The sequence below is a fragment of the Colwellia hornerae genome (genome assembly GCF_007954355.1).
Taxonomy (GTDB): domain Bacteria; phylum Pseudomonadota; class Gammaproteobacteria; order Enterobacterales; family Alteromonadaceae; genus Colwellia_A; species Colwellia_A hornerae.
In genome coordinates this window covers 57,672-115,342 of sequence record NZ_VOLR01000008.1, presented here as the reverse complement: position 1 = coordinate 115,342, position 57,671 = coordinate 57,672, and the positions used below count along the sequence as shown (strand labels likewise).

Here is a 57,671-nt window from a genome sequence, read left to right as displayed (position 1 = left end):
AACTTGCTGACGCCAGAAAAAAAGGTCAGATAGCTCGTTCAAAAGATTTAGGTACTATGTTTGTCTTAGTCGGCAGTGCTGTTGGTATTATGCTGGTCGGCGGTATGTTAACTGAAAGTTTAGCCGGCATTATGAAACGGTCATTTAGTTTGAGCCGTGAAGAAGTTATGGATATTCATGCTTTATACAATGTGCTTCGGGGCTCGGTAGGCTCATTAGTCACCCCGATGTTGTGGCTTTTTTCTATCATTATGCTGGCCGCTTTTATTGGTAATACTATGCTGGGCGGCATGAGTTTCTCTACCGAAGCTATGGCGCCAAAAGCCAGTAAGCTTTCACCTTTAGCGGGGTTGAAGCGAATGTTTGGCATCAAAGCTTTAGTCGAGTTGTTCAAGTCGTTAATGAAATTCTTTGTGGTTTTTATTGTCGCGTATCTATTATTGAGTAGTTTGTTTCCAGAGATATTAGGTCTTAGTTTGGAGCTAATACCGCTGAGTTTAGAGCACTCGGTAACTTTATTGCAGTGGATGTTTTTAGCATTAGCTTTATCGGTGGGTATTATTGCTGCGATTGATGCGCCTTATCAAACTTGGGATCATACCCGTCAGTTAAAAATGACCAAGCAAGAAATTAAAGACGAAATGAAAAACTCAGAGGGTAGTCCTGAAATCAAAGGTCGTATTCGTCGTACTCAATATGAAATGTCGCAGCGTAAAATGATGCAAGAAGTACCAGACTCTGATGTGGTTATTACTAACCCAACTCATTATGCGGTCGCGCTGAAATATGATGTCGCCGCCGGCGGTGCGCCAATGTTAGTGGCGAAAGGTATCGATGAAATGGCAATGCATATCCGCACTATTGCTAAAGAAAACAATGTTGAAATTATTGCTTCTCCGGCATTAGCCCGATCTTTATATTATAGCGCAGACGCTAACCAAGAAATCCCCGAAGAGCTCTTTGCTGCGGTTGCTCAAGTGTTAGCCTTTATTTTCCAACTGAATGAGCATAAAAAAGGTAAAGCCAAAAGGCCGACACCGATTGCAAAAAATCTTCCTATCCCCGACGAGTTCAAATATTAATAATCTATTAATCAGTAGGTTAGTTGTTTATTTGTTTATTTGTTAATCGCCTTAGCTTTTTTTTAACGACTTTGGTCTACTTATTGCTATTTCATGGTATGCGTCAAAAAAATATCATAAGAGTAATATGCAGTTAATTACTTCATTTAAAGAGTTCAAAAAAAATAAAATAAACCTATTTTCTGGTTTAGGTACGCCAATATTAATTATGGCGGCGCTTGGTATGGTTATTTTACCTATGCCAGCCTTCTTACTCGATATACTTTTTTCTTTTAATATTGCCTTATCTTTGGTGGTATTACTGATCACCGTTTACACCTTAAAACCCCTTGAATTTGGCTCTTTTCCTGCGGTGCTATTAATTGCCACTATTTTACGCTTAGCACTTAATGTCGCGAGTACGCGAGTGGTACTGCTTGAAGGTCATGAAGGACCTGATGCCGCCGGTAAAGTTATTGAAGCCTTTGGCTCGGTTGTTATTGGCGGTAACTATGCGGTTGGTTTAGTGGTTTTTGTTATCTTAATCATTATCAACTTTGTGGTGGTTACTAAAGGTGCTGGACGTATTGCTGAAGTAACAGCGCGTTTTACCCTTGATGCTATGCCAGGTAAGCAAATGGCAATCGATGCTGATTTGAACGCTGGCTTTATTACCGCTGACCAGGCAAGAGAGCGACGCATAGAAGTCACCAGTGAAGCCGATTTCTATGGCTCGATGGACGGTGCCAGTAAATTTGTAAAAGGTGATGCAGTTGCCGGCATATTAATTTTATTGATTAATATTATCGGTGGACTCGTTATCGGTATGGTGCAACACGATTTAAGCTTTGACAGTGCGGTTGAGATATACACGCTGTTAACGATTGGAGATGGCCTAGTTGCACAAATTCCCGGCTTATTGTTATCAGTAGGTACCGCGATTGTTGTTACACGACAAAACACCTCACAAGATATGGGCGAGCAGGTTAGCAGTCAATTAGGACAAGAACGTTCCTTGTATATTGCTGCCGCTGTTATGTTTGTTATGGGTGTTATTCCGGGCATGCCACACTTTGCTTTTTTATTATTTGCTTTTATGATCGCAGCAACCGCCTTTTTAAGTGGTAAATATAAAATAGCAAAAGAAAAGCAAATAGCCGATCAGTCAGATGCCGCGCAGGTGGAAACACAGCAACAAGAAGCAGAAGTAAAAGACTTAGGTTGGGACGATGTTAACCATGTTGATATTATCGGCTTAGAAATTGGTTATCGTTTAATACCGCTGGTAGATAAGTCTCAAGGTGGAGAATTACTTAATCGTATTAAAGGTGTTCGTAAAAAGCTTTCACAAGAATTTGGCTTTTTAGTACCGGCGGTACATATTCGTGACAATCTCGATTTAGACCCTAATGTTTACCAAATTTCATTAATGGGCGTCACTATCGGTGAGGCTGAAATTAGACATGATCATGAATTAGCGATAAATCCTGGCCAAGTTTTTGGCAAACTTGACGGGGTAGCAACCACAGATCCTGCGTTTGGATTAGAAGCGGTATGGATAAAGCACGCACAGCGCGAACATGCTCAATCGCTAGGCTATACCGTGGTAGACGCATCAACCGTTCTTGCTACTCACTTAAGTCAAATACTGACTAATAACGCTGCACAATTACTTGGCCATGAAGAAGTACAAAATCTTCTTGATATGCTGGGTAAAAATTATCCTAAATTAATTGAAGGCTTTATCCCGGATGTTTTATCACTAGGAACCTTAGTTAAAGTATTACAAAACCTGATGAATGAAGGTGTTGCGGTGCGTGATATGCGCAGTATTATTCAAACCTTGGTTGAGTATGGTCCTAAGTCTCAAGACCCAGAGATTTTAACCGCCGCTGTTCGTATTACCTTACGTAAATTCATTGTGCAAGAGCTGGTTGGCCCTGTGACTGAAGTACCTGTCATAACTTTGGCGCCAGAGTTGGAACAGATGTTGCACCAGTCTATGCAAATGGCTGGCGACGATGGTGCTGGCATTGAACCAGGTTTAGCAGAGCGCTTACAAAAATCATTAGCTGACGGTGCTCAACAACAAGAAATGGCAGGTGATACGCCAATATTGTTAACCTCAGGGATTTTACGAGCGGTACTGGCTAAATTTGTTAAATATACTATTCCAGGCTTGCGGGTGATTTCTTACCAAGAAATTCCTGACGATAAGCAAATAAAAATAGTAAGCGCCATCGGTCAATAATTACGATATCAGTAATGAGCAGCAGAACATATTTGCGGTTAAATGAATAAGTCATTAACAGCGATTGCAGTTGATAAGGGGTTAGTTTTGAAAATAAAACGTTTTGTAGCAAAAGATATGAGAAGTGCGCTGACACAAATCAAAGATGAGCTAGGTGCTGATGCTGTGATTATGTCAAATAAACGTGTACCTGAAGGTGTTGAATTAATGGCTGCAGTTGACAACAATGTAGAAATTAAAGCAACACAACCCTCGGCGCCAAAATTTCCTGAAAATACCTCAGCGCCTCAAGCAACTGACAGTTTCGACCGTTCAATTGACAATGATGTGGTTAATATTAGACAAAACAATCCTTTAAGTAATGCTGCTGTTGCGCATAATTCGGTTGCAGAAGATGCGGCCATTCCCTCAGATAGTTTAGCGGCTTTATTAAGTCGTCAAGTTCAGCAAGCACCAGCAAATATTGGTCAAGGTATTAATCAAGTTCAGCACGATAAAATTGTTCAGGCAGCCGCTAAGTTAACGCAAAACAATCCTAGTAGCTCAGCGCAAGTTTCAACGCCAACACCGTCGAACAATATTGAGCAGCAATTTAAAAGCTTCACCGACCGTTTAGAACAAAATAGCCAAGAACAAGGTAATGAACAACCAAGCGACTCATATCAACAGCCGGCAATGAATCAAGCTCAGTCATTAGTTTCAGCAACGAATGGCTTGCCAGCACAAGATGTAAATAACGCCGACTTAGAAAAAATGAAGCACGAAATGTCTTCTATTCGTGAATTATTAGAACATCAAATTTCGGGGTTAATGTGGCAGGATATGGCGCAAAAAGATCCCGCTCGAGCGATGTTGGTTAACCGATTAATGTCCTTGGGGATGAGTGAGCAAGTTTCAGATCAAATTGCCGGTTATATTCCCGCACAAAAGAATGACCAAGATACTTGGCAATTAGCGAAAAAATTTATTAGCCAACAAATTAACACCACTAACAATGACATTATTCATCGTGGTGGCGTAGTTTCTTTAGTTGGGCCGACCGGTGTTGGTAAAACAACCACAGTTGCTAAACTAGCGGCGCGATTCGCTCAAATTCATGGCGCAGACCAAGTGGTGATGATTTCAACAGATAACTACCGTATTGCCGGATTTGAACAATTAGCCACCTACGGCCGAATTATTGGTTGTGATGTCAAGCTTGCCAGCGATGCCAAAACCTTAGATACATTGTTGCAACAGTTCTCTAAAAAGAAACTGATACTTATTGATACTGCCGGTATGGGGCAACGTGACATGCGTTTAGCTAAACACCTAACCACTTTAGTTTCTAATGCAAGAGTCAGAATTCGTAATTATTTAGTGCTAGCCGCTAATACTCAACAGCGCGTTATGCAAGAAAATGTCGATCGCTTTAAAAAAGTACCTTTAGCGGGCTGTATTTATACCAAACTTGATGAAAGCCTTAGCATAGGTGAAATAATTTCTACCTCGATTCAAAATGGTTTAGCGATAGGCTACTTAACGGATGGACAAAGAGTTCCAGAAGATATTAAAGTTGCAAATGCTGAAAAACTCGTTACGCTAGCAGATAAAATGAGTGCGAAAAATCAAATTAATAATCCGATAAATTGGCGAACAGCACCAATGAGCGCAAATACTGCCGTATTTCCATAACTTGTTCTAAATATGTAAATTTTAAAGCTATAAAAATATGCAGATTAGATGATTATAGGGTTATACTAAATTTAATTGATGGCTATTCGTAAGAAAGTAGAGAAATACGATAAATGAATGATCAAGCAAGTGGCTTAAGAAAAATGCAAAATTCAGCACCGGTAAAAGTCATCGCAGTCTCAGGAGGAAAAGGCGGAGTAGGTAAAACTAACGTTTCGCTTAACACCGCTATTGCACTTGGACAATTAGGACAACGCGTTTTAGTGTTAGATGCCGATTTAGGCTTAGCTAATGTCGATGTCATGCTAGGTTTACGCGTTAAGCGAAACTTATCGCATGTGCTTTCTGGCGAATGTGAATTAGACGATATTATCATTGAAGGCCCAGCGGGTATTAATATCATTCCTGCTACGTCAGGTTCACAATCTATGGTCGATTTAACGCCGGCCGAACATGCCGGTTTAATTCGCGCTTTTAGTGATATGAACACGAAATTTGATATATTGATTGTAGACACTGCCGCCGGTATTTCAGACATGGTACTGAGCTTTTGCCGCGCCTCACAAGATGTGATGTTAGTGGTCTGTGATGAACCAACCTCTATTACCGATTGTTACGCTTTAATGAAACTATTAAGTCGAGATCATGGCGTATTTAAATTTAAAGTTGTTGCCAATATGGTGCGAACGCCAAGAGAAGGTCAGCAACTCTTTGGTAAGCTTTCTAAAGTCACCGACAGATTTTTAGATGTTGCACTTGAACTGGTTGCGGTTATTCCATTTGATGAAAACATAAGAAACTCCGTTAGAAAGCAAAAAGTCATTGTTGAAGCTTATCCCCAATCACCAGCAGCCGTTGCTTTTAAATCTTTAGCGGCTAATTTAATTAAATGGCCGGTGCCTAAACAAGCCTCAGGTCATTTAGAGTTTTTTATTGAACAATTGTTAGAACATTAATAACAATAGTAATCAGAGATGAGTACTTTATTTAAAGTCCTTAATTTTCCCATAATTTTAGCGAGTGAGCGATAGTGGTAAAACCAAATGCTTACAGTATTCAAACTGATAAATCTGCTATAATTTCGCAGCACACAGTATTAGTTAAACGAATCGCTTATCACCTCTTAGCAAGGTTGCCTGCGAGTGTGCAGGTTGATGACCTTATCCAGTCAGGCATGATTGGCCTGCTTGAAGCGTCTAATAACTTTGATCACAGCAAAGGGGCAAGTTTTGAAACCTTTGCTGGTATTCGTATCCGTGGTGCTATGCTGGATGAAATACGTCGTGGCGACTGGACTCCCCGCTCTGTTCATAAAAATAGCCGCATGGTCAGCGAAGCAATAAAGTTACTTGAAGCAAGTTTAGGTCGCGATGTGACTGATATTGAAGTTGCTGAAAAACTTGATATTTCGTTAAATGACTACCATCATATTCTAAGCGAAGTAAGTACGGGTAAAATAATCGGTATCGAAGACTTAAGTACGGGTGCAGATAGCATATCGAATTTGGAAGATGTTAATAATAACGATCCCTATGATAATTTTGAAAAAATAGTTTTTAAAAAATCGTTAACAGCATGCATTTCCACTTTACCCGAACGCGAAGCTCTAGTACTGTCACTATATTATGACGAAGAATTAAATCTTCGAGAAATTGGCCAAGTGCTTGATGTAAGTGAGTCGCGTGTTAGCCAAATTCACAGTCAAGCGATGCATAGGTTAAAAGGACGTATGCAATCTTGGCAAAGTTGAGTAGAATATACATATAATTGCAATTTTAAAATGTTCTGACCGGAGGGTGCCTTGGATAAAAATATGAAAGTTCTTGTTGTTGATGATTTTTCAACGATGAGACGTATCGTCAAAAACTTGTTACGAGATTTAGGCTTCACTAACATTTCAGAAGCAGATGACGGTAGTACTGCTTTACCGATGTTAAAAGAAGGCTCTTTTGACTTTGTTGTAACTGATTGGAATATGCCAGGTATGCAAGGTATTGATTTGCTCAAAGCCATTCGTGCCGATGCAAAATTATCACATATCCCAGTATTACTGATCACTGCTGAAGCAAAGAAAGAACAAATTGTGATGGCGGCTCAAGCCGGTGTTAACGGCTACATTGTAAAACCATTTACCGCAGCGACGTTAAACGCCAAGTTAGATAAAATATTTGAACGTTTAGGTTAATTCATTAATTAGATAGATAGATAATTAATTAATTTAAACGTGAGGTTTTTGCATGAGTGCGAATACAAATGTGCATGTTTCTTTGGCAGAAGCAAAGCAGCTAGTCGAATATTTAGAAAGTGGTCAACAAGACAAAGCAGATGAATTAATTGCCGAAATTCAAAATCCAATTAATTCTGAGTTATTTGCCGAAATAGGTAAGTTGACGCGTCAATTACATGACTCATTAAATAATTTTCAATTAGATTCTCGGTTAAATGATTTAGCGACAGCAGATATTCCCGATGCTCAAGAACGTCTAAACTACGTTATTACGCGTACGGAAGAAGCGGCTAATAAAACCATGGATGCGGTTGAATCTATATTTCCCGTTGTGGATACGATACAAAAGCAAATAAAAGCGGTTAACCCGTTATGGCAAAAATTAATGCATAACAAGTTGGACTTAGCTGAATTTAAAAGTTTGTGTGTCGATATAGATGTCTTATTAAAAACAACAGATAAAGAATCAGTGCGCATGCATGATTTAATGACTGATGTTTTAATGGCGCAAGATTTTCAAGATTTAACCGGACAAGTTATTCGTAAAGTTATTGATCTAGTTCGTGAAGTAGAGGATAGCTTAATTGGTATGCTAACCGCTTTTGGTATTACGACAGATAGTAATGCTGTGCGAAGTAAACCTAAAGTAGGTGATAACTTAGTTGAAGGCCCAATCGTTAATGCAGCACAACGTGATGATGTTGTTGCTGACCAAGATGATGTCGATGACCTTTTATCAAGTTTAGGATTTTAATAGGAGTTGCTGGATGTCATTTGAGCAAGATGAAGAAATTCTTCAGGATTTTTTAATAGAAGCTGGAGAAATACTTGAAACGCTTTCGGAACAACTCGTAGAACTTGAAAACGACCCCGATAATGCCGAATTATTAAATGCTATTTTTAGAGGTTTTCACACGGTTAAAGGTGGAGCAGGCTTTTTAGCGTTACATAATTTAGTTGACGTATGTCATGGCGCCGAAAATATTTTCGATTTGTTACGTACCAACCAGCGCAGTGTTAGTGCAAGCTTAATGGATGTAATTTTACAAGCACTCGATGTTGTAAATGAAATGTTTGTGCAAGTTCAAAATGGCGAAAAGCTTGACAAAGCTGATGCGCAATTACTCGCAGAATTGCATCGTCTAAGCCAACCAGAAGGTAAAGAACAAGCGCCTGAGCCAGTCGCTGTTGAAGCAGTGGTTAACACCGATACGCAAAGTTCATCTTCTAATGACGAAATGTCAGAAGATGAATTTGAGCGTCTGCTTGATGAACTTCATGGCGGTGGTTCAGCATCAACACCAGCCCCTGTAGCAGCACCAACACCATCAGAAACAACTTCAGACAGCAATGATATTTCAGACGATGAATTTGAATCCCTACTCGATGAACTTCATGGCCAAGGCGCATTTTCGCCTGAAGTAGCCAGTAATAACTCAAGTAAGTCAACGGCATCGAACAACTCTTCATCTGATGAAATTAGTGATGACGACTTTGAAGCCTTATTAGATGAATTGCATGGGCAAGGTCAAGCGCCGAAATTAACGGTTACTGCTACACCTAGTACCCCAACACCAGCCCCTGTTGCCCAAACTCAAGCGCCTAAGCCAGCACCTGTTGCACCTGTAGCTAAGCCCGTAGCAAAAGCACCGGTTGTAGAAAAAGCACCCGCTAAAGCAATGCAGGGTGAAACGACCGTAAGAGTTGACACTAAACGACTTGATCAAATTATGAATATGGTCGGTGAGCTTGTTTTAGTGAGAAATCGTTTAACAAGTTTAGGCTTAACCAAAGAAGATGAAGATTTAACGAAAGCCGTTTCTAACCTTGATGCGGTAACGACTGATTTGCAAGGTGCGGTGATGAAAACCCGTATGCAGCCAATCAAAAAAGTTTTTGGACGTTTTCCTCGGGTTGTTCGAGATTTAGCACGTAGTTTAGATAAAGAAATTAAGTTAGTCCTTAAAGGTGAAGAAACCGATCTCGATAAAAACTTGGTCGAAGCACTTGCTGATCCGTTAGTGCATTTAGTGCGAAACTCGGTTGATCATGGTATAGAATTGCCAGATAAACGCGAGGCTATGGGTAAACCTAGAGAGGGTGTGGTTGTACTTTCCGCTTCTCAAGAGGGTGATCATATATTATTAACCATCAAAGATGATGGTGCCGGCATGAATGCAGAAAAGCTTAAAGAAATTGCGATTACTCGTGGTGTTCTTGACGCTGATGCGGCTGCTAGAATGACAGATAAAGAAGCTTTTAGTTTGATTTTTGCTCCGGGATTTTCTACTAAAACAGAAATTTCTGAAGTTTCAGGCCGTGGCGTTGGCATGGATGTAGTCAAGACTAAAATTACCCAGTTAAATGGTACGGTAAGTATAGATTCTGAAATGGGCGTCGGTACAATCCTAGAGATTAAAGTACCGCTCACCTTAGCTATTTTACCAACATTAATGGTTATTGTTGGCAAGCAAACTTTTGCTTTACCGCTTGCTGGCGTTAATGAAATATTTCATCTTGATTTAACCACAACCAATGTTGTTGATGGGCAATTAACCATTATTGTTCGTAAAAAGGCTATTCCACTCTTTTATCTAGACAAGTGGTTGGTGCGTGATTTTGTTGAGAAGCCAAGAGAAAAAGGCCATGTGGTCATTGTTCAATTGGGCAATCAGCAAGTCGGCTTTGTGGTTGACAGTTTAATTGGTCAAGAAGAGGTGGTGATAAAACCACTGGATCGTCTATTACACGGCACACCAGGTATGGCAGGTGCAACAATCACCAGTGATGGTGGTATAGCATTAATTCTCGATGTACCTAATATGCTGAAGTTTTACGCAAAAAAATCTGCTGTTAATAAAAAATTACGCTCTTAACGCAGAATAAAGCCCTGTTAAATTTTACTAGGGCTTTTTCATTCATAATAACAAAAGAGATAATAAATGCCCTATAAGGTGTTGGTTGTTGATGACTCGAGTTTCTTTAGACGTCGAGTTACCGATATTTTAAATAAAGATCCTAACCTTACTGTTATTGATGTTGCTGTAAATGGTCAAGATGCTGTTGAAAAAGCGGTGTCTTTGAAGCCCGATGTGATCACCATGGACATAGAAATGCCATTGCTTAATGGTATTGAAGCGGTCAAACAAATCATGGCTAAAGCGCCAACATCAATCTTAATGTTTTCATCGCTCACTCATCAAGGTGCTAATGCAACCTTAGAGGCTTTAGAAGCGGGAGCGCTTGATTTTCTCCCGAAAAAATTTAGTGAAATAGCCAAAACAACTGACGATGCAGGTAGTTTACTGCGCCAACGAGTGGTTCAACTAGCTAAAACCAACGGTTTATTAAAAAGAAAATTGGCGGTAAAAGCACAGACGTCTCGAATTAGCCAATCTTCCACTGTCATTAAACCAGTTGTTAAGCCCGTAAATAAATTTGAAATACAACCAAGAAGTTCATTGCGTACACCTAAAGTCGAAGCAACTCAAAGTGAAAGTATTCGTAGTCAGGTTGTTAAAAGAAGCTCAGGTAAAAGTTACCAACTACTGGCCATAGGCACATCAACGGGTGGGCCCATCGCCTTACAAAAAATATTAACGCAATTACCGCAAAACTTTCCGTTGCCGATTATTTTAATACAACATATGCCCGCCGCTTTTACTTTCGCTTTTGCTAATCGTTTAAACACCTTGTGCAATATCAATGTAAAAGAAGCAGAAGACGGCGATATTTTAAAGCCCGGTTGTGCTTATCTTGCACCCGGTGGCCGACAAATGATTATTGACGGCACGCCAAAATTGGCAAAGTTAAAAATTATTGAAGATAAATCAGAAAAAATAGCCTTTAAACCCAGTGTCGATGTCAGTTTTGGTTCAGCAGCGAAAGTGTTTGGCGGCTCAGTCTTGGGTGTTGTACTTACCGGTATGGGATCTGATGGTCGTGAAGGTGCTCGTATGTTAAAAGGTAAAGGGGCAACCATATGGGCACAAGATGAAGCTTCTTGTGTCGTTTATGGTATGCCGCAAGCGGTAACTGTCGCGGGAATTTCTGTCTTATCTTTAGCCTTAGAAGATATTAGTCAAAGTATTATCAAGGAAGTTGATCATGGATAAGTTAACCATTGCTGGGCTTTTTGTCGCCATTACTGCCATATATTTAGGCTTTATTCTTGATGGTGGCTCGCTTGCCGCATTATTTGAATTACCTGCCTTTATCATTGTCTTTGGCGGAACCCTAGGCGCTGTAATGTTACAGTCATCTTCAGCGCAATTTTTTCATGCCTTGTCTTTATTGAAATGGATATTTTATCCACCAAAATATGATATTGACCAAGGGATTGACTCGATAGTGTCATGGTCTGAAAAAGCCCGAGAGTCTGGTTATTTATCGTTGGAAAATATTGCCCAAGAAGAACAAGACTTTTATACCAATAAAGCGCTCAACCTATTAGTGGATGGTATTGAAGTCGACAATCTCCGTGTCTCATTAGAATTAGATTTAGATCTTTATCGTGAACATAACCTACGTTCTGCCCATGTTTTTGAATCTATGGGCGGTTATAGCCCTACCATAGGCATTTTAGGCGCGGTCCTTGGCTTAATTCATGCGATGAGTAATTTAACCGATCCGACCTTACTCGGACAAGGTATTGCCACTGCTTTTATTGCTACTATTTATGGTGTTGGTTTTGCCAACTTAATATACCTACCGGTCGCTAATAAAATAAAGGCGATTATTCACCAACAAACCATGTACCGCGAAATGATTGCCGAAGGCCTGATTGCTATTGCATTAGCAGAAAACCCACATGCCATTGAAAATAAGTTGTCGGCCTTTCGGTTAGAGCAATGAACCACCTAAGAAAACGTCGACATTCAGTCGAAAATGATAATGTCGACAGGTGGCTAGTTTCATATGCCGATTATATGACCTTGCTCTTTGCTTTATTTGTTGTTTTATATGCGATGGCAATGGTTGATGAAGAACCCTTTGAAACGGCAACAGAGTCAATAGGAAAAGTTTTTCAAGCTAATGATAAATTACCAAAAAATCGTGGGCATGGTGACGATATCCTTGATGTGAATACCTCAAAAACTAATCAGCGCTTGTATGGTAATGGTATTTTAGATGTTGCTGGCCCTGAACTTTTTGACGGCGAAAAAACGCTATCTAATGTTTCTGATAGCCAAGTAGGCAGTAATCTAACGTCGCTAGAAAAAGAATTACATACCGCCTTGTATGAATTAATAGAATCAGGTTACGCGCAATTACAAATTGATGGTGATTGGTTAGAAATCGAATTAAATAGCGGTATGCTTTTCCCCAGCGGCTCATCATCAGCAACCAACAACGCGACAACAATACTTGCGGTTATTTATGATGTTATTGGTTCATCGAGCAATTTTATTCGTGTAAGAGGCTATACTGATAACCAACCGATTAATACTGAGATATTTTCTTCAAATTGGGAATTATCAGTTTTTAGAGCAACGGCTATTTTAAGAGTACTTGAAGACTTATCCCTCGACCCCGCTCGTATGGCCATTGAAGGATATGGACAATATTACCCACGAGAAGATAATAAAACGGCACAAGGGCGGGCACAAAACCGACGTGTTGTTATCGCTATATCAAAATATGGCTTAGAAACGTCAAACTTACTGGCTACTCCCACCATCAGTATTAAAGATGTCGAAGCCATAAAGCAGATAGACAATGGTGATGATGAGGAAAATGAAATACGTATTATCCGCCTCGATAATGGTGGTATTCGTATTACAACACGAGCAGATGATAAAGCCTCTTCTGAGCAGAATAATAATTAGCTTAACAAAATAAGTAGGATAACAACTTGGTAGTATGGACCGTAGCAAATCAAAAAGGTGGCGTTGGTAAAACCACAACAACAATCTCCTTAGGCGGCTTATTGGCAGAGCAGGGCTATAGGGTTTTGCTGGTAGATACTGATCCCCATGCGTCTTTAAGTTATTATTTTGGTATTGAATCTGAAGATCTTGAGTTAAGCGTTTACGATTTATTTGTGCAAGTTTCAACGAAAGAACAAATAATGCAAAGCTTATGTCCAACCAAATATGACAATATAGATATACTCCCGGCCACGATGGGCTTAGCGACACTAGACCGTTCACTGGGTAATAAAGGTGGCATGGGCTTAGTGTTAAAAAAAGCGATGATAAAAATAGCCAATGAATATGATTATGTTCTAATCGATTGTCCGCCCATTTTAGGTGTGTTGATGGTAAATGCTTTAGCGGCATCACAACGTATTATCGTGCCGGTACAGACAGAATTTTTGGCCTTGAAAGGCTTAGACCGCATGATGAAAACGATGGATATTATGCAAGTCGAGCAAGATAAGCCGTTTAAATATACCATAGTGCCAACCATGTTTGATAAACGTACTAAAGCATCATTATTGACCTATAGAAAGTTACAAGAGTTATACGATGACAGTGTATGGTCAGGTGTTATACCGGTAGATACTAACTTTAGAAATGCCAGTTATGCAATGCAGGTACCCTCAGATTATGCACCTTTAACACGTGGTGTTAGTGCTTATAAAAAACTATTAAGCAGTTTATTAGAACTGCAAAAATTAGGTTAATTGTCCAATGGCAAAGTCGCTCGCTGCAAGTAAAAAACTTATGCAGAACTATTTATCAGAATTGTTGACAGAAGAGCAGCAAGAATCTGACCTGCCAAATATTCCCGTAAAAGAAAAATACCAGCAACCGTTAGAAAAACTGCTGCAAAAAGTTGATATTACTGAACGTATTGCTGATCCAGCAGATGAACCTGTTTATACGGTAAAAAGTTCTGTAAAAAATGAATTACCTAAAGTACTTGAAGAAAAAATTCAGGTAAAAGTTGAAGAAAAAACACAATTAATAGCGGATGAACCCCTTAAAACAAGGAAAAGTGATCAGCCGTTAATTGTTAAGCAAATTAAAAACTATCGCAAGGGTAGTTTTCAAGCGATGTTTTTTAATGTTGCGGGGTTAACGATTGCGGTGCCGTTAATTGAATTGGGCGGTATACATAACGAAGACAAGACAACCAGTTTAATGGGGAAACCTAAATGGTTTACCGGAGTTATGTTACACCGTGATGAAAAAATTAATGTGGTGAATACGGCTTTATGGGTAATGCCAGAAAAATGTGACGAAGCGTTAATAAATTCGTTAAACTATCAATATATTGTCATGCTAGGTAATAGTCAGTGGGGATTATCAGCTGAAACATTAGTCGATACCGTGACGTTAGAGCAAGAAGATGTAAAATGGTTAGACCAACCGAACAAGCGACCTTGGTTAGCCGGTTTAGTCAAAGAACGTATGTGTGCACTGCTTGATGTCGAGTCTTTGATTAAGTTACTTGACGCAGGCGCAAATATTAACCAAGATTAATGGCTAGATCTCAAGATAGTATTATACTATGTACACTAGACGAATAATCAAACAGATTGATTTTCAATAAGATATTTAAGAGGCAGGCGGTATGGCTGATGATAGACGTAATGCAAATGAAAACGTAGACAACGATGAAGTGTTGCAATGGGTAACCTTTAAACTTGATAGTGAAACCTACGGTATTAATGTAATGCAAGTGCAAGAAGTTTTGCGCTACAGTGAAATTGCACCGGTGCCAGGTGCACCTACATATGTATTAGGTATCATTAATCTTCGAGGTAATGTTGTTACCGTTATTGATACACGACAACGCTTTGGCCTTAAACCTGCCGATATTTCTGATAATACCCGTATTGTTATTATTGAAGCCGAAAAACAAGTCATAGGTATTTTGGTCGACAGCGTAGCAGAAGTGGTTTACTTAAAAAATTCAGAAATTGATGATGCGCCGAATGTGGGTAATGACGACAGTGCACGATTCATTCAAGGTGTTTCGAACAGAGAAGGTGAGTTATTGATTTTAGTCGATCTTAATCAGCTACTTTCTGATGACGAATGGGATGAACTTAAACAGTTTTAAGCTGTTCAATAGGTCTCTGTAAATAAAGCCTGACTCATCAGGCTTTATTGAGTTGTAATGGTTCAAGAAGAGTTTATGTTTATTATCTCGCCACTTATTATTTCAGTTAGCAGCTTTGCGCTTTTTATCGTGCTTATTGGTGTTATTTATCGCCAAAAATCTTACTTTCATAGAACTAATAAAGTGCTAAAAACACAACTTGAAACGCAAGAGTTATTTATTAATGAATTACAGTCATCGCAAAAAATAGTAAATAAGCAATTGATTGAGTTTAATAACAAGCTTGAAAGTCTGCAGTTAGAAAATGAGCAAGTCAGTAAACAACTTGAGCATCGTATTAAAACGCTGCAACAAGAAAGTGTGCTACAAAAACAATTACTAGAACAATTTCAAAATCAACAGCCGCAAGATAAACTTTATTCCCGTGCTTTTAAACTCGTTGAATTAGGTGCAGAAATTGATGAAGTTGTCCGTGAGTGTGATATTCCGCTCGCCGAAGCTGAGATGTTAATTTCTGTCCACAGAAATAAAACATCGCCCTCTTAAACAATCACTTGATGCTTTTACCGCAGCTAAATAGTTAAACCATTTATGTTGCATTGCATTTCTGCATGGTAAACTGCATTATTATTTTTTAGACTATACCAAGGACGCTAAGTGAAAGTAGCAGCTATATTTTCTCATTTGTTCAATAACCCAGCAAAAAAAATCGTTATTATGCTACTAGCATTAGTTATTTCTGCCTGTTCATCGACACCTGCTGAACATAGCAGCAATGTTTCAGATCCTAATGATCCATTAGAGTCGATTAATCGACCATTTTGGACTTTTACTTGGGATTACGCAGACAAATATGTGCTTAAACCGACAGCTCAAGCGTATGTTGAATATATGCCAACAGATTTTAGATCTGGGCTACATAATGTTGCGTTAAATCTTAATGAACCATCAACGGTTATAAATAACCTACTACAAGGAAAGTTTAGCGAAGCTGGCAAAAGTACTGGCCGTTTTGTGCTTAACTCTACTATTGGTATCTTTGGATTTTTTGACCCTGCAAGTGACTTTGAGTGGATCCGCGCACAAGAAGAGTTTGGTGAAGTGTTGGGCGCGTATGGTGTAGGTGACGGCCCCTATTTAGTGGTTCCGGCGCTTGGACCAAGCTCAGTTCGTGAAGAGGTGGGTGACTACGTTGATAAATACTACTGGCCATTAGCTATCATTGATTTTTGGCCTAACTTACTGCGCCAAGCGGTACTTGGGCTTGAACAACGAGCAGCGCTTGTTGATCAAGAGCAAATTATTAATGAATCTATTGATTCATATGAATTTGTTAAAAATGCTTACTTTCAAAATATGGAATTTAAAGTTTATGATGGCAATCCGCCTATCGTCATCGATGAAGAAAGCGAAGACGAAATTAATGCGTTTTTAGAAGAGCTTGATAACATGGCAGACATCGAGAATTAAGGTGGCTCTATAGAGTGAAGCATCGAATAAGTTCAGCTTCACTCATTTTACTCAAAGCGTTATTCTTTAACACCAAAGGTCGTTGGTGCTAACTTAAGTCACTGATTGTATGACGCGGTAATTAAACGTTAGCTAATTTATTATATTGTTTGACCGCAACACTGAGGTATTTACGGGTAAAAAGTAATGAAACCGGCCGAAGTAAAATAAAATATACCGCTAGAAAACTAAACAAAGATACCACAAAGAGTAGCCCGTCTAATTGCGCCATAAATATAAATGGTGGCACCAACATTATTAACTTCAAAATATTTAATACCAACTTCTCTGGTGCGGTTAATTTAGCGGCTGCCAGTGTTAAGATCTGCTGGCGTTGCTGAAGCGTATAGCTTTCAAGTTCGGGAAGTTTATTTGTGGAAAATATAAAAGCCATCGGTATCGTATTTTTAGTGAGTAATCGCACTATTCTACAGTATTTTTACACTTAATTAAGCAAACAAGTACCGAATTGTCTCTGGGTTTGGTAGAATTGCGGCAAATTTTTTGTGAGTGAATTATAAATGAATGTCATTGAAGCTAATTTTGACGCAGCAGGTAAAAAATTTGCCATTGTTGTTTCACGTTTTAACAGTTTTGTAGTTGAAAGTTTATTAGAAGGTGCAGTCGATGCACTTAAACGCCATGGCAATGTTGCCGATAACGACATTACTATTGTTCGTGTTCCTGGCGCATATGAATTACCCGTTGCCGCTAAGCGTATTGCAAGTAAAGGTGAGTTCGATGGCATTATTGCTATTGGCGCCGTTATTCGTGGTGGCACGCCACACTTTGATTTTGTTGCGGGCGAATGTAACAAAGGCTTAGCGCAAGTTTCAATGGAATACACTATTCCTGTTGCTTTTGGTGTTATTACGACCGATACCGTTGAGCAAGCAATAGATCGTGCCGGACTTAAAGCAGGTAATAAAGGCGCAGAAGCGGCTTTAAGTGCTTTAGAAATGGTTAATGTTTTAGATAAAATATAAGCGGGAATTTTTGTGAAACCAACTCCTAGAAGGAAAGCTCGTGAGTTAGCTGTTCAAGCTATTTACTCATGGCAGCTAAGCCAAAACTCAGTGACTGATATCGAAGTTAACTTTTTAACTGATAACAGTGCGCGCCGTTTTGATATTCCATATTTTCAACAATTACTGCACGGTGTAACCAAATCAGTTGGTGCTATCGATGAAGCTATTTCTCCTCATGTTGATCGTCCTTTAAACGATGTTGACCCAGTAGAAAAAGCGATATTGCGTGTTGCAATTTATGAATTGAAAGATTGTAACGATGTGCCATACCGAGTCGTTATTAATGAAGCGATCGAATTAGCAAAGTCTTTTGCTGCTGACGATAGTCATAAGTTTGTTAATGGTGTGCTCGATAAAGCCGTCAAACTCATTCGTCCGGAAGAATAAGTTATTCTCGTCTTTGAGAAGCAAAGGATCGGCTGTTGTATGAAAGAATTTGAACTCATTCGTCGCTATTTTACTGAGCAGATAGTAAAACGCAAAGACGTTTATTTAGGTATTGGTGACGATTGTGCGCTTGTTACTCCTGGTGAACGCCAGCACATTGCCGTAACAACAGATACCTTAGTTGCTGGTGTTCATTTTCCCTTGAATACATCGCCACGTGCTATTGGCCATAAATCAATAGCCGTTAATTTGTCTGATCTTGCCGCGATGGGTGCAGAGCCTAGTTGGGTTTCTTTAGCCCTAACGCTACCTGATATTGATGAAAATTGGATCAAGGAGTTTTGTCTCGGCGTTTTTGACCTTTGTGAGTTTTACAATGTTCAACTGATTGGCGGTGATACGACGCAAGGACCGCTGAGTATTACGGTAACAGCGCAAGGGCAAATTCCTTTCGAACAACATATTTCACGTTCTGGTGCTAAAGCCGGAGAATGGTTGTATGTTACTGGTGAGATAGGTGGTGCGGCCCTCGCTTTACAGCATATCCAAGGTAAAGTGAAAGTAGCAGCGAAATATCAGCAAGAAATACAAAAACGCTTAGACTTTCCAATAGCACGAGTTTTAGCTGGCCAAGCATTACGTAAATATGCAACATCCGCGATAGACTTATCAGATGGTTTAGTCGCCGACCTTGCTCATATCTGCCATGCTTCGGGTGTAGGTGCTAATATTGTCCTCGATGCTTTACCGCTTCCAGCGGCATTAAGTGACACCGTTGGTATAGATGCAGCGTATGATATTGCTTTAGAAGGTGGCGATGATTACGAGTTATTATTCAGTGTTACTGAAGATAACCGAGTAGGTATGGAAACCGCCTTAGCTAACACGGGTAATAAGATTACCTGCATTGGCCAATTGAATGGCTCGGGTAAAATTACCACGACATTAAATAAAAAAGCGGTAAATATTAAAGTTCAGAGCTACCAACATTTCTCTGATACTCCTCCTAATAAATAACTTAAGTTAAAAGTAATGAGTAAATCTACCGAGAACTTTCGCATAACTAATCCTATTCATTTTCTTGCTTTAGGTTTTGGTAGTGGTTTATTGCCAAAAGCGCCAGGCACTTATGGCACGCTTGCCGCTATCCCGTTGTACCTGCTGCTAGCGCCTGCTTCAGTCACTACTTATGTCGCTATTGTAATCATCATGAGTATTGCCGGTATATATATATGTGGAAAAGCGGCAGAAGATGCCGGTGTTCCCGATCATGGTGCAATTGTTTGGGATGAAATTGTTGGTTTTTTAATCACTATGTTTCTCGTACCTTTGACATGGCAAAGTCTGGTTGTCGGCTTTATCTTATTTCGAATTTTTGATATTTTTAAACCTTGGCCAATTTCCTATGTAGATAAAAATTTACATGGTGGTCTAGGTATTATGGTCGACGACATTCTTGCGGGCTTAGCAGCACTGGCTTGTATGCATTTGATTTTCTAATTAATAAAAAAATCATTGAGCTTAGCTGCTCGTTTACTTGCTCACTTCTTTTTTAAATTTTGATTAAATCGCTGGTTACTTGATACATATCAGCCTATTCATTTTCTAACTTGCTACTATAAATAAAGACAAACTTTATTGCGGTAGTGAAAATGGAAGAATGGGTTGGCGGAATTTGGCATAAATATATTACCCGTAAAGCCAGTACTGAATACGAGCAAGCAAAAGTGTGCTTTAGCGAAGTCAGTAAATCGGTAGGCATGGTTTTTCGTGCCTTAGGTGGCGACGTTGTTAAGCGTATAGAAGCAGCGAGTTCAAGAGATTACCTGGTTCGTCGCACCTTTCTACAAAAAGTATCGGGTGAAAATCAACAAGTCAGTCTTGCCTGGCAAGACCCTGAAAGTTTACGCTTACCTGAAAGTTTAGCGGTATTCCCAAGCACTGAACTCAATCGTGACCTCTATATTTGGCTAGCTGTTTTAGCTGCACATCATAGTGGACGTTTTCAGCACTGGGCAATCGATAATCAGCAGCTGGTTGTTGATATCTTAAAAAGATTCCCGGCACTTACTCCCCGTTATCAACGATTAGCCCAAGCTTTTATAGCAAGCCGACCTTCGTTAAAAAAACTACCCGAGCAAGAACAAATAATGGAACAGGCGATTGTTCAAGCCATTATAGACCCAGGCAGTGTTAACCTTTTTCCGACGGTGAATTACGCGCCGAAAGCGGTATTTCTTTGGTTATATCCTTCCGCTCATGTCGACCCATTAAGCTTGCCTGATTACCAAGATATCACCGACGATGAAAACCAAGCTCAGGAAAATAAAAAATCAACAAAAAGTAAAATAAGTCGTAAAAAAGCAGACCGTGAACAGGCAGCTGAAAGTAACGATGGTATGATGATTTTTCGCTTAGAGAGCCTGTTCTCGTGGAGCGAGTTTTCAAAACTAGATCGAGGCTCTGACGATACCGACGAAGATGAAGAAGACTTATTGCGCACAGCTGAAGATCTCGACAATATTACTCTATCGCAACAACAAGACCAAAAAAGTGCCAATATAAAAATTGATTTAGATTTACCGTCTGCGTCCGAAGATGATATTCCGCTTGGAACGGGTATTTCGCTACCCGAATGGAATTACAGAACGCAGCAGTTAGAAGCCGACCGTTGTTTACTACAACCTATGTTGCCAAAAAATTATACACCTCAGCCTTTGCCGATCAAACTTCAAAAAACGGCGAAAGCTATTCAAGCACAATTTGAACAATTAACCAGTGTGCGTTACTGGCTAAAAGCGCAACCCCAAGGTGAAGAACTTGATTTGTCTGCATGGCTAGACTTTCACGTGGAAAGTAAAATAGCACCGACCCAAGAAAAAGGACTTTACCAAAGTTTTAGAGGTAACAATCGTGATATCTCAAGTCTATTACTGGCTGATTTATCAATGTCTACTGATGCTTATTTAGATGATGATAACCGTGTTATTGACGTGGTTCGCGATAGTATGCTGTTGTTTGGTGAAGCATTACATAGTGTCGGTGATAATTTTGCTATGTATGGTTTCTCTTCAGTCAGGCGTTCAAATGTTCGTCTTACCATGCTAAAAAACTTCAATGAACCGTACAATGATGAAATTCGTGGCCGCGTTCAATCTATTCGACCCGGTTTTTATACGCGAATGGGCGCGGCTATTCGCCAAGCAACGAAAGTTTTGCAAGAGCAACGTAGTACACAAAAATTATTATTGATCCTCACCGATGGTAAACCTAATGACATAGATCATTATGAAGGACGTTTTGGTATCGAAGATACTCATCAAGCTATCGCTGAAGCAAATAGGCTCGGCATTAAACCGTTTTGTATCACGATTGACCAAGAGGCAGAAGACTACTTACCTTATTTATTTGGCCGTGATGGCTTTACTGTTATTTTACGTCCAGCGCAGTTGCCCATTCGCTTGCCGCAACTCTATCATCAGTTAACGAGTCATTAATTATGTCAACGAAACAGTTACCGTGTCTATATTGCCAAACAAAAAATGAGCTTAATAACGAAAACTGTCAACATTGTGGAATGCCGCTAGCAAAAGACCATCCTGACGGTGAGCATGCGCGACAACGCTTCTTTATCAAAGCCTTTTGGGGGATTGTTATCTTTTGTATCGTGATGATGATTTACTTACCGAGGCATTTTTTTTAATAAGATGAACAGCTGTAAACTCTTTAGTGCAACTATTTGTTGACAGCTTAACCCTCAGAAAAATAACTCAATGTTATCATTAATACCAATTATTGCTCTCGCTGGTATAATGCGGCTATCTTATATCGTTATCTTCTATACTTACTTGTATTTTAAAACGTGTTTTGACGTTTTATCAAGGTAAGCCTTAAATTTCAGGAGTTCTTCAATCAATGTCTAATACGAATTTATTAAACGAAACCCACAATCCAGCCCTAGTTAGTTGGCTTGTTACTGCTAATCAAACAGATACCGATTTTCCTATTCAGAATTTACCTTTTGCTGTTTTTAAACGTGCAAATAGCGAAGAAGCCTTTCGTGGTGGTGTAGCGATTGGTGACCAAGTTATTGATTTAGCGGCTTTGGCCAATGCAAATATTTTTGATGGTCTTGCTCAAGCAGGAATTAAAGCCTGTACTGCCCCACAGTTAAATGATTATATGGCGATGGGCAAAGCAACATGGACGGCTTTACGTTTAGCGCTTTCAAATGCCTTAAAAGCAGGTTCGTCTTTACAAGATAAAGTGGCTACTTGTTTAATTGCTCAAGCAGATGTTGAATATGCATTACCTTGTAATATTGGTGATTACACAGATTTTTACACCTCAATCCACCATGCAACCTCAGTGGGTTTAAAATTCCGTCCAGACAACCCACTATTACCTAACTATAAATGGGTACCTATTGGTTACCATGGTCGTTCATCTTCTATCGATGTTTCTGGTCGCGACTTTAAACGTCCTTCAGGCCAAACTAAAGCGCCAACGGCTACTGAACCTTCATTTGGTCCTTGTAAGCGTCTTGATTACGAACTAGAAGTGGGCATCTTTATTGGTAAAGGTAATGACTTAGGCGACGCTATCTCTATTGACAACGCAGAAGACCATGTCTTTGGCTTATGTTTATTCAATGACTGGTCTGCTCGCGATATTCAAGGTTGGGAATACCAACCCTTAGGGCCATTTTTGTCAAAGAACTTTGCTTCCACAGTATCACCTTGGATCGTAACAACTGAAGCCCTAGCGCCTTACCGCTCAGCTTGGACACGTGTTGAATCAGATCCTCAACCTATGCCATATTTAGAATCAGAAAATAACCGTGCGATAGGTTCATTTGATATTCAGTTACAAGCCTTGCTTGAAACACAAAATATGCGTGAGAAAAGTGAACCAGCAGTGGAAATGTCACAATCTAACTTTAAAGACTCATACTGGACCGTGGCACAAATGGTCGCTCATCATACCGTTAACGGTTGTAATCTTCGCGCTGGCGACATGTTTGGCAGTGGCACGCAGTCTGGACCTAATCCAGAAGAAGCCGGCTCAATGTTAGAGCTTTCAAACGCAGGTGCTGATCCTATTACTTTACCTAACGGCGAAAAACGTACTTTCTTAGAAGATGGCGACAACGTGATCATGAAAGGCTGGTGTAAAAAAGAAGGTGCAGTACGCATTGGCTTTGGTGCAGTATCAGCGACAATTTTACCTGCGAGTTAACGGTTAATTTAGCTAATGGCTAAAGGAGTTAATTACAAAACGTTGGTTATTTATAATCAACGTTTTTTTATGGCTAAATTTCAAGAGTAATAGTCTTGTTACTTCTTTATCGCCACTCATTTAATTTTGCTTTGATCTAGCTTATGTTTTTCTAGAAATCCCCCTTGTATATAAAAAATTATTCAATAAATCTGCATAAATAAGCGACGAAATGCCAAAAAAAAGCGATGGGCTGCTTTGTATATTGTATACGCTGTGATCTAGGTGTTAATTTTTAGTTCTTAGACTGTGAAGCCAGCAAATAGTGCAATATTTTGATAAATTATTTTTATGCTAATTTGGAATAAGAAAATTCTTTTAGGTCTATTTAGATCTATTTGATTACGAATATTTTCGGATGTTAATTTTGGCTTGATAAGCCCACAGTCACTAGCCTGTATAGTCCTTATAGAGAAAATCTCTTTATCAATAACTAGACTTTCTTTCGTAATAAAAGGGCATTTTACACAGAACATCTATTTTTACTCTATTTTCAATTAATTTCGCTCTTGTAAACACTTTTAGGCTGTTTTATAAAGTACGGGCAAGTCTAGGTAGTTTCCCCTATTAACTACCCAGTCTAAAAAAACATAAAAATATAAAAATATAAACATAAATCTATGAAGGAAGTAACATGTCTACTAAATTATTTCGTACAGCTACGTTAACGTTAGCGGTAAGTATTGCATTAGGTACTGCGCCGGCATATGCAGAAGAAAACAGCTCAAAAGTAAAAGTAAAAGATGTTGAAAGAATTGCGGTTGTTGGCTCTCGCTCAGCGCCTCGTTCTGTTGCTGATTCTCCTGTTCCAATTGATATTATTGGTGGTGATGATTTAGAAAAAATGGGTTCAAGTGATATGCTTGACCAACTTGTAGGCAGTGTTCCTTCATTTAACGTACATGCTAACCCTATTAGCGATGCAGCTACATTAGTACGCCCGGTAAACCTACGTGGTTTGTCTTCAGATAGCACACTAGTGTTATTGAATGGCAAACGTCGTCATCGTGCTTCAGTTATTGCTTTCCAAGGTGGCGGTATTAATGACGGCGCACAAGGACCAGATATTTCTGTTATCCCTAGCATAGCGTTAAAACAAGTTGAAGTATTACGTGACGGTGCAGCAGCACAGTACGGTTCAGATGCAATTGCTGGTGTCATGAACTTTGTATTAAAAGATGCTGCAGAAGGCGGTAGCTTTTCTGTTAAGCACGGTGAGTATTACGAAGGCGATGGCGCTACAACAACTTACGCAGGTAACGTTGGTATGCCATTAACTAAAGATGGTTACGCTAACTTAAGTTTTCAATATAAAAATGCTGATGCGACTAGCCGCAGTGTTCAAGTTGCTAATGCCGCGACTATTGCAGCTGCAGGAAATACATTTATTGCCGAAGAAGCTCAAGTTTGGGGTTCACCAGAAGTTAATGATGACACCACAATCTTTGGTAATATTGGTCTTGATTTAGGCAACGACAAAAAATTCTACATGTTTGGTAACTACTCTGAACGTGATGTAAAAGGTGGCTTCTACTGGAGAAACCCACATAACCGTTCAAGCATTTATTCAAATGATGGTGGTGATACACTACTTGTTGGTGATTTAGATGGCGTAGATAACGGTATTACTTGTCCTACCATTGCAATTGGCGCTAATGTTTTAGACCAAGCTGACTATCAATCTATTGCCGACAACAGTACGGCTTTAGGTAAAAACTGTTTTGCGGTTAACGAAACATACCCAGGCGGTTATACGCCAAACTTTGGTGGCAATGTTGTTGATACATCACTAACAGTTGGTGTTGAAGGCGAAATTAATGGCGGAATGCTAGACGAAGTTTACTTTGATATCAGTGGTTCTGTTGGTCGTAATAAATCAAGCTTTAGTATTGTAAATACTATTAACTCTTCAATGGGTCCTGAATCTCCGAAAGATTTTAACTTAGGTGATTACACGCAATTAGAAAAAACCTTTAACTTAGATTTATCTAAGGGCGTTGAAGTGGGTCTTAATTCTCCAATGAATGTTGCGGGTGGTTTAGAGTGGCGCGAAGAAACATTTGAAATTGGTGCCGGTGATCAATACTCATTCCTTGCTGGTCCATTAATTGACCAAGGGTTTAACTTAGGTTCACATGGTTTTCCTGGTTTCCAACCTTCACAAGCAGGCGTATTCTCTAGACGCAGTGTTGCTGCATACGTAGATGTTGAAGCATACCTTACCGACGACTTTTTAGTTGGCGCGGCATTACGTTATGAAGATTTCTCATCATTTGGTGATACCTTAAACTATAAATTAACGGCTCAATATTCTATTAATGACGAGTTATCAATACGTGGTTCTGTAAGTACTGGTTTTAGAGCACCTACCGTTGGTCAAGCTAATGTAAGCAACGTTTCTACGGCATTAGAAGATGGTGAATTAACAGATTCAGCGTTATTACCGCCAACAAGTGAATTTTCAAAATTATTTGGTGGTAAAGAATTAGAGCCAGAGCAATCAAACAGCTATGCCTTTGGTGCTGTTTATCAAAATGGAGATTTTTTCTTTACAGCTGATTATTATCATATTGAAGTTGATGACCGTATTACTCAATCTGACCGTACTGCATTAGAAGAAGCTGACTATGCTAAATTAGAAGCATTAAATGTAGCTAACCCTCGTTCAGTAGGTACAGTAAGTTTCTTTGCTAACGATTTTGATACCACAACTCAAGGTGTTGATATTGTTGCAAACTACGGTATGCAGTTGTTTGAAGGTGATACTAAATTTAGCTTAGCTTACAACTGGAATGAAACCGATGTTACCGGTAGTTCTGAAATCACAGGTGCTTTTAAAGTTAAACGCTTAGAAGAAGGTTTACCACAGCATAGAGGTTCATTTACTGTTTCTCAAAGCTGGGATGATATCAGCATGTACGTTCGTGGTAACTACTTCGGTGAATACCACGCAGTACACGTAGATTATGACCTAGCGGCTCAAGATGCTGATGCAGCAATAACGTTTGATGCTGAAGTGAGTTACTTTATTAACGATTCATTTACCGTAGCAGCTGGCGCACAAAACATCTTTGACCAACAAGCTGAAGAGTTAGAGTTTGAAGAATCGTCACGTAACCACCCTGATGGCTTCACACCTAACAACCAATGGGGCGGCAAGTACTATGAAACGTCTCCATTTGGCTTTAACGGTGGTTTCTACTACGTAAAAGTAACTTATAACTTCTAATTGAGTTGTAAATAGCGGTTAGATAATTAACCGCTTTACCTGAAAAAGTCAGCTAATCTAGCTGACTTTTTTTATCTAAAAATATTGATAGTGTAGCGGTTAGTTAACTCTGTTCACAGCACTTGGTGAGCACCGTGCAGCGAAGTCGCAGCGAAGGTAAAAAGCTTAATACTAGATTTGAATACTTTCTGGTTTTTAGCCAAAGGTTATCAACCAGTAGGGTGGTCATGACCTACTTTAACGGCTTGCACAAGTTCAATACGTTCTCTATTGATGGCTTCTTTAATATCTGCGCCTTGTATTCCTTGTTTAATAAAGGCTGTAGCAGTGACCGTTAATGCCGCTTGAAAAGCACTACGCAAGTAATCTGCTTGTGGATAGGGTTTACTCTCATTGTGTAATCGCCCGCGAAAATCAGCGGTACAGGCAGTCAAAAAGTCAGCAAACTCTTCCGGCTTACGCCATACATCTAAGCTATTAAATAATTTAACTAAGGTGTTAGCTGTTAATTCAAATGCCTTATGACAATGCAAATGAAATTCACAGACTTTACGCGCTAAAATTTTGTGATCTTTTGGCACTTTTAATTGCTCACATATTCTATCAACCAAGGCTAAACCTGATTTTTCATGACCTCGGTGGCTTGGCCAATTTTCTGCTAAGGTTAAAGACTTACCCAAATCATGACAAAGTGCCGCGAAGCGTACCGAGGTTTTAGGAGAAAGCTTTACCGCTTGTTGCAGTACCATCATGGTATGAATACCCGAGCAAATTTCTGGGTGCCACTTTTCTGGATTAGGAATTCCCCACAGAGAATTAAGTTCAGGCCATATTTTGGCTAAGGCACCACATTGACGTAATACTTGAAAAAACACTTCAGGATTATTTTCAGTTAAACAGCGTTGCATTTCTTGCCAAACACGTTCACCCGACAGCGTCGCTAATTCACCGCTATTACTTATTTCAGACATCAACTGCAGTGTTTCACTAGCAATGGTAAAGCCGTAGTTATGATAACGGGCAGTAAATCGAGCAACACGCAACACGCGAAGCGGGTCTTCAACAAAGGCTGATGAAACATGACGTAATATACGATTTTTTAAATCAACTTGGCCATTATAAGGGTCAATAATGTGGGTACTTTCAGCGCTACCGTTAACCGGCATCGCCATTGCATTAATAGTGAGATCGCGGCGTAGTAAATCTTCTTCAAGGGTCACCGCGCTACTGGCATCGCAAATAAAGCCGGTATAGCCTTGGCCTTGCTTACGTTCAGTTCTTGCTAAGGCATACTCTTCTTTCGTTTTTGGATGCAGAAATACCGGAAAGTCTTTACCCACTTGCGTAAAGCCCAATGCCAGCATTTGTTCAATCGTTGCGCCAACAACCACAAAGTCATGATCATAGACCTTGTGCCCTAAAAGTTTGTCGCGGACTGCTCCACCGACTAAATAGCGATTAAGTGCTGCAAGGTCATTGTTGGTCATTATTACTCTTAATTTATCAAAGGTGGCATAATTGCCAGAAAGCTTAACATATATATACAAATTAATTGCCAGCTAGTTTTGACTTATGAAGGACTACAGGGTAGTTTCTATGGCAGTTTATTGACTTTAAAAATTACTTAAATCTATTATGTATAAAGGTTATTTTGGTTTAAAAGAAAGCCCTTTTTCAATCGCCCCTAATCCTCGCTTTTTATTTATGAGTGAACGTCATAAAGAGGCATTGGCTCATTTAAGTTATGGCTTGGGTGAAACCGGGGGCTTTGCACTGTTAACGGGTGAAGTTGGCACGGGAAAAACGACCATTAGTCGCCGCTTAATGGAGCAGTTGCCCGAAAATACCCAAGCGGCTTTTATTCTTAATCCAACATTATCAAGCCAAGAGCTACTGGCCACCATTTGTGATGAGTTAAAAATACGCTACCGAAAAACGGGGGCGACGCTAAAAACACTCACCGATAAAATATATGAAAAACTCAATAAAAATCATCAGGCTAAGCTTAATACATTATTAATAATTGATGAGGCACAGCATTTAGCACCAGAAGTCTTAGAGCAGTTACGTTTACTGACGAACTTAGAAACAGACACTAAAAAATTACTACAAGTTATTTTAATCGGTCAACCCGAATTAAAACAATTGTTGCAACGTCGAGACTTGCGACAATTAGCACAACGCATTACCGCCCGTTATCACTTGCTGCCTTTAACTAAAGGTGAAGTAGGCCATTATATTCAACATCGCTTGTCGGTAGCACAATGTGACCGTATGTTATTTGAACGCGCCGCTGTGGCGGAAATTCATCGCATTTCACAAGGAATACCGCGGATAATTAATTTGTTATGCGAGCGTTCACTGACCAATGCCTATTGCAGTAATAATGCTTTGGTCACTAAAAAAATTGTTTTGCTATCAGCACAAGAAGCGTTAGGCGACGAATACCAAGCGACATTTTGGTGGCAACACAAAGCTGTTAAGGCGTTAGCGGCGTCTGCAGTCTTCGCGGTAATTGTCAGTAGCTCGTATTTTTTAGGCCAACTCTACGGTGAAAATATTAGCGAAAAATCGGCGCTTAATATTACTGCACCCGCGGTTAATCAAGTTGTCAGTGACACTAGCTCTCCAGCAATTATTGTTGCTGACAATGAAAAAATACCTGATGAAAATGCAGCTAAAGCCATCACAGATAATACCGCTAAAGTCTTTAAAATAGAAAGTGATGGCGATAAAAAACGTGCTGTCGAACAGCGCATAGTAAAAACGGACAAGCCAGCAAGTATACCTATGCCGGTGGAAAACTCTGCAGAGCAACTATCAAACTTAGCAGACAGTAAACTAGCCGAGGATAAAGCGACCAGCAAAGTTAAAGAAAAGCTTTCTGTGAAGGCGGTTGACGGTGTTTCTGATGATTTACTAGCGCTTTTTCAAAGCGCCATAGACGATACCGAGCAAGACCCTCAATTTAAAAATAGCGCAAACCAAGTGGTTACACCTGAAGTTAATGCACCGGCATTATCAGATATGCCAGCCTGGGTGCAAAGTGACTTACCTTCATTAAGCTTTGAACAACACATTTATACCAGTGAAGGCGAAAGCTGGGTAAAAGTTAATGGCAGAGACCGCTATCAAGGGGACACTATTTCTGAAGAGTTAGTATTGAACTATATTTATGCGCAGAAAGTTATTTTAACCTTTAAAGGCCAGCAATTTAGCTTGCCGGCGCTTTCTTCTTGGTAACATCGTCGTGTTAAGTTATCTGACTAACGTTTATCGGTAAGCGCTAAACGTTAGTCGATAAAAGCGGTTTTGAAAAAACCTAATAAATTAAGGTTAAATTCTTCAGGTCGAATACAGCAGTCAATTTGATCTTTATATTTTGATTCACTCAAATTAATTTCCTTAATCGGTATCGCTTGATTGAGCCGTATATTATAAAAAACGCGTACATAAGGATGTAAGGGTTTTTGCTTATTCAAGCGGCTAATTAAGCCTAATTTACCACTGTTAAGTTTGACCAAAGTACCTACCGGATAAACCCCCATACACTGAATAAAACTCTCTACTAATTCTTCGTCATAACACTCAGGTGCTGCAATTAACGTTTTAAAAGCATTAATCGGAGGAATACTCTTTTTATAAGCGCGATCGCAAGTCATGGCATCGTAACTGTCGATAATAGCTATCATTTTGCCATATTTGGATATTGCATCGCCTTTAAGCTGTTTTGGATAACCTGAGCCATCTAAACGTTCATGGTGTTCTTGTATCATGGTCATCGCACTATGAGAAATGCTAGGGCTGTCTTCGAGGATCTTTAAGCCAAGAGCAACATGGCTGCGAATAATGTTCTGCTCTTTAGGCTCTAAAGGGCGAAGCTTATTTAAAATATCACTGGGCAATAATATTTTGCCAATATCGTGTAAAAAGGCACCGAGTGCTAGTTCTTGAATTAAACGTTTATCAAAGCCTAAATGCTTAGCAAATACCGACATCAAAATTGAAACATTTAACGAGTGTTCAACAAGGTAAGAGTCTTTAGATTGAAAACGAGACATGCAGGTTAGGGCGTCCTGATTACGAAAAATCGAGTCAACCATGGCATTCGTCGTTTCTTCAACTTCTGTTATTTTTATTGATTTTTCATGTCTAATTTGCGAAATAATTTTTTCTTGCAGTAACTTGGCATTTTTATATAAGTCATTGGCTTTTTTCATTTCACTGTCGAGTGATATACCGGTTTTTTCGGGTGACTTATTTTTGGGTACTAAAGGCTGTTTAGTTTTTATGTTCGCAAAGGCGCTGACAACGTTTACCGTTTGTTTTTCTTTGTCAGGGACAATAACGAGCTGAACAATATCGGCGTTACGCAACTGGGTAATACTTTCATGACACGAAATATATCCTTCAGATTTAATCTTAAGGTTTTTATTATCGGAAAACGATTTTACATACATGCCAGGTTTGAGTTGATCGATAGAAATAGTTTCGGTGATTTCGCTCGGTATTATTTTGGACATATTGTGGGTCAGCGAGTTAATAAGCTATGCTTGATAATAGCTTATTAGTTAAGAATACTTTAGATTAATTTTAGTGTTCAGTGCCATTTATCGAAATAGTCGAGAAAACCCCATGATACGAGCGGAGCGAAAGTCGCGAGGTAGTTCACCTGTTGGGCAATGAAGCTTCATCTACAATTTATGAGTAAAGAGTAGATGAAGTTTTAGGCCGTTAGGCTGTAATTATTGCCAACTTGGCATTTTTGCTTCAAAAGCTTTTATCGTGTCTAGCTTGTTTAATGTCCAGCCCACACTGTCGATGCCTTGCTCTAAACAATATTGATGAAATTTATCTAAACTAAAGGTGAAAGTTAATTCGCCACAAGTGATTGTGTTATTGATTAAATCGACAGTTAACTCAAGGTTTTCTTGACTGCTCTTTTTAAATAAAGTGTCAATTTCTTCATCACTGAGTTTTATCGGCAATAAACCAATATTAATACAGTTACCATAAAAGATATCGGCAAAACTCGGTGAAATAATGGCTTTGAAACCGTATTCCTCTAATGCCCATGGCGCATGCTCTCGACTTGAACCACAACCAAAATTTTCACGGGTTAATAAAATACTGGCACCTTGGTACTGAGCTTTATTCAAAATAAATTCAGGGTTGTTTACCTTGCCTGATATATCTAAATAACGCCAATCATGAAATAAATGCTGTCCAAAGCCGACGCGCTCTGTTTTTTGTAAAAACTGTTTTGGGATTATCTGATCGGTATCTACATTGGCTGCATCTAACGGAACAACTAAGCCGGTATGTGTGGTAAATTTTTCCATTATGATATTCCTTGTGAATTCAAGTCAACAAAATGACCGGTAATTGCCGACGCAGCAGCAAGCTCGGGGCTCACTAAGTGCGTTCGGCTACCACGGCCCTGTCGGCCTTCAAAGTTACGATTACTGGTTGAAGCACAACGGTCACCTTCTGTAAGTACATCGTCATTCATGCCTAAACACATCGAACAACCGGGTAAACGCCATTCAAAGCCAGCATTACTAAATATTTTGTCTAAACCTTCAGCCTCGGCTTGTGCTTTTACCCGATACGAACCCGGCACAACAATGGCGTCGACATTTGCTGATACTGATTTTCCCTGTGCTTGATAGCTGGCAACAACACCCGCAGCGGCGCGTAAATCTTCGATACGTGAATTAGTACACGAGCCAATAAAGACTTTATTAATGGTAATATCTGTGATTTTGGTACCGGCAGTTAAGCCCATGTAGGTTAAGGCCGCGGCGCAAGAGTCTTTTTCTACTTGCTCGGTAAAGTCATCGGGCGATGGCACTACACTGTCAACCGAGGTCACTTGTCCTGGCGTGGTTCCCCAAGTTATTTGCGCTTTAATCTCTTCGGCTTTAAGCGTTAATATCGTGTCAAACTCGGCGCCTTCATCAGTTTTGAAGGTTTTCCAATCACTTAGTGCTTCAAGCCATACATCGCCCTTTGGCGCATATTCTTTACCTTCTAAATAATCGAAGGTGGTTTTATCAGGTGCGATTAAGCCAGCTTTTGCGCCAAATTCAATGCTCATGTTACAAACGGTCATCCGTTCTTCCATGCTCAGTGCTTCGATAGCACTACCGCAATATTCAACCACATAACCGGTCGCGCCAGCACTACCCGTTTTGCCGATAATCGCTAAAATAATATCTTTTGCGCTAATTCCCGCCCCTACTTGACCATTAACTTCAATTTTCATGGTTTTTGCTTTTGTTTGGCGCAAGGTTTGCGTGGCAAAAACATGTTCAACTTCTGAAGTACCAATGCCAAAGGCTAATGCGCCAAATGCGCCATGGGTTGCAGTATGAGAGTCACCACAGACGATTGTTGTACCCGGTAAGGTCAAGCCAAGTTCTGGCCCAATAACATGAACAATGCCTTGGTTTTTATGACCCATACCAAATAATTCAATACCAAACTCTTTACAGTTTTTTTCTAAGGTTCTTAATTGATTAGCTGCGCCTTCACCCGCGGCATCAATTTCAATCGAGCGAGTTGAAATGTTGTGATCCATCGTGGCAATGGTGCGTTCTGGATGTCGAACTGGGCGGTTATGAAACTTTAAGTTAGCAAACGCTTGGGGTGAGGTAACTTCGTGGATCAAATGACGGTCAACATAAAGCAAAGGTGTTTCACCGGCTTTTTCTTCAACAACATGTTGTTGCCATAATTTTTCATATAAGGTCGTGGCTGAATTTTTAGCACTCATCGGTTATGCCTCTGTTATTTTTTGATTAGCACTATTTTGTGCACTATCTTGCGCACTACTGTGTCGCGCAATAATTTGTTGGCAAATATAATCACCGACTTCAGTGGTGTTTTTAGCCTGATGTCTTTGGTTTGCTGGTAGTAAATCAGCGGTTAGCACACCATTGTCTAATGCGCTTGCTACGGCATCTTCAATCGCTTGGGCCGCTGCACTTTCATTTAAGCTGTAACGTAGCATTAATGCGGCTGATAAAATTTGTGCAATCGGGTTAGCGATACCTTTGCCGGCAATGTCAGGGGCACTACCACCGGCTGGTTCATACATCCCAAAGCCGTCGCTATTTAAACTTGCCGAAGGTAATAAACCCATCGAGCCGGTGATCATTGCGCAGATATCCGAAAGAATATCGCCAAATAAGTTAGGGCATAACAAAACGTCAAATTGATTAGGGTCACGAACAAGTTGCATGGCGGCGTTGTCTACATATAAATGCTCTAAGGCAACATCTGGGTATTCACTGGCAACTTCTTCAACCACTTGGCGCCACAATTGACTGGTCGCTAAAACATTAGCCTTATCAACAGAAGTAACCTTGTTGTTACGTTTTTGTGCCGCTTGAAACGCCAAATGAGCAATACGTTTAACTTCACGACGAGAATAAAACATCGAGTCAAAGCCAGTTTCTTCTTCACCTTCACCGCGGCGTCCTTTGGGCTCACCGAAGTAGATGTCGCCGGTTAACTCGCGAATAACCAGTACGTCGAAGCCTTGCTCTGAAATATCACTACGCAATGTCGACAATGATGATAACGCCGGTTGTAAGGTCGCCGGTCGCATATTACAAAATAAATCAAAACGACTACGTAAGCCTAATAAGGCACAACGTTCAGGTTGCTCGGTAGGAGGTAAACTAGCCCATTTTGGACCACCAACCGAGCCAAATAAAATGGCATCGGCTTGCTCGCAACCTTTCATGGTTTCATCGGGCAGGGCATGGCCATGGCTATCAATAGCCGCGCCACCTATAGCATAATCTTGTGTCGATATTGTAATATCAAATAGTGTTGCTATGGTCGTTAATACTTTTTTAGCTTCAACCATCACTTCTGGTCCGATGCCATCTCCGGCTAATATTGCTATGTGCGACATGTCTTTTATACCTTTATATAAATCTTATAATGATTGAATGTTTTATAATGAAGCTTGAACGTCGTTTTTCAGTTCGCTTTTTATTTCATTAATGGTGATGGCGCGATGAATACTATTTAGGGCATGGATCAAGGCTTTTGCAGAGGCATCAATAACATCGGTGGCTAATCCATAGCCGTGAAATTTTCTGCCTTGCCAAGCAACCACTAAGTCAGCTTTACCTAAACCGTCTTCACCTTCACCTTTGTTTGATATTTTGTAATCGGCAACCTCAAAGTCAATATCAACCGCTTTCTTAATCGCGCGATATAATGAATCAACCGGGCCATTACCGGTTTCAGAAACAATATGGCTTTCTTTACCCGCTAACAACTTAATACTTGACGTGGAAAACTCGCCACCGCCACACTGCACGTTTAAGGTTTCTAAATGATAGAACTCTTGCTCTTCACCTTGTTGTTGAATATTAAAGTGCAACGCTTCTAAGTCATCATCAAAGACTTGGCCTTTCTTGTCGGCTAAGGCCAAAAAGTCACTGTATAACTCTTCTAAATCAAACTCAGTTTCGGTATAGCCTAAACTTGCCATGCGATGCTTAATAACGTGACGGCCACTGCGTGAGGTTAAGTTTAATTTTGTTTTACTGATACCGACACTTTCTGGGGTCATGATTTCATAGGTATTGCTGGCTTTTAACATGCCATCTTGGTGGATACCTGACGAATGACTAAAAGCATTACCGCCAACAATCGCTTTATTTAATTGCACCGGCATATTACATAATTGGCTGACTAATTTTGAGGTACGGGCAATTTCTTGATGATTAATATTGGTGTGTACATTTAAGAAGTCATGCCGGGTTTTCATGATCATCGCGACTTCTTCTAATGAACAATTACCGGCGCGCTCACCAATACCGTTAATGGTACATTCAATTTGTCTGGCGCCTGCTTGCACAGCCGTCATAGAGTTTGCTACGGCTAACCCTAAATCGTTATGGCAATGTACCGAAATTACCGCTTGGTCAATATTAGGTACACGATTAAATAATTGGGTAATAATGCCGCCAAATTCGTTGGGTAGCGTATAGCCAACCGTATCAGGAATATTAATGGTAGTGGCACCGGCCTTTATCGCATTTTCAACCATACGACATAAATTGTCGATTGGCGTGCGGCCAGCATCTTCACAAGAAAACTCTACATCATCGGTAAATTTTCGAGCAAATTTAATCGCATGAATTGCCATTGCTTCAACATCAGCAAAATCTTTCTTCAATTTTTGTTGAACATGAACATCAGAGGTTGAGATAAAGGTATGAATACGGAATTGGTCAGCGACTTTTAACGCATCGGCACAGGCTTGAATATCGCCTTCGACAGCACGCGCTAAAGCACAAACGCGGGAATTTTTTATGGTGCGGGCAATTTGTTGCACTGATTTAAAATCACCAGGTGAAGAAACAGGAAAACCAACTTCCATTACATCAACACCCAAGCGTTCAATGGCTAGCGCAATTTGTAACTTCTCATGCACTGAAAGACTTGCATTTAGTGCCTGCTCGCCATCACGTAAGGTGGTGTCGAAAATAATGACCTTGCTGTCCATGTTTTATTCCTTAATATTTATAGTGCTTGGGTATTGGCTGCTTACGTAAAATGCGGGTATAAAAAAACCCGCGGTAATATGCGCGGGTTTTAATGTTTATCTTTAATTTACAACAATAAAAAACCTATCCGCGCATTGATAATGTGAGGAGGAGGTTAATGCGAAAAATATTTTTACTACTCATAATTGTTGTCATTAAAGTCGTCATATCTGGTTGGTTTAACTCGTTAGAGCAAACAGTCATCTATTAATAGCGTATTTACTCAAATATTGTCAATTAATTATTAATATTTAAAAAGTATAATGGTGAAGCTAATGAATATAAGGCCTTCAAAACTGCCAATAATTAAGGATTTTGCGTTGCTTTAAGTTTCTGATGATATTGCGAGGTAATGCTTTTATTGCTTGCTTGCCATTTTGTCGAATATCTTCTACAGCTGCTAGTATACGCAATGACGACTTCCCATCACTATAAGGATGTAACTCCTTTGCATAACGGTTTATCGCCAATATAAGTGTTTCTGAAGGCGATAATGCGACGGTTAATGCTTGGGATAATTCTTTTGCATCGGTAATGTTAATTAAATAGTCGCCGGGTTGGCTATTATTGAACGCGATAACCGGTTTACCCAGTAAAGCAAACTCACCAATTACCGATGAAGTATCTGACACCATAATATCTGCTGATTGTAATAAGCTATTTATATTTGACGACGTTAATATCTTTAGGTTGTCACAAGCTAGTTGATCATAAATCTTGAGCCATTTCACCTCCATTTTAGGGTGAAACTTAACCAGCCAATTATATTTTTTATCATTCACTAAGGCGGCAATTTCTTCATATAAAAAAGGAGCAGAAGTTAACGCGGGTGAAAAAGTTGGCGCAAAGAGAACTGTTGGCAGCTTGTTACTAAAATATTGCTCTTTGGGGGTATTAAATAAATTATCTAATTTTGGCCAGCCAGTTTCTTTAACATCAAAAAACTGATGCTGGTTGGCTAATTCATTAAAGCGGGTGGTGGTCGCGGCGCCATGAGTACAATAGAGATCAAAGCAGTCTCTAATAACAAAGTGACCTTTTTTCTTCCACTCTAGGCCATGAAAAACTTGCACTTTAATACCAGGAATAAATCTTGGAATAATATTACCCGGCACAAAGCTAGCGACAGGGTTAAAATTTATCACATCATCAACACGGCTAAGTACCACTTCATCGGCAGTAAAGTTTTTCAAATCAACGTCATTACCAGCAACAAACCAAGCAACTTGACCGCCTTGGCTTTGTATTTCTCGCTGTAAAGGTCGCAAAATTTCAAAAGAATAATTTTGTGAAATATAAAAGAGGTATTGTTGGTTATCTTTCATTAACTGCGCTTAGTTTTAACTATTTCGATAATTTCTGTAGTAGAAACTGAAGGTGTTCTCGGTAAATATATCACCTGACAAAGGCCTTTTAAATGATCAAATTTACCTTGCCAATCATCACCCATAATTAATATATCGGCATTGTAGTATTTAATATATTCAGCTTTTAGCTCTAAGGACTCTTCCAGAAAAACTTCATCGACGCATCTTAATGAACGGATAATATGCTTTCTATCTTCATCACAATATATTGGCGCACGGCCTTTTTTTGACATATTTAATTGATCCGATGAAACTCCAACAATTAAATGGGAGCCATGAAGACGGGCACGCTCTAAAATATTGACATGTCCAACATGAAAAACATCAAATGTACCAAAAGTAATTACGCGCATAGTTAAATCTCTGAGGTTATAAAATTAGCAATTCTTTCACTGCATTTACCATCAACAGTGCCCGTAAGTAGCTCTGTCATGGCTATACGTTCAGCTTCCTTTAAATCAGGATGCGTAAGTTGATTGCTAATTTCATGAATTAATTGCTTTACGTTGGTCGTTTTACAGGCCACTTTACCAAAATACTTTAAATCATCATCCAAGCGATTGTTTAATCGCCATTTAAAAATCCCACGATAAGACCAGCGAACCTTATAAAAGTCACACCAAATAGCGGGTTTATTTAAGGCGGTAAACTCAAAGAGTGTTGATGATGCATCACTAAATAACAAGTCAGCAACGCCCATAAAAGGAATAATAGATGTTTCTTCAATGGAGCAAACATAAACATTATTATAAGTATTCCAGTGCTTAAACACCTTTTGATGCTTTTTATATTTATTTTTTATCAGCGAAAAAAAGTGAGGTTTTAAAATTAAATTATACTGGGCGACTAAAGAGGGGAAGTTGTCAGGTAAGCATTCTATACTGCTGGGATAGTAAGTTGGGGCATAAAGAATAGTTTTCTTTGTCGGGTCTAACCCTAAGTCTAATAAGTTGATACAACGTGAAGTTTGCTTAATAAGAGGGTCTAACTTCGCATAACCGGTATCTACAAATACCTTATTGGGAAAGAGGTTTTGTAAGCGCTTTAACCTATGTTGACCTTCGACAAAACGATACGTTATATCTGATTTTGAAACATCGTAATAGCAAGACTTAGGACCTATACCATGCTGCATTAGTGCCGTTTTTGTAAAGGCATTAATTTTTTTTAAGCCGTTGAAGGCATTGCCAAAAATAATCCAATGAGGTTTTTTGTGCAGATAAAGTTCTCTCGCCTCATCGCAATCTTCAACAAGGGTGTAACTTAATTTTTCTTGTTCAACACTCTTTATCAGCACCTTTTGCAGTTCTTTTTGATTGTATAAAAAGAAATGACAATTTACGCCATTTTTTTCAAGCGCATTTTTTACCGGTAAATATTGTGGTAAATAATAAAGATGTTGAATATCAAAAAAAACATTCATAAATTACCAGTTATAACCCAAAGTCGCACGGTAGAAAGACTCTCCATAAATATCACTACCAGCGGTTAACGAATAATTAAGAAATCCATTTTTATATACTTGTTTTAAACTTAATTCTATTTGTTTTGCTCTAGAGTACTTATCTTGCGTCAAAGAATCTATAGCGGCCGTTCGAAAGAGTGTTTGTAAATGATACTTGGCTGAAAAGTCCCAGTTTAGTCTAATTAATGAAGCATTCCCGGCTGAACCATCTCTCAACTCTTTGGTATTACCCCACCAATGACCCATTACAACTTTATCATTACGGTAACCTTCACCGTAAAGATTGTGAACATACCATGCATTGTGAAATTTAGAGTGCTCAGCATACAATGAAAAGTCTTTGTTAATATATGGAAAGAATAATCCGTAGGTTTGACTAATGTTACCTAATTCAGTGTTCTTGTGTTCTTTGGTATCCTCACCGGCATATTCCATATAAAAGGTAAAAGGGAAACCTCGGTAAGACAAGTCAAATTTATTGGTTAACGAAGCAATTTGATTACCCACTTCTTCATCGAAATTGGCACAACCTGTTAAACCTGAGCCACAGTTATCTGAATTAACGGGGTCAATAATCGCATTCCAAATATCATTTAGGCCAGTACTTCTTTCGCCACCACCAAATTGAAAGGCTCTATTAGCGCCTATCGTCCACCAGCTAAAGGGTTGAAAACTCATCTGCATCGTCATTAATAATGGCTTTCCTGATGATGTAGAACCCTTATATTTTATCTCAGCCATTTCCTCTAACTGTGCTAATGAAAATTCATATTTAATATGCCAAGACGTGATGGGCTTTACATTACTCATGGTAATAGAGAAGGCCGGGGCAGCATTTGTGGACAGTAAGGATGCACTTTCTTGTGAAGGTGACAGCCAATGTTCGCGGTAGCCAATATCAAATTGAGCATATTCATAACCCAATGAAAAGTAGCTGTTATGGGGAATAATCTTCTTACCATCAACGATGGTCCCCCCTACATTGGCGATGGCATATTGATTGAACTGATAAAAGCCAACTGCACTCGCTTGGGCATTGCTGTCCATGGCGATACCACGATTATTAGCTATGCTGAAATTTTTATTGTTAGATGTTGAAAGCGTGGTTGATAAATGAGTAAGCGCACTCTGCTTTTTATAACGTTTTATATAGGCAGAAATTCGATAAAAAAGCGCAGGATGACTATCTTTAATTTTGTCTAGATAATCAACAACTGTGACAATATGATAAGGTTTACTCAACACTGGCATACGAGAAATTGTCGCTAGACGTGCTATTTCAAGTTCAATAAGGGCATCGGTTTTTAAAGGTAAGTAAGGGCTAACACCATCGGCATTAGCCTGTTTTATCGAAAATAATATCAATAAAGTGATAAAAAATAAGTATTTAGTTTTGTGCACAAAAAAAGCCATCATATAATCTAAAAATCGCAGCGATTATACGCGAGTTTTTCCAACATAGTAGGACTTACTTCCAATTATCCATCGAGCCTTTGCGGCGAGAAGTCAGTCTTGGCAAAATCAAACCTAAAAGTAAGCCAATGACTAATACAATAGCACCATTATAAAACCATTCTTTTTTGATATTTGTGTCTTGGTCTTTTAACTTGGCACGTATCGTTATCAGCGTTTTATTAAGCTGACTTATTTCGTTGTTAAGTTGTGCTTTTTCGCTGCTAAGGTTTTGAATGGTACTTCTCGTTTGGGAAAGCTCTTCCGACATGCTGTCAGTATTACTGGTGGTATTGGCTAATTTTTCATTAAGCTCGGCAATAACAAAGCGCAAACCTGGCTTTAATGACAGATACTTACTTTCAACCCAGACATTTCTATTCTTATCATCAATGATCTCGGTGTAATCATTTTCACTTTCGCCTGTTACTTTAACTTCAGTACCTGAATTTATACTGCCTAGAATTCGATAATTATTACCCGCTCCTGAATGCATATAAATAAATAAATCATCTGAAATATAGCCAGAAGGAAGGTTGGATGGGCTGTCTTCTGCAAGAAGAGGAAAAGATGAACTTAGTACTAAACCAACCAATAAAGCTTTTATTATTTTCATGAAACTACCATTAACGTTTGTAAAATTATTCATAGCAAAATACTAGGGGTTTGGCGGATTGATAGCAAGTTAAGTTTACGAACATTATGGTTTTATGGGTAAAAAAAAGGTTTTATTTTTGATATTTTGTAAACAAGATATTATATATAGCGCATTCATTAAGATAGTGCTTATGTAGAGTTTGTTAGCAGATTAACCGTCAGTAAAATTTTTGTATATCGCTATGCTATATAAAAGAAACTTATCGGAATTGGCATTCGCTATTTGTTTTCATATGTTGCTGTTGTAAACTCAGCATGTTGACATAATAAAACAAATTATTGGAAGAATATGGTTACCGAAATTGAGCTTAAGTATTTTGTTACAAGTGATAATACTCAAGAAAAAATCACCCAGTTATTCACCACAGAACAGCTTTCATTTAGCTGTGTAACAAAGCAATTATCGAACTGCTATTACGATACAACACATTTAGATTTTCGCCATCATGATATGGGGCTAAGAATTCGTGGTTGTGACGGAAAATTAGAGCAAACCATAAAAACAGCCGGGGTGGTAATTGCTGGTTTACATCAGCGCCCAGAGTATAACGTTGATATCACGAATAATTTCCCAGAATTGTCCTTATTTCCAAATGAAATTTGGCAGCCAACTCAACAGGTAGAGCAGCTACAAGAATCGTTAATCCCGCTGTTCTCAACAGATTTTAGCCGCGTTATTTGGTTAGTCACTTTAGTCTCGGGTTCAGTAGTCGAAGTTGCCTTCGATCAAGGTGATATTAGCAGTGATGGTCGCAGTGTTAAAATTTGTGAGCTCGAACTAGAGCTTGTCAGTGGCACAACCTCAGATTTACTCTTGCTCGCTAAGCTATTATTTTCTGTGGTGCTTGTTAGGCCAAGTAGCCAAAGTAAAGCGGCTCGAGGTTACGGTTTATGGAAAAACACCCCAGTTAATTATAAAAGAAATATTACCGATATTCTTCCCATTGACCGCAGTCACTCTATTTCTAATGCCTTTTCTACCGGTATTAATCATTGCCTAGTAAATCTGCATGATCATATTGAACACTACATAACGGCGCCAAGCTTAGTCGAGTTAGAAAAAATAACAGAAACCTTAGCGTTAATTCGTCACGGTTTTTGGCTATTTGCTGACTATCTACCTGAAGGAGCCGTAAAAATTCGTGATGAACTCAGCTATTTTGTCCATCTGCTCTCGTGGGTTGATAATGCGGTTAATTTACAAGAGCTGACTAATAAAACGGGCAACTATCGAGGTAAGTTAAATTACAGTGAACAATTGGTAGCACAATTAAAAATTGAAAAACGTCGTCTTCCGACTAGCGAAAATGTTATCGAATTATTGCATGGTCAGCGTTTTAATACCCTACAGGCTGATTTACTGGCCATGCTCTTAACAGAAGATAGCCATTTTAGTGACTTGTTGTTACCTTTTGCGCAGCAAAGTCTAACAAATAGTATGTCGGTGTTATTTGCTGATAGTACCCCAGGGCAGTCGCTGACCCGTGAACAATACTTATCGCAAGCAAAACTGTTAAACCGAAGCTTATTAACAGGGACTTGGTTTGGCTTATTATTTGATGAAGAAGAGCGTAAACAATATCGAACACCTTGGTTGGACATTCAGCAAGGGATCAGCGAACTACAAACCTTGTGGATTATTCACCAACAACTACAAACCTTAGACGAAAAACCAAAAAAACTCGTTTTATGGCAAGGCAGTAAAGTAGAAGGGTTATTAATCGCGTTAGACAGCTCTAGAAATATGGCGTTGTTAACGAAATCGTACTGGTTAGATGAGTCGTAGAGTTAATCCGTTCGAATAGATAAAGGTTTGAGATAATGTTGATAATAATCCGTAGGGTCATAAATTAATGAAGTGGCTTGCTAAATTAAGTTTACTGTTAAGTGGTTTTATTACCTGTGCAAGTTTGGCGAGTGTTTATAACCTTCCTGCCGCCGACTCCCGATTAGTGGGCGAGCAAACAATCCATAAAGCAGTAAAGGGCGACTACTTTCAAGCTTTAGCTGAAAGTTATAATGTAGGTTTTTTTGCCTTACTCGCGGCTAACCCCGGGGTAGATCCTTTTTTACTGGCTTCAGGCCATGAAATAGTTATTCCAAAACAGATGCTCTTACCCTTTGGTAAGCGTGAAGGTCTTGTCATTAACCTAGCTGAGCTACGCTTATATTATTACCCCAAAGGAGAGAAGTTAGTGTATGTTTTCCCTGTAGGTATTGGCAGAGAAGGACTAGAAACACCGCACTTAACCGATACCATTGGCGAAAAGCGAAAAGACCCAACTTGGCGTCCAACAGCAGAGATGCGCGCACGTTACTTTGCCGAGCATGGTAAAGAAATGGTCAGAGAAGTCCCCGCAGGGCCTAATAATCCCTTTGGTAAATATGCCTTGCGTATTGGCACAAGTGAGTACCTACTTCATGGCACCAATAAGCGCTTTGGTATTGGTATGCGAGCAAGCTCAGGCTGTATTCGTATGTACGATAACGACATAGAATGGCTATATAATAATATTCCCGTAGGCACACCTATTCGCATATTCGAACAGCCCATTAAAATGTCCTATGAAGAAAACGGCAAGAAAATAGAACTTCATCGCCCATTAACCCCAGATGACGGCAGCGAAGTTAAATTAGTGATGACAAATGCCATAAAAAACTTTATTGGCAACGATGATGAAATGTTAAAAAAAGTAAATTTACTACTAAATAATCCAAAAGGTGTAGTTATATCATTAAATTAATGTAAGGGTGATATTAACAGCTCAAATACCTTGCCCAGAGATCCCGAACAAAACCACGTCAACATGAAGAAACCTTCCGTCAATATGAAGAAACCTTCCGTCAACATGAAGAAACCTTCCGTCAACATGAACAAACCTTCCGTCAACATGAAGAAACCTTCCGTCAACATGAACAAACCTTCCGTCAACATGAAGAAACCTTCCGTCAACATGAACAAAACCTCCACCTACATGAGCCCAAACTCCGTCATCCTGAACTCGTTTCAGGATCTCGTTGTTAACAACCCAAAGCTCAGATACTGAAATAAATTCAGCATGACGAGAAGAGAGAATACCACCTACATGGGCCAAAACCGCCGTCATCCTAAACAAAACACCGTCATCCTGAACTCGTTTCAGGATCTCGTTGTTAACAACCCAAAGCTCAGATACTGAAATAAATTCAGCATGACGAGAAGAGAGAATACCATCAACATGGGCCAAAACAGCCGTCATCCTGAACAAAACCTCCACCTACATGAGCCCAAACTCCGTCATCCTGAACTTGTTTCAGGATCTCGTTGTTAACAACCCAAAGCTCAGATACTGAAATAAATTCAGCATGACGAGAAGAGAGAATACCATCAACATGAGCCCAAACTCCGTCATCCTGAACTCGTTTCAGGATCTCGTTGTTAACAGCCCGAAGCCCAGATACTGAAATAAATTCAGCATGACGAAAAGGGATACTGAAGAATAACTCCGTCATCCTGAACAAAACCTCCACCTACAATGAGCCCAAACTCCGTCATCCTGAACTCGTTTCAGGATCTCGTTGTTAACAGCCCAAAGCTCAGATACTGAAATAAATTCAGCATGACGAGAAGAGAGAACGTCGCCCTGAGTGAGTCCACGTCAGATGAATGAGAACTCCGTCAGTATGGACGAAGACTCCATAAACATGGGTCAAAACCGCCGTCATCCTAAACAAAACCTCCACCTACATGAGCCCAAACTCCGTCATCCTGAACTCGTTTCAGGATCTCGTTGTTAACAGCCCGAAGCCCAGATACTGAAATAAATGCAGCATGACGACCTGGGATACTGAAATAAATTCAGTATGACTACATGGGAGGCTGAATACATTCAGTATGGCTACAAGGAGAAGGGATTTCAGTTTTATTTTATACTTGGCAAAAAAAACGAGACTTATTAAGTCTCGTTTTTATTGTTTACGCTAAATACTCAGAAAAACTAATGAAGAATACGTGCGCGGATTGTGCCGTCAATTTGTTTTAATTCACGTAATGCTAGGGCACTATCTTGGGCTTCGATATCAATAACTACATAACCAATTTGATCGTCTGTCTGTAAGTACTGTGCGGCGATATTAATATTGTGCTTAGCAAAGGCTTGGTTAATTTGGGTTAACACACCCGGTTGATTGCGGTGTATATGCAATAAGCGGCTTGTACCCGTATGACCTGGCAAAGAAACCTCTGGAAAGTTAACGGCTGAAAGTGTTGAGCCGTTGTCAGAGTATTTTGCCATTTTACTGGCTACTTCTAAGCCGATATTAGATTGGGCTTCTTTGGTGCTACCACCAATATGTGGCGTTAATATAACGTTGTCGAATGCACGTAACGGTGAAATAAACTCTTCATCATTACCTTTAGGTTCAACAGGGAAAACGTCAATCGCGGCGCCAGCAACTTTTTTACTTTTAAGCGCATCAGCTAATGCATCAATATCAACTACTGTGCCACGAGAGGCATTGATAAAAATAACGCCGTCTTTCATGATTGCAAATTCTTTTGCTGCCATCATGTTTTGCGTCTGAAGCGTTTCAGGTACGTGTAAGCTAACAACATCAGCTTCTTTTAATAAAGCTTTTAAACTTGACGCTTGGCTCGCATTACCTAAGGGAAGTTTGGTTTCGATATCATAAAAGCGTACTCGCATACCTAAGGTTTCAGCCAAAATACCTAATTGCATACCAATATGGCCATAACCAATAATACCTAAGGTTTTACCACGAGCTTCTACTGAACCAGCGGCAGACTTATGCCATTCACCACGATGTGCTTTGGCGCTTTTTTCAGGAATGCCACGTAATAATAATAAGGTTTCACCTAATACTAATTCCGCAACCGAGCGGGTATTTGAAAACGGGGCATTAAATACTGGAATGCCACGTTTTTGTGCCGCTTTAATTTCAACTTGGTTAGTACCAATACAAAAACAACCAATAGCCGCTAATTTTTTAGCATGGCTTAATACATAGTCAGTTAACTGAGTACGAGAGCGAATACCAATAAAGTGAACATTAGCAATTTTTTTGATCAAATCTTCTTCAGCAAGCGATGTACTAATACATTCAATATTGCTGTAGCCTTTCATTTTTAACTCTTCAACAGCGCTCGGGTGAACACCTTCAAGTAATAAAATCTTAATTTTTTCTTTTGCTAATGAATTATTGCTCATTTTCTAATATCTCATGTAGGACTATAGTGGTCATTGCCTTAACCAAATATAAAGCATTTAGATGGCTAGATTTCTAAACTAGCATATAGTGTATAAACTCTAAAGTTTTATTTTACCAGTTTAGCGCCATCTTGAGTGCCTAAAATTAAAACATCGGCACCGCGTAACGCAAACAAACCATTAGTAACAACACCTACAATGGCGTTGATATCATTTTCAAGTTTCTTAGGATCAATTATCTCTAAGTTATACACATCAAGAATTACACAACCGTTATCAGTAATAACGCCTTGGCGATAAACCGGATCACCACCGAGTTTAACTAATTCACGCGCCACATAGCTTCGTGCCATTGGAATAACTTCAACCGGTAAAGGAAACTTTCCTAGCACTCTTACTTGTTTACTTTCATCGGCAATACAAACAAATGTTTTGGCAACCGCGGCAACAATTTTTTCACGAGTAAGTGCAGCACCGCCACCTTTTATCATCGACATATGTTGGGTAATTTCATCAGCGCCATCAACGTAAACATCAATGCCGTCAACATCGTTCAACTCAAATACTTCAATACCATAGGCTTTTAATTTTTGAGTTGACGCTTCTGAGCTAGACACTGCGCCTTGGATCTTGTCTTTGATTGTCGCTAGGGCGTCAATAAAGTGATTTACCGTAGAACCCGTACCAACACCAACAATCGTGTCATTTTTAATAAATTCGAGGGCTTTAAGGGCTGCGGCCTTCTTCATTTCATCTTGTGTCATGTGAATCCTAATTAGCGAGCGGGAAATTAGGCAGAAGTATATCAGCAGATCTTTAAATGTCGAAGTTATAGCTGGTGGTTGGCGTGATAATTTTAGGCAGTGGAATATCCCAACTTTCAAAGGGAATAGCGGTAACTTTTTGGCAATCGTGAGCTAAACCAACTGGCAAGGGTGTAGCTTCTTTGTTTTGTTGATATTGAGCATGCCAAGCAGCAAGTGTTCGGTCATAAAAACCGCCCCCCATACCTAGGCGATTACCCTGTGGGTCAAAGGCAACTAGAGGAGTAAAAATTATATCAAGCTGAGCGAGCGTTATTATGTTTCGAACGTCAAGCCTAGGCTCTAAAATGCCATATTTGTTTTTGACGAGAATAGAGTTTTCAGTATATTTTAAAAACAGTAAATTACCTTTACTAAAAGGGTGTATTACCGGTAAATATACCGCGATGCTATTTTGCCAACACCAGTTAATAAAAGGCTGAGTATTTAACTCACCATCATTCGCTAAATAAATAGCGATGTGTTTAACGCCTTTAACTACTTTATCTTTAATCAGTTTTTTAGACAATAAAAGTGATTGTTCTGCTTGCTGAGCAGTGTTTAATAAGCTGCGTTGATAGCGAATTTCTTGGCGAAGAGTATCTCTTGTTTTCATCATATTTAATCAACCTATAAAGAATAAGGCTTAAAGACATGGAATAAGTTGCAGTAAAAGCCAGCGATAAAAAAGCCAACAATAAATGTTGGCTTTTAGAGTCATTTAACGATTACAAACAGTTAACTAAGCGTTAGTTGTTGCCGTTGATGCTTTTGAATCATCAGGCAAATTTTCCCAAAATCTAGATTTGAAACCGATTAATAAAATGATTAAACCAATACCAATGCTAAATAAGCTAATTTGAATATAGAGTGAAGGTATTTGTGCCACGTTATTTGGATCGTAATTACCTGCTAATAAACCAGAAATAATATTACCAATTGAGTAGGTTAAAACAAAAACACCCATCATTTGTCCTGCAAAGCGTTTAGGTGACAATTTACTTACCGCACTTAATGCTACAGGGCTTAAACAAAGCTCACCAACTGTATGTAGGAAGTAAGTTGCTACTAACCAGTAAGGGGCAACTTTCATACCTGAAGCAGCGTATTGTGCAGCAAAAAACATCACGATAAAACCACTCGCCATGATGATTAATCCAACAGCACACTTAATGCCATAAGAAGGACTCACCAGTCTTTTACCTAAGTTAATCCATAAAGCCGCAAAAAAGGGTGATAGTAAAACGATAAAAAAGGAGTTTGCAGATTGAAACCAGCCCGTAGGTATTTCAAATGACCCAATAACACGGTCAGTATAATCACGTGCGAATAAATTCATCGATGAACCGGCTTGCTCAAAGCCCGACCAAAAACAAGCTGATGCAATACAAATCAGCAATAATGCCCAGAGTTTTTTCTTTTCATTTTGCGTTAGGTTACTACCAAAATATATCACCGCATAATAAATAACGAAAATTGTAGAAAATGCTACGGCAACGTATTGAGCGACAGTAACAGGGACAATAGTTATAAGTCCTTGAAAAGTAGCATAGGTAACAAACGCTAAAACAATACCAATAATCGCCCAGCTGGTCTTTTGTGCTTTATCTGACATAGGATATACCGGCTTTTCTCCAATACCTTGAAGCTTAGGTGTAGTGATTTTGTATTGAATTAAACCTAATGCCATACCAACAGCCGCGGCGCCAAACGCCCAATGCCAACCAACATTTTCCATTAAGTAGCCACAAACTGCATAACCAATAACTGAGCCTAAATTAATACCCATGTAATAAATAGCATAGCCACTGTCACGGCGTACATCTTCATCTGAGTATAATTGACCAACCATAGCGCCAATATTAGGCTTTAATAAACCGGTACCTAAAATAACGACGATTAAACCAATAAAAAATGTTGTGTCGTTAGGAATGGCTAAAATAATATGGCCAATCATAATAATGATTGCGCCGTACCAAACCGCTTTTTGGCCACCAATTAATCGGTCAGCTATCCAACCGCCTGGCAAGCCCATAAAATAAACACTACCGGTATATAAACCATATATAGCCGCTGCAGAAGCAACGGTTAACCCTAAGCCTCCTTCTTGTAATGTAGCAGTCATAAATAAAACAAGTAGCATACGCATACCGTAATAACTCATGCGCTCCCACATTTCTGTAACAAACAGTGTTTGTAACCCTGCCGGATGGCCAAAAAAAGAACCTGTATCAGGTTTACTCATAAAAAAATCCTCTAAGATAAGTGAAAATTACAGTTAAATATTATTATTTTAATTCGCTAAAAACATTTTGAAATATTGAAAAAAGTTCTTTGCGCTGTAATTATTGTCAAATTTATTTGCGAAAGTCAGCGTGTGTTATACCTGTGCTTGCCATGAAAGGCAATAGTTCGGCAGCGAGATTTGATTAAGCAGATGTAATGTTTTAGTTACCTTTGTGATTTCTCAGAAAGAAAATAATAAACTGACAGCGCTAAAATGAATTATTTGGCGTTATAAAAGGTAAGCAAGTTACTTTATTCAATAGCTCGTTACTGATAAACTCTACCCGTTAATTTCAGAACTTATTTAGTCGATATATTGAACCATTATTCAGATATATGGTTTGTAAATATTTAGCTAATGTTACGCCTCGCATTTATAGGAAATTTATTGCCCCAATGATGAACATTACTCGCTATCTTATAGCAACCTTTTTACTTTTTGCGCTTTCTTTAAATTTACATGCCCAGCAAGTGTCTGCTCAGCAAATAGAGCAATTTAAAAAGTTACCTAAAACTCAGCAACAAGCATTAGCTAAAAGTATGGGCATCGATTTAAATGCCATTGAAGCACAGTTATCCGGCAGTAATGTACAAAATTCTCCTATTAATACATTAATAACGCCACGTGATATTAATAGCTTTAACAATGACAACCTTAAAGTTAAAGATGCCGAGGAAACTGAGAAAGCTGAAGCGATTTTTAAAACATTACCGCGTTTCGGCTTAGATGTATTTGCTAATGCCCCAGCAACTTTTTCTCCGGTAATGGATATTGCCATACCAGAAGGGTATATTTTAGGTACCGGAGACTCAGTATCAATACAGGTTTTTGGTAAAGAAAACCGCGAAATGCAATTAACGGTAACACGTGAAGGGGAGTTGGTTTTCCCTACCTTGGGACCTATTAGCGTAGCAGGACTCACTTTCTCAGAATTAAAATCTTTTGTTGTCAGCAAAATCCAACAAAAAATCATCGGTGTAAATGTAGTGGTTAGCCTGGCTGAATTACGCTCGATGCGTATCTTTGTTTTAGGTGAAGCATACAAACCCGGACCCTACACCTTAAGTTCACTATCTTCCGTTACCCATGCTATTTTTGCTGCCGGTGGTGTTAGTGATATTGGCTCATTAAGAAATATTCAAGTAAAACGTTCAGGTAAGCTGATTCAACAAGTCGATTTATATGACTTATTGATTGAAGGTGATTCATCAAGTGATATTTTATTACAATCTGGCGATGTCGTTTTTATTCCACCACAAGGCAAGTCAGTGTCAATTGCCGGCGAAGTTAGACGCCCTGCTATTTATGAATTAAGCCAAGCAGACGATTTTGCCAGTGTTATCAAAATGGCTGGCGGACTTTTACCGGCGGCTTACCCAAAATCTACTATCGTTGAGCGTTATAACAAAAGCGATTTACGCAGTATTTTAAATATTGATTTATCTGATAAAAGCCAAAAAGCTGAAAAAGTACAAGCAGGCGACTTTATCCGAGTATTAAAAAGCTCAGACTTATATGTTGATTCAATTACCTTAATAGGCGCTGTAGCGCGTCCAGGTAAATACCAGTTACAAAATAACATGTTGTTATCTGACGTTATTACCAATGCCGACTCTCACCTATTACCTTACGCCGATTTAAATTACGGCATTATTGTTAGAGAAGTTGATAGCGCGCGTAATATTGAAATTTTACAGTTTAATTTAGTTAAGGTTTTTGCTGATAAAAGTTCTAAGAGCAATATTCAACTGAGCAGTAATGATAAAATTATCATCTTCTCTAAAGCCTTTAAGTTTTCTGAAGAACAATTTTTATTAGATGAACTGGCCTACACCCAAGAAGAGCTTTTAGCGAAAGAAAGAAACTTAGCGATTGAAACCAGTAAGCAAAAAGAGTTTTGGGAAATCCATGAACAAAACGATGTTATGGCCGAGACTAAAGATGAAAAAATCTATACCTCTATCGATAATATTAATAGCGGCGCAGAGCATGACAATGTAACCATTCGTGAAATGGCATTATTTTCTCGTCAACGTTTACTTGTGCCTATTGTTAACAAACTCCGTTACCAAGCTGGTGTGGGTGAAGCGGTAAAGTTAATTGAAATTGATGGCGAAGTTAAATTTCCGGGCGTTTATCCATTAGGAAAAGGGGCTCGCGTAATCGATTTAATTTTAGCGGCCGGTGGCGTTAAAGAGTCAGCGTATTTATCAAGAGCTGAGTTAACACGTAACGAAATGAGCGGTATTAACTCGGTAAAAACTTCTAAAAATATTCATTTAGTTAATGCCCTAAACAATATCGAACAAGACAATATTTTACTAAGAAGCAAAGACCGCCTTAATATTCACCGTATCCCTTCATGGAGTGCGAATCATGTTATTGAGTTGCGCGGCGAAGTCCTTTTTCCGGGTAAATATACAGTAAGTCGTGGTGATAGCTTATCAAGCATTATCAATAAAGCCGGAGGATTAACGGCTTTTGCAGACCCTAATGGCTCTGTCTTTTCAAGAACAAAGTTAAAACAACTTGAAAAACAAAATTTAATTAAAGTAAGTGCCGACTTACGTATTGAAATGGCAACTAAGTCTTTATCAAGTAACAGTGGTATAACTTCATATAGTGAAATTCAATCGTTACTAGCAGACCTCTCTAAGGTAGAGCCACTAGGGCGTTTAGTTATTAACTTACCGCAAGTTATTGCCAAAAATGATTATGATATTGCAATAGAAGGCGGCGATGTACTTTACATCCCAACGCAGAACCGCTCAATTAATGTTATGGGACAAGTGCAAGTGAACAGCTCGCATATGTTTGATTCATCAAGCAGTGTTGAAGACTACATAACACAAAGCGGCGGCTTAAAAAAACGTGCTGATGATGAGAGAATTTATATTATTTCATCAAATGGCAGTATCAAAATGTTTGAAGAAAGCAATTGGTTTAGCGGTGGTGCTGACTCAGCTTTAAAACCAGGTGACTCAATTGTTGTACCACTTGATTCAGAGTACATGAACAATTTAACCTTGTGGACAACAGCCACAACGATTATGTATAACACAGCGGTTGCAATAGCGGCAATTAGTGGACTGTAAAGTTTCAAGCTATATTTAAAAAATCAACGGCATTGTTAATACAATGCTGTTTTTACTTACTCCTCAACAATACCTCACGATAAACATTGCCCTGATAATTTTTAATGATGTATGGCATATATTTTAAATTTAACCTGACACTGACAAAACAATAAAGCTCTACTACAATATTAACCATATGTAAAAATAATGTTAATAAATGGGGCTTAGTATGAATACATTAGTTTATATTTATATATTACAGTCGGTCGATGGTAGCTACCACACCGGCTGCTGTGATGAGCTTGCAATAGTGTTAGCAAAATACGATAAATATCACCAACTGTTAGTAGGTACCGAAATAAAGCCCCCGGTAAAACTTGTCCACCAACAAAAATTTAAAACTGAACAAGAAGCAAGACTGATAGAAAATGAAATTAGAAGATGGACTAAAAAGCAAAAACAATTCCTGATTAATAACGACTGGCCAGAAATATCAAAACTAGCAAAAAAATTTATCTACTGACAAGGTCGTCAAGATGAAACAGCCACATATCTATATAATGACAAATGTAAAAAACACCACACTATACATAGGTGTAACGAGTCAATTAGCCCAAAGAGTCTATCAACATAAATCCAAACTGACCTTAGGCTTCACCCATAAATATAACCTAAATAAATTAGTATATTTTGAGTCATTCGAAACTATGTATGATGCGATAACAAGAGAAAAGCAACTTAAAAACTGGCGAAGAGCCTGGAAGAAAAACTTAATAGAACAAATAAACCCCAATTGGCAAGATCTCAGTAAAGACCTATAAAAAGCAAAGCTAACACGAAAGATCCCTAAGTGATCCTAAAGTAACCACATTCATCCTGCGCATGTACTTAGTCATCCTGACACCGACACCCTGACACACCAACCGTCATCCTGATACCCCAACCGTCATCCTGACACCCCAACCGTCATCCTGAACTTGTTTCAGGATCTGTACTTAACCAACAAAAACCAGATACTGAAACAAGTTCAGCATGACGAGAATAGGAGAACATCAACCTGAAACCGACACCGTCACCCTAAAGCCTCCAGCGTCATCTTGATACCTCCACCGTCATCCTGAACTCGTTTCAGGATCTGTACTTGACCAACAAAGACCAGATACTGAAACAAGTTCAGCATGACGAGAATAGGGGAGCAACAACCTGAAGCCGACACCGTCACCCTAAAGCCCCAACCGTCATCCTGAAGCCGACCCGTTATCTTAAGCCTCCATCGACATCCTGATACCTCCACCGTCATCCTGAACTCGTTTCAGGATCTGTACTTAACCAACAAAAACCAGATACTGAAATAAATTCAGCATGACGAGAATAGGGCAGCATCAACCTAAAACCGACACCGTCACCCTAAAGCCGACCCGTCATCCTGATACTGAAACAAGTTCAGCATGACGGTTTCAGGATCTGTACTTAACCAACAAAAACCAGATACTGAAACAAGTTCAGCATGACGACAAGGGATAACAGGTTATACATACACTGAAACAAATTCAGCATGACGATAAGGGATAACATGTCATACAGAGACTGAAATATACTAACCATGACAACATCAGAACTCTGTATCCTGAACTTTCCTCTTTTTCTGACTAGACAAGACTTATTAACTTGCGTATTATTCTGCGCAATACAGCTTTAACTCTCTAGGCTCCATACCTTCATATATTGAAATGTATATGTCGTTTAGATGAAAGCACGCAATTACACTTGTATGCTAATTAATATGGTGTTTAAGAAGACTATAATAATAAAGCGAGAACTGTACGCATTGTTAAGATGTTTTTACAATAAACATCAAAAATTTCAAAACAACACGGCAGTTGACTTACTTAGCGAAGGATTGAATAAACTTACACGATGTTAAAATACTCTAAAAAACTAGTTGTCTCATTGTCATTATTGATGCTGAGTAGTTGTAGTATGATCCCTGGCAGTCATATGGAAGGGGTTGATGTTGAACCTGAGACTTCTACGCTAGCGCAAGACTTATCGAATGTTAATATCTCCATTATTGACTCGGCACTTATCTCTCAATTAAAAGACAACCAACAAGCTTACACTAAAGCTAAAAAGCATAGCCCAATGGCCATCGAAGGTTATGATTATGTGCTAGGTATTGGTGATGTTTTATCTATTGGCGTCTGGGATCATCCCGAATTGACTATCCCAGCAGCTGTTCAAAGAACCGCTGCGTTTGACGGTTTTAGAATTCAAGCCGATGGCACCATTACCTATGCTTATGCCGCTAATGTACCCGCTGCTGGTAAAACCATTCGACAATTACACGCGATATTAGTATCAAAACTAAGCCGAGTGATTGAAAAACCACAACTAGATATAAAAATAGTCGGTTTTAATAGCCAAAGAGCTTATGTTACTGGCGAAGTAAACAAACCAGGCGTATACCCAGTTACCGAAATTCCCCTGACCATAATCGACGCACTTAACCAAGCGGGCGGTTTAAGTGCAAGAGCTGATTGGCGTACAGTCACTTTTACACGAAACAATGAAACTGAAATCATTAAGCTAGACGACTTTTATACCAAAGGCGATATCACTCAAAACCGTTTACTAAAACACGGTGATATCCTCCATGTAAGTCGCACCGACAATCAAAAAGTATTTGTTCTTGGCGATGTAAACAAAGCCGGTAGCATTGAAATTAATCGTTATGGTTTAAGCCTTGCTGAAGCGTTAAGTGACGTAGGCGGTTTAAACGAACAAACGGCCAATGCCAACGGTGTATTCGTATTACGTAAACGCCCAGACAACCAAGAAGGCATTATTGCTGATGTTTATCAATTACATGCACAAAACGTAATTGCACTGGTATTAGCCGATCAATTTAAATTACAGCCTCGCGACATCGTATACGTTACCACAGCGCCTATTGCCCGTTGGAATCGTTTAATCAGTCAACTTGTACCTACTATTACAGCACTTGAAAAGATTTCCAATGTTAAAACAGATGGCAATTTCTTCTAATGGCGATGTTTAATAATATTTTAGTTGTTTGTGCTGGTAATATTTGTCGAAGCCCTACGGGTGAATACCTTTTAAAAGACAAATTAAAAGAGAAGTTGGGCGGCGAAAGCCATATAAAAATTTCTTCAGCAGGCCTAACTGCATTGGTCGGTAATAGCGCAGAAGCAACGGCAACCAGTATTGCCTTAAGTAATAATATTGATATGAGTGGCCATAAAGGCAGACAACTCAGTTCAGCATTAATTGCCGAAAATGATCTGATTTTAGTGATGGAAGAACGTCACTTAAGCGATTTGTTAGGTAAATATCCACAGGCCAGGGGAAAAACCTTCTTGTTAGGAAAATGGATTGATAATACTGAAATCCCTGATCCTTACCGTCAAAGTCAAGAAGCGTTCGAGCATGTTTATCAATTAGTTGATAAAGCCTGTTCTGCTTGGACCAAATACCTTTAAACCAGAACTTAAACTTAACGTAAAACAAAAAGTTTAAAGTCAGTTACATTTATTAAAAGTACACTTAATATGTCAATCAATGAAAATATAGCTCAGCCAACAGTCAAAAATCAGCAAAGTATCAATGCAGCAGCCAACGAAATTGACTTAATGTCACTTTTTGGCGCGTTAGTCGATCGTAAGTTTTTTATCTGTATCACTACGGCTATCTTTATGCTGGTCGGTGTTGCTGTCGCCATGTTTTCAACGCCTATCTATAAAGCAACGGCAATGATCCAAGTCGAAGAAAGTGGCGGTTCAGTCCCCGGCTTAGACGACATGGCGGGCATGTTTGAAAGTAGCTCTAAATCAATAACCGAAATTGAGCTATTAAAATCACGCTCTGTTATTGGTGAAGCAGTAGATAAACTGCAGTTAGACATAGTCACACAGCCCAATTTATTTCCTATTATTGGTGGTCGTAGCTTTCGAAAATTCAATCCTATTAACCCTAATGATGTCGCAGAAGCTAAGTTTGGCGCGACAAGTTATGCATGGGGTGGTGAGAAGATTAACGTGTTTCGTTTTGACATCCCTAAATATGCCATCAATAAAGCATTTGTTGTGCAAGCAGGTCAAAATAATACTTTTACGCTTTACTCAGGAGCGGGCGAAAAAATTCTAACCGGTAAAGTCGGCGAAGAAGTCACCAATGGTGTTTATACGCTAACCATTAAAACATTAATAGCCCGAGCGGGTACAGAATTTATTGTTTCTCGTAAAGACCGATTAAATACCATTCTTGATTTACAAGCGGCTATTGGCGCCAGTGAAAAAGGCAAAGATTCAGGCATAGTTAATTTAAGCTTTCAACATCAAAACCCAGAATATAGCCGAAGGGTGTTAGATGAAATAGCCCAAATATATGTACGCCGCAATGTTGAACGTAACTCTGCTGAAGCTAAAAAATCACTCGATTTTTTAGAAGTACAATTACCTGAAATTAAAAAAGAATTAGAACGCTCAGAAGCCTTATTTAATGATTACCAGAAAAATCAAAAATCGGTCAATATCACTTTAGAAACACAAGGCGTATTAGAGCAAATCGTTGAGCTTGACACTAAGTTACAAGAATTAGACTTAGAACGTTTAGCGATGTCACGAAAATTCAAACGTAACCACCCTAATTATCAAGGTATTGTTGAACAAATATCCGCAGTACAAAAACAACGCGATGGCTTAGCTAAAAAAATAGCGAATTTACCTGAGATGCAACAAAAACTCTTGGGCTTAAAGCGCGATGTTGAAGTAGGTAACGAAATTTACATGATGCTGTTAGGCAAAGTGCAAGAGTTAGATATTGTCCGTGCCGGTACTGTCGGTAATGTCCGTATCATTGATGTCGCTGAAGTGAATACTACTAAACCAGTAAAACCTAAAAAATCATTAATTGCGGTTATGGCAACCATGCTAGGCGGTATGCTAGCGATAGCGATAGTACTGATACAAAAAGCACTACATAAAGGGGTTGAAGACCCAAGCGAAATAGAAGCGATTGGCATGCCAGTATATGCCAGTGTGCCTTTTTCAGCCTATCAAGACAAATTGTCAGATTTAATGATTGGCAAGAAAAGAAAAAAACAAAC

Annotated in this window: 51 protein-coding genes (2 of these 51 cut by a window edge); 33 read left to right on the top strand and 18 right to left on the bottom strand. The window is 39.2% G+C overall.

Annotated elements, in window-relative coordinates; translation table 11 throughout:
- The 16 genes from flhB to ESZ26_RS07375 all read left to right on the top strand — a co-directional run.
- Window positions 1-1,082, top strand: the 3' portion of a protein-coding gene (flhB, locus tag ESZ26_RS07450; RefSeq protein ID WP_146799116.1) for a flagellar biosynthesis protein FlhB. Its footprint begins 49 nt before the window's first position; the window shows 1,082 of its 1,131 coding nt (coding positions 50-1,131); its start codon lies beyond the left edge, outside the window; its stop codon occupies window positions 1,080-1,082.
- 127 nt (window positions 1,083-1,209) lie between these two features.
- Window positions 1,210-3,312: a flagellar biosynthesis protein FlhA gene (gene flhA, locus ESZ26_RS07445; RefSeq protein WP_146799115.1), complete on the top strand. Its 2,103-nt coding sequence runs from the start codon at window positions 1,210-1,212 to the stop codon at window positions 3,310-3,312.
- A 42-nt stretch (window positions 3,313-3,354) separates the two neighbouring features.
- Window positions 3,355-4,986, top strand: a complete 1,632-nt coding sequence (gene flhF, locus ESZ26_RS07440; RefSeq protein ID WP_223813308.1) for a flagellar biosynthesis GTPase FlhF — start codon at window positions 3,355-3,357, stop codon at window positions 4,984-4,986.
- A gap of 113 nt (window positions 4,987-5,099) precedes the next feature.
- Window positions 5,100-5,942 (top strand): MinD/ParA family protein, encoded by an 843-nt coding sequence (locus ESZ26_RS07435; protein WP_146799114.1) that lies wholly within the window; start codon window positions 5,100-5,102, stop codon window positions 5,940-5,942.
- Between the two features lie 74 nt (window positions 5,943-6,016).
- Window positions 6,017-6,736, top strand: coding sequence for an RNA polymerase sigma factor FliA (locus ESZ26_RS07430; protein ID WP_146799113.1), 720 nt, complete (start codon window positions 6,017-6,019; stop codon window positions 6,734-6,736).
- 51 nt (window positions 6,737-6,787) lie between these two features.
- A complete protein-coding gene (cheY, locus tag ESZ26_RS07425) occupies window positions 6,788-7,171 on the top strand; it encodes a chemotaxis response regulator CheY (RefSeq protein WP_070374617.1) in 384 nt (127 codons plus the stop codon).
- 52 nt (window positions 7,172-7,223) lie between these two features.
- Entirely contained in the window at window positions 7,224-7,967 is a 744-nt protein-coding gene (locus ESZ26_RS07420) for a protein phosphatase CheZ (RefSeq protein WP_146799112.1), read from the top strand.
- A gap of 13 nt (window positions 7,968-7,980) precedes the next feature.
- A complete protein-coding gene (locus ESZ26_RS07415) occupies window positions 7,981-10,089 on the top strand; it encodes a chemotaxis protein CheA (RefSeq protein ID WP_146799111.1) in 2,109 nt (702 codons plus the stop codon).
- Window positions 10,090-10,155: 66 nt separating this feature from the next.
- Window positions 10,156-11,328 carry a protein-glutamate methylesterase/protein-glutamine glutaminase gene (locus ESZ26_RS07410; protein WP_146799110.1) on the top strand — a complete coding sequence of 391 codons (1,173 nt, stop codon included), beginning with the start codon at window positions 10,156-10,158 and terminating at the stop codon, window positions 11,326-11,328.
- Window positions 11,321-12,067, top strand: coding sequence for a flagellar motor protein (locus tag ESZ26_RS07405; RefSeq protein ID WP_146799109.1), 747 nt, complete (start codon window positions 11,321-11,323; stop codon window positions 12,065-12,067). Before ESZ26_RS07410 ends, ESZ26_RS07405 begins: the two co-directional genes overlap by 8 nt.
- The gene (locus ESZ26_RS07400; RefSeq protein ID WP_146799108.1) at window positions 12,064-13,041 is read left to right on the top strand and encodes a flagellar motor protein MotB; all 978 of its coding nucleotides are present in this window, start codon (window positions 12,064-12,066) and stop codon (window positions 13,039-13,041) included. The genes ESZ26_RS07405 and ESZ26_RS07400 overlap by 4 nt, the downstream gene beginning before the upstream one ends.
- 26 nt (window positions 13,042-13,067) lie before the next feature.
- Window positions 13,068-13,841, top strand: coding sequence for a ParA family protein (locus ESZ26_RS07395; RefSeq protein ID WP_146799107.1), 774 nt, complete (start codon window positions 13,068-13,070; stop codon window positions 13,839-13,841).
- A gap of 7 nt (window positions 13,842-13,848) precedes the next feature.
- Window positions 13,849-14,643 carry a chemotaxis protein CheW gene (locus ESZ26_RS07390; RefSeq protein ID WP_170246331.1) on the top strand — a complete coding sequence of 265 codons (795 nt, stop codon included), beginning with the start codon at window positions 13,849-13,851 and terminating at the stop codon, window positions 14,641-14,643.
- 91 nt (window positions 14,644-14,734) lie between these two features.
- Window positions 14,735-15,226 (top strand): chemotaxis protein CheW, encoded by a 492-nt coding sequence (locus ESZ26_RS07385; RefSeq protein ID WP_146799106.1) that lies wholly within the window; start codon window positions 14,735-14,737, stop codon window positions 15,224-15,226.
- A 57-nt stretch (window positions 15,227-15,283) separates the two neighbouring features.
- Window positions 15,284-15,772 (top strand): DUF2802 domain-containing protein, encoded by a 489-nt coding sequence (locus tag ESZ26_RS07380; RefSeq protein WP_146799105.1) that lies wholly within the window; start codon window positions 15,284-15,286, stop codon window positions 15,770-15,772.
- A 111-nt stretch (window positions 15,773-15,883) separates the two neighbouring features.
- On the top strand, window positions 15,884-16,696 hold the full coding sequence (locus ESZ26_RS07375) for an MlaA family lipoprotein (protein WP_223271597.1): 813 nt from the start codon (window positions 15,884-15,886) through the stop codon (window positions 16,694-16,696).
- A gap of 121 nt (window positions 16,697-16,817) precedes the next feature.
- Here the strand turns inward: ESZ26_RS07375 and ESZ26_RS07370 are convergent, their stop codons facing one another.
- Window positions 16,818-17,129: a DUF6170 family protein gene (locus ESZ26_RS07370; RefSeq protein WP_146799104.1), complete on the bottom strand. Its 312-nt coding sequence runs from the start codon at window positions 17,127-17,129 to the stop codon at window positions 16,818-16,820.
- Window positions 17,130-17,256: 127 nt separating this feature from the next.
- Between ESZ26_RS07370 and ribH the strand changes: the two genes are divergently transcribed.
- The 8 genes from ribH to ESZ26_RS07330 all read left to right on the top strand — a co-directional run bounded on the left by ribH (window position 17,257) and on the right by ESZ26_RS07330 (window position 26,656).
- Window positions 17,257-17,721 carry a 6,7-dimethyl-8-ribityllumazine synthase gene (gene ribH / locus ESZ26_RS07365; RefSeq protein ID WP_146799103.1) on the top strand — a complete coding sequence of 155 codons (465 nt, stop codon included), beginning with the start codon at window positions 17,257-17,259 and terminating at the stop codon, window positions 17,719-17,721.
- 12 nt (window positions 17,722-17,733) lie between these two features.
- Entirely contained in the window at window positions 17,734-18,150 is a 417-nt protein-coding gene (gene nusB / locus ESZ26_RS07360) for a transcription antitermination factor NusB (protein ID WP_146799102.1), read from the top strand.
- A gap of 39 nt (window positions 18,151-18,189) precedes the next feature.
- The gene (gene thiL, locus ESZ26_RS07355; RefSeq protein ID WP_146799101.1) at window positions 18,190-19,167 is read left to right on the top strand and encodes a thiamine-phosphate kinase; all 978 of its coding nucleotides are present in this window, start codon (window positions 18,190-18,192) and stop codon (window positions 19,165-19,167) included.
- 15 nt (window positions 19,168-19,182) lie between these two features.
- Window positions 19,183-19,650, top strand: a complete 468-nt coding sequence (locus ESZ26_RS07350; protein ID WP_146799100.1) for a phosphatidylglycerophosphatase A family protein — start codon at window positions 19,183-19,185, stop codon at window positions 19,648-19,650.
- Window positions 19,651-19,802: 152 nt separating this feature from the next.
- Complete coding sequence (locus ESZ26_RS07345; protein WP_146799099.1) at window positions 19,803-21,647, top strand: nitric oxide reductase activation protein NorD; 1,845 nt, start codon at window positions 19,803-19,805, stop codon at window positions 21,645-21,647.
- A 2-nt stretch (window positions 21,648-21,649) separates the two neighbouring features.
- On the top strand, window positions 21,650-21,853 hold the full coding sequence (locus ESZ26_RS07340; RefSeq protein WP_146799098.1) for a DnrP protein: 204 nt from the start codon (window positions 21,650-21,652) through the stop codon (window positions 21,851-21,853).
- 212 nt (window positions 21,854-22,065) lie between these two features.
- Window positions 22,066-23,388 carry a fumarylacetoacetase gene (gene fahA, locus ESZ26_RS07335; protein WP_146799097.1) on the top strand — a complete coding sequence of 441 codons (1,323 nt, stop codon included), beginning with the start codon at window positions 22,066-22,068 and terminating at the stop codon, window positions 23,386-23,388.
- 673 nt (window positions 23,389-24,061) lie between these two features.
- Window positions 24,062-26,656 (top strand): TonB-dependent receptor plug domain-containing protein, encoded by a 2,595-nt coding sequence (locus tag ESZ26_RS07330; RefSeq protein ID WP_146799096.1) that lies wholly within the window; start codon window positions 24,062-24,064, stop codon window positions 26,654-26,656.
- 209 nt (window positions 26,657-26,865) lie between these two features.
- On the opposite strand, the gene ESZ26_RS07325 is transcribed toward ESZ26_RS07330, so the two are convergent.
- A complete protein-coding gene (locus tag ESZ26_RS07325) occupies window positions 26,866-28,143 on the bottom strand; it encodes a multifunctional CCA addition/repair protein (RefSeq protein WP_146799095.1) in 1,278 nt (425 codons plus the stop codon).
- Between the two features lie 148 nt (window positions 28,144-28,291).
- Between ESZ26_RS07325 and ESZ26_RS07320 the strand changes: the two genes are divergently transcribed.
- A complete protein-coding gene (locus ESZ26_RS07320; protein WP_146799094.1) occupies window positions 28,292-29,899 on the top strand; it encodes an AAA family ATPase in 1,608 nt (535 codons plus the stop codon).
- A 50-nt stretch (window positions 29,900-29,949) separates the two neighbouring features.
- Here the strand turns inward: ESZ26_RS07320 and ESZ26_RS07315 are convergent, their stop codons facing one another.
- From ESZ26_RS07315 to ESZ26_RS07270, 10 genes are all read right to left on the bottom strand, one after another.
- The gene (locus ESZ26_RS07315; protein ID WP_146799093.1) at window positions 29,950-31,179 is read right to left on the bottom strand and encodes a cyclic di-GMP phosphodiesterase; all 1,230 of its coding nucleotides are present in this window, start codon (window positions 31,177-31,179) and stop codon (window positions 29,950-29,952) included.
- A 222-nt stretch (window positions 31,180-31,401) separates the two neighbouring features.
- The gene (gene leuD / locus ESZ26_RS07310) at window positions 31,402-31,998 is read right to left on the bottom strand and encodes a 3-isopropylmalate dehydratase small subunit (protein WP_146799092.1); all 597 of its coding nucleotides are present in this window, start codon (window positions 31,996-31,998) and stop codon (window positions 31,402-31,404) included.
- On the bottom strand, window positions 31,998-33,434 hold the full coding sequence (gene leuC, locus ESZ26_RS07305; protein WP_146799091.1) for a 3-isopropylmalate dehydratase large subunit: 1,437 nt from the start codon (window positions 33,432-33,434) through the stop codon (window positions 31,998-32,000). The genes leuD and leuC overlap by 1 nt, the downstream gene beginning before the upstream one ends.
- Before the next feature lie 3 nt (window positions 33,435-33,437).
- Window positions 33,438-34,583, bottom strand: coding sequence for a 3-isopropylmalate dehydrogenase (gene leuB / locus ESZ26_RS07300; RefSeq protein WP_146799090.1), 1,146 nt, complete (start codon window positions 34,581-34,583; stop codon window positions 33,438-33,440).
- A 42-nt stretch (window positions 34,584-34,625) separates the two neighbouring features.
- The gene (leuA, locus tag ESZ26_RS07295) at window positions 34,626-36,191 is read right to left on the bottom strand and encodes a 2-isopropylmalate synthase (protein WP_146799089.1); all 1,566 of its coding nucleotides are present in this window, start codon (window positions 36,189-36,191) and stop codon (window positions 34,626-34,628) included.
- 330 nt (window positions 36,192-36,521) lie between these two features.
- Complete coding sequence (locus ESZ26_RS07290; RefSeq protein ID WP_146799088.1) at window positions 36,522-37,556, bottom strand: CDP-glycerol glycerophosphotransferase family protein; 1,035 nt, start codon at window positions 37,554-37,556, stop codon at window positions 36,522-36,524.
- Window positions 37,556-37,951 carry an FAD synthase family protein gene (locus ESZ26_RS07285; RefSeq protein WP_146799087.1) on the bottom strand — a complete coding sequence of 132 codons (396 nt, stop codon included), beginning with the start codon at window positions 37,949-37,951 and terminating at the stop codon, window positions 37,556-37,558. Before ESZ26_RS07285 ends, ESZ26_RS07290 begins: the two co-directional genes overlap by 1 nt.
- A gap of 2 nt (window positions 37,952-37,953) precedes the next feature.
- Window positions 37,954-39,021, bottom strand: coding sequence for a CDP-glycerol glycerophosphotransferase family protein (locus ESZ26_RS07280; RefSeq protein WP_146799086.1), 1,068 nt, complete (start codon window positions 39,019-39,021; stop codon window positions 37,954-37,956).
- A 3-nt stretch (window positions 39,022-39,024) separates the two neighbouring features.
- Entirely contained in the window at window positions 39,025-40,464 is a 1,440-nt protein-coding gene (locus tag ESZ26_RS07275) for a capsule assembly Wzi family protein (RefSeq protein ID WP_170246330.1), read from the bottom strand.
- Between the two features lie 67 nt (window positions 40,465-40,531).
- Complete coding sequence (locus tag ESZ26_RS07270; RefSeq protein WP_146799084.1) at window positions 40,532-41,131, bottom strand: TIGR04211 family SH3 domain-containing protein; 600 nt, start codon at window positions 41,129-41,131, stop codon at window positions 40,532-40,534.
- Between the two features lie 330 nt (window positions 41,132-41,461).
- Here ESZ26_RS07270 and ESZ26_RS07265 point away from each other — a divergent pair, with 330 nt between their 5' ends.
- On the top strand, window positions 41,462-42,958 hold the full coding sequence (locus ESZ26_RS07265; RefSeq protein ID WP_146799083.1) for a CYTH and CHAD domain-containing protein: 1,497 nt from the start codon (window positions 41,462-41,464) through the stop codon (window positions 42,956-42,958).
- A gap of 67 nt (window positions 42,959-43,025) precedes the next feature.
- The gene (locus ESZ26_RS07260) at window positions 43,026-43,916 is read left to right on the top strand and encodes a L,D-transpeptidase family protein (RefSeq protein WP_146799082.1); all 891 of its coding nucleotides are present in this window, start codon (window positions 43,026-43,028) and stop codon (window positions 43,914-43,916) included.
- 21 nt (window positions 43,917-43,937) lie between these two features.
- On the opposite strand, the gene ESZ26_RS07255 is transcribed toward ESZ26_RS07260, so the two are convergent.
- The 6 genes from ESZ26_RS07255 to ESZ26_RS07230 all read right to left on the bottom strand — a co-directional run bounded on the left by ESZ26_RS07255 (window position 43,938) and on the right by ESZ26_RS07230 (window position 49,427).
- Window positions 43,938-44,279 carry a hypothetical protein gene (locus tag ESZ26_RS07255; RefSeq protein WP_146799081.1) on the bottom strand — a complete coding sequence of 114 codons (342 nt, stop codon included), beginning with the start codon at window positions 44,277-44,279 and terminating at the stop codon, window positions 43,938-43,940.
- Window positions 44,280-44,385: 106 nt separating this feature from the next.
- Window positions 44,386-44,664, bottom strand: a complete 279-nt coding sequence (locus ESZ26_RS07250; protein ID WP_146799080.1) for a hypothetical protein — start codon at window positions 44,662-44,664, stop codon at window positions 44,386-44,388.
- A 485-nt stretch (window positions 44,665-45,149) separates the two neighbouring features.
- Window positions 45,150-46,379 carry a phosphoglycerate dehydrogenase gene (gene serA / locus ESZ26_RS07245; protein WP_146799079.1) on the bottom strand — a complete coding sequence of 410 codons (1,230 nt, stop codon included), beginning with the start codon at window positions 46,377-46,379 and terminating at the stop codon, window positions 45,150-45,152.
- Between the two features lie 107 nt (window positions 46,380-46,486).
- On the bottom strand, window positions 46,487-47,143 hold the full coding sequence (gene rpiA, locus ESZ26_RS07240; protein WP_146799078.1) for a ribose-5-phosphate isomerase RpiA: 657 nt from the start codon (window positions 47,141-47,143) through the stop codon (window positions 46,487-46,489).
- Between the two features lie 52 nt (window positions 47,144-47,195).
- Window positions 47,196-47,801 (bottom strand): 5-formyltetrahydrofolate cyclo-ligase, encoded by a 606-nt coding sequence (locus ESZ26_RS07235; RefSeq protein WP_223271596.1) that lies wholly within the window; start codon window positions 47,799-47,801, stop codon window positions 47,196-47,198.
- A 123-nt stretch (window positions 47,802-47,924) separates the two neighbouring features.
- Window positions 47,925-49,427: a peptide MFS transporter gene (locus ESZ26_RS07230; protein ID WP_146799077.1), complete on the bottom strand. Its 1,503-nt coding sequence runs from the start codon at window positions 49,425-49,427 to the stop codon at window positions 47,925-47,927.
- Between the two features lie 437 nt (window positions 49,428-49,864).
- Between ESZ26_RS07230 and ESZ26_RS07225 the strand changes: the two genes are divergently transcribed.
- The 6 genes from ESZ26_RS07225 to ESZ26_RS07200 all read left to right on the top strand — a co-directional run.
- Entirely contained in the window at window positions 49,865-52,564 is a 2,700-nt protein-coding gene (locus tag ESZ26_RS07225; protein ID WP_170246329.1) for an SLBB domain-containing protein, read from the top strand.
- Window positions 52,565-52,775: 211 nt separating this feature from the next.
- Window positions 52,776-53,069: a hypothetical protein gene (locus tag ESZ26_RS07220; protein WP_146799075.1), complete on the top strand. Its 294-nt coding sequence runs from the start codon at window positions 52,776-52,778 to the stop codon at window positions 53,067-53,069.
- A 13-nt stretch (window positions 53,070-53,082) separates the two neighbouring features.
- The gene (locus tag ESZ26_RS07215; protein ID WP_146799074.1) at window positions 53,083-53,367 is read left to right on the top strand and encodes a GIY-YIG nuclease family protein; all 285 of its coding nucleotides are present in this window, start codon (window positions 53,083-53,085) and stop codon (window positions 53,365-53,367) included.
- Between the two features lie 1,096 nt (window positions 53,368-54,463).
- The gene (locus ESZ26_RS07210) at window positions 54,464-55,591 is read left to right on the top strand and encodes a polysaccharide export protein (RefSeq protein WP_146799073.1); all 1,128 of its coding nucleotides are present in this window, start codon (window positions 54,464-54,466) and stop codon (window positions 55,589-55,591) included.
- A 5-nt stretch (window positions 55,592-55,596) separates the two neighbouring features.
- Window positions 55,597-56,046, top strand: coding sequence for a low molecular weight protein-tyrosine-phosphatase (locus ESZ26_RS07205; protein WP_146799168.1), 450 nt, complete (start codon window positions 55,597-55,599; stop codon window positions 56,044-56,046).
- Window positions 56,047-56,115: 69 nt separating this feature from the next.
- On the top strand, window positions 56,116-57,671 hold the 5' portion of the coding sequence (locus ESZ26_RS07200) for a polysaccharide biosynthesis tyrosine autokinase (RefSeq protein ID WP_146799072.1). 688 nt of this gene lie beyond the right edge of the window; the window shows 1,556 of its 2,244 coding nt (coding positions 1-1,556); its start codon is at window positions 56,116-56,118; its stop codon lies off the right edge, out of view.

What these genes read in the sequence shown, in the direction of transcription:
- leuC (WP_146799091.1), bottom strand. Translation starts at nt 33,434, where the DNA reads ATGAGTGCTAAAAATTCAGCCACGACCTTATATGAAAAATTATGGCAA.
- ESZ26_RS07380 (WP_146799105.1), top strand. Translation starts at nt 15,284, where the DNA reads ATGGTTCAAGAAGAGTTTATGTTTATTATCTCGCCACTTATTATTTCA.
- ESZ26_RS07420 (WP_146799112.1), top strand. Translation starts at nt 7,224, where the DNA reads ATGAGTGCGAATACAAATGTGCATGTTTCTTTGGCAGAAGCAAAGCAG.
- fahA (WP_146799097.1), top strand. Translation starts at nt 22,066, where the DNA reads ATGTCTAATACGAATTTATTAAACGAAACCCACAATCCAGCCCTAGTT.
- ribH (WP_146799103.1), top strand. Translation starts at nt 17,257, where the DNA reads ATGAATGTCATTGAAGCTAATTTTGACGCAGCAGGTAAAAAATTTGCC.
- ESZ26_RS07235 (WP_223271596.1), bottom strand. Translation starts at nt 47,801, where the DNA reads ATGATGAAAACAAGAGATACTCTTCGCCAAGAAATTCGCTATCAACGC.
- ESZ26_RS07260 (WP_146799082.1), top strand. Translation starts at nt 43,026, where the DNA reads ATGAAGTGGCTTGCTAAATTAAGTTTACTGTTAAGTGGTTTTATTACC.
- ESZ26_RS07405 (WP_146799109.1), top strand. Translation starts at nt 11,321, where the DNA reads ATGGATAAGTTAACCATTGCTGGGCTTTTTGTCGCCATTACTGCCATA.
- ESZ26_RS07270 (WP_146799084.1), bottom strand. Translation starts at nt 41,131, where the DNA reads ATGAAAATAATAAAAGCTTTATTGGTTGGTTTAGTACTAAGTTCATCT.
- thiL (WP_146799101.1), top strand. Translation starts at nt 18,190, where the DNA reads ATGAAAGAATTTGAACTCATTCGTCGCTATTTTACTGAGCAGATAGTA.
- ESZ26_RS07315 (WP_146799093.1), bottom strand. Translation starts at nt 31,179, where the DNA reads ATGTCCAAAATAATACCGAGCGAAATCACCGAAACTATTTCTATCGAT.
- ESZ26_RS07230 (WP_146799077.1), bottom strand. Translation starts at nt 49,427, where the DNA reads ATGAGTAAACCTGATACAGGTTCTTTTTTTGGCCATCCGGCAGGGTTA.
- ESZ26_RS07285 (WP_146799087.1), bottom strand. Translation starts at nt 37,951, where the DNA reads ATGCGCGTAATTACTTTTGGTACATTTGATGTTTTTCATGTTGGACAT.
- ESZ26_RS07370 (WP_146799104.1), bottom strand. Translation starts at nt 17,129, where the DNA reads ATGGCTTTTATATTTTCCACAAATAAACTTCCCGAACTTGAAAGCTAT.
- ESZ26_RS07250 (WP_146799080.1), bottom strand. Translation starts at nt 44,664, where the DNA reads ATGACGGAGTTATTCTTCAGTATCCCTTTTCGTCATGCTGAATTTATT.
- leuA (WP_146799089.1), bottom strand. Translation starts at nt 36,191, where the DNA reads ATGGACAGCAAGGTCATTATTTTCGACACCACCTTACGTGATGGCGAG.
- ESZ26_RS07225 (WP_170246329.1), top strand. Translation starts at nt 49,865, where the DNA reads ATGATGAACATTACTCGCTATCTTATAGCAACCTTTTTACTTTTTGCG.
- ESZ26_RS07265 (WP_146799083.1), top strand. Translation starts at nt 41,462, where the DNA reads ATGGTTACCGAAATTGAGCTTAAGTATTTTGTTACAAGTGATAATACT.
- flhF (WP_223813308.1), top strand. Translation starts at nt 3,355, where the DNA reads ATGAATAAGTCATTAACAGCGATTGCAGTTGATAAGGGGTTAGTTTTG.
- ESZ26_RS07390 (WP_170246331.1), top strand. Translation starts at nt 13,849, where the DNA reads ATGGCAAAGTCGCTCGCTGCAAGTAAAAAACTTATGCAGAACTATTTA.
- ESZ26_RS07400 (WP_146799108.1), top strand. Translation starts at nt 12,064, where the DNA reads ATGAACCACCTAAGAAAACGTCGACATTCAGTCGAAAATGATAATGTC.
- ESZ26_RS07325 (WP_146799095.1), bottom strand. Translation starts at nt 28,143, where the DNA reads ATGACCAACAATGACCTTGCAGCACTTAATCGCTATTTAGTCGGTGGA.
- ESZ26_RS07280 (WP_146799086.1), bottom strand. Translation starts at nt 39,021, where the DNA reads ATGAATGTTTTTTTTGATATTCAACATCTTTATTATTTACCACAATAT.
- ESZ26_RS07350 (WP_146799100.1), top strand. Translation starts at nt 19,183, where the DNA reads ATGAGTAAATCTACCGAGAACTTTCGCATAACTAATCCTATTCATTTT.
- ESZ26_RS07220 (WP_146799075.1), top strand. Translation starts at nt 52,776, where the DNA reads ATGAATACATTAGTTTATATTTATATATTACAGTCGGTCGATGGTAGC.
- ESZ26_RS07290 (WP_146799088.1), bottom strand. Translation starts at nt 37,556, where the DNA reads ATGAAAGATAACCAACAATACCTCTTTTATATTTCACAAAATTATTCT.
- flhA (WP_146799115.1), top strand. Translation starts at nt 1,210, where the DNA reads ATGCAGTTAATTACTTCATTTAAAGAGTTCAAAAAAAATAAAATAAAC.
- ESZ26_RS07410 (WP_146799110.1), top strand. Translation starts at nt 10,156, where the DNA reads ATGCCCTATAAGGTGTTGGTTGTTGATGACTCGAGTTTCTTTAGACGT.
- ESZ26_RS07255 (WP_146799081.1), bottom strand. Translation starts at nt 44,279, where the DNA reads ATGACGGCGGTTTTGGCCCATGTAGGTGGTATTCTCTCTTCTCGTCAT.
- serA (WP_146799079.1), bottom strand. Translation starts at nt 46,379, where the DNA reads ATGAGCAATAATTCATTAGCAAAAGAAAAAATTAAGATTTTATTACTT.
- ESZ26_RS07330 (WP_146799096.1), top strand. Translation starts at nt 24,062, where the DNA reads ATGTCTACTAAATTATTTCGTACAGCTACGTTAACGTTAGCGGTAAGT.
- ESZ26_RS07210 (WP_146799073.1), top strand. Translation starts at nt 54,464, where the DNA reads ATGTTAAAATACTCTAAAAAACTAGTTGTCTCATTGTCATTATTGATG.
- ESZ26_RS07345 (WP_146799099.1), top strand. Translation starts at nt 19,803, where the DNA reads ATGGAAGAATGGGTTGGCGGAATTTGGCATAAATATATTACCCGTAAA.
- rpiA (WP_146799078.1), bottom strand. Translation starts at nt 47,143, where the DNA reads ATGACACAAGATGAAATGAAGAAGGCCGCAGCCCTTAAAGCCCTCGAA.
- ESZ26_RS07415 (WP_146799111.1), top strand. Translation starts at nt 7,981, where the DNA reads ATGTCATTTGAGCAAGATGAAGAAATTCTTCAGGATTTTTTAATAGAA.
- leuB (WP_146799090.1), bottom strand. Translation starts at nt 34,583, where the DNA reads ATGTCGCACATAGCAATATTAGCCGGAGATGGCATCGGACCAGAAGTG.
- ESZ26_RS07435 (WP_146799114.1), top strand. Translation starts at nt 5,100, where the DNA reads ATGAATGATCAAGCAAGTGGCTTAAGAAAAATGCAAAATTCAGCACCG.
- ESZ26_RS07205 (WP_146799168.1), top strand. Translation starts at nt 55,597, where the DNA reads ATGTTTAATAATATTTTAGTTGTTTGTGCTGGTAATATTTGTCGAAGC.
- ESZ26_RS07320 (WP_146799094.1), top strand. Translation starts at nt 28,292, where the DNA reads ATGTATAAAGGTTATTTTGGTTTAAAAGAAAGCCCTTTTTCAATCGCC.
- ESZ26_RS07340 (WP_146799098.1), top strand. Translation starts at nt 21,650, where the DNA reads ATGTCAACGAAACAGTTACCGTGTCTATATTGCCAAACAAAAAATGAG.
- leuD (WP_146799092.1), bottom strand. Translation starts at nt 31,998, where the DNA reads ATGGAAAAATTTACCACACATACCGGCTTAGTTGTTCCGTTAGATGCA.
- ESZ26_RS07215 (WP_146799074.1), top strand. Translation starts at nt 53,083, where the DNA reads ATGAAACAGCCACATATCTATATAATGACAAATGTAAAAAACACCACA.
- ESZ26_RS07385 (WP_146799106.1), top strand. Translation starts at nt 14,735, where the DNA reads ATGGCTGATGATAGACGTAATGCAAATGAAAACGTAGACAACGATGAA.